The organism is Pontibacter flavimaris (assembly GCF_001907195.1).
In the GTDB taxonomy this organism is placed as follows: domain Bacteria; phylum Bacteroidota; class Bacteroidia; order Cytophagales; family Hymenobacteraceae; genus Pontibacter; species Pontibacter flavimaris.
On record NZ_LVWA01000005.1, the window covers coordinates 172,398 to 230,068 of the forward strand.

The 57,671-nt window shown below is 53.9% G+C and carries 42 protein-coding genes and 1 tRNA gene (2 of these 43 cut by a window edge); 16 read left to right on the top strand and 27 right to left on the bottom strand.

Annotated elements, in window-relative coordinates; genetic code table 11:
- A protein-coding gene (locus A3841_RS09235) for a PAS domain S-box protein (RefSeq protein WP_073852629.1) crosses the window boundary here: on the bottom strand, positions 1 to 4,396 show its 5' portion. 842 nt of this gene lie to the left of the window's left edge; the window shows 4,396 of its 5,238 coding nt (coding positions 1–4,396); its start codon is at positions 4,394 to 4,396; the stop codon falls past the left edge of the window.
- 240 nt (positions 4,397 to 4,636) lie between these two features.
- Between A3841_RS09235 and miaA the strand changes: the two genes are divergently transcribed.
- Positions 4,637 to 5,554 (top strand): tRNA (adenosine(37)-N6)-dimethylallyltransferase MiaA, encoded by a 918-nt coding sequence (gene miaA / locus A3841_RS09240; RefSeq protein WP_073852630.1) that lies wholly within the window; start codon positions 4,637 to 4,639, stop codon positions 5,552 to 5,554.
- Between the two features lie 153 nt (positions 5,555 to 5,707).
- Here the strand turns inward: miaA and tamL are convergent, their stop codons facing one another.
- From tamL to pfkA, 3 genes are all read right to left on the bottom strand, one after another.
- A complete protein-coding gene (gene tamL, locus A3841_RS09245) occupies positions 5,708 to 8,089 on the bottom strand; it encodes a translocation and assembly module lipoprotein TamL (RefSeq protein WP_235861341.1) in 2,382 nt (793 codons plus the stop codon).
- Positions 8,090 to 8,093: 4 nt separating this feature from the next.
- Positions 8,094 to 13,202, bottom strand: coding sequence for a translocation/assembly module TamB domain-containing protein (locus A3841_RS09250; protein ID WP_317042485.1), 5,109 nt, complete (start codon positions 13,200 to 13,202; stop codon positions 8,094 to 8,096).
- Positions 13,203 to 13,502: 300 nt separating this feature from the next.
- Entirely contained in the window at positions 13,503 to 14,474 is a 972-nt protein-coding gene (gene pfkA, locus A3841_RS09255) for a 6-phosphofructokinase (RefSeq protein ID WP_073852631.1), read from the bottom strand.
- A 302-nt stretch (positions 14,475 to 14,776) separates the two neighbouring features.
- Here pfkA and A3841_RS09260 point away from each other — a divergent pair, with 302 nt between their 5' ends.
- Together A3841_RS09260 and A3841_RS09265 are read left to right on the top strand one after the other, a co-directional pair.
- Positions 14,777 to 15,205, top strand: a complete 429-nt coding sequence (locus A3841_RS09260; protein ID WP_073852046.1) for a tellurite resistance TerB family protein — start codon at positions 14,777 to 14,779, stop codon at positions 15,203 to 15,205.
- A gap of 95 nt (positions 15,206 to 15,300) precedes the next feature.
- Positions 15,301 to 15,615: a hypothetical protein gene (locus tag A3841_RS09265; protein ID WP_073852047.1), complete on the top strand. Its 315-nt coding sequence runs from the start codon at positions 15,301 to 15,303 to the stop codon at positions 15,613 to 15,615.
- Positions 15,616 to 15,754: 139 nt separating this feature from the next.
- Here A3841_RS09265 and A3841_RS09270 read toward each other — a convergent pair whose 3' ends face one another.
- The 4 genes from A3841_RS09270 to A3841_RS09280 form a co-directional block, all read right to left on the bottom strand.
- Complete coding sequence (locus tag A3841_RS09270; RefSeq protein ID WP_073852048.1) at positions 15,755 to 16,381, bottom strand: hypothetical protein; 627 nt, start codon at positions 16,379 to 16,381, stop codon at positions 15,755 to 15,757.
- A 47-nt stretch (positions 16,382 to 16,428) separates the two neighbouring features.
- Positions 16,429 to 18,186 carry an SLC13 family permease gene (locus tag A3841_RS09275; RefSeq protein WP_073852049.1) on the bottom strand — a complete coding sequence of 586 codons (1,758 nt, stop codon included), beginning with the start codon at positions 18,184 to 18,186 and terminating at the stop codon, positions 16,429 to 16,431.
- An 18-nt stretch (positions 18,187 to 18,204) separates the two neighbouring features.
- A complete protein-coding gene (locus A3841_RS20005; RefSeq protein WP_139307927.1) occupies positions 18,205 to 18,522 on the bottom strand; it encodes a hypothetical protein in 318 nt (105 codons plus the stop codon).
- A 504-nt stretch (positions 18,523 to 19,026) separates the two neighbouring features.
- Positions 19,027 to 20,217, bottom strand: coding sequence for an aspartate aminotransferase family protein (locus tag A3841_RS09280; RefSeq protein WP_073852632.1), 1,191 nt, complete (start codon positions 20,215 to 20,217; stop codon positions 19,027 to 19,029).
- A 265-nt stretch (positions 20,218 to 20,482) separates the two neighbouring features.
- Here A3841_RS09280 and A3841_RS09285 point away from each other — a divergent pair, with 265 nt between their 5' ends.
- Positions 20,483 to 22,021 carry a sensor histidine kinase gene (locus tag A3841_RS09285; protein ID WP_073852050.1) on the top strand — a complete coding sequence of 513 codons (1,539 nt, stop codon included), beginning with the start codon at positions 20,483 to 20,485 and terminating at the stop codon, positions 22,019 to 22,021.
- A 124-nt stretch (positions 22,022 to 22,145) separates the two neighbouring features.
- Positions 22,146 to 22,334, top strand: coding sequence for a type II toxin-antitoxin system RelE/ParE family toxin (locus A3841_RS09290; RefSeq protein ID WP_073852051.1), 189 nt, complete (start codon positions 22,146 to 22,148; stop codon positions 22,332 to 22,334).
- Between the two features lie 54 nt (positions 22,335 to 22,388).
- Here the strand turns inward: A3841_RS09290 and A3841_RS09295 are convergent, their stop codons facing one another.
- A complete protein-coding gene (locus A3841_RS09295; protein WP_073852052.1) occupies positions 22,389 to 23,474 on the bottom strand; it encodes an MBL fold metallo-hydrolase in 1,086 nt (361 codons plus the stop codon).
- A gap of 261 nt (positions 23,475 to 23,735) precedes the next feature.
- Between A3841_RS09295 and A3841_RS09300 the strand changes: the two genes are divergently transcribed.
- The 3 genes from A3841_RS09300 to pepE all read left to right on the top strand — a co-directional run bounded on the left by A3841_RS09300 (position 23,736) and on the right by pepE (position 25,301).
- Positions 23,736 to 23,966, top strand: a complete 231-nt coding sequence (locus tag A3841_RS09300; protein WP_235861342.1) for a hypothetical protein — start codon at positions 23,736 to 23,738, stop codon at positions 23,964 to 23,966.
- Between the two features lie 94 nt (positions 23,967 to 24,060).
- Positions 24,061 to 24,321 carry a hypothetical protein gene (locus A3841_RS09305; protein ID WP_073852054.1) on the top strand — a complete coding sequence of 87 codons (261 nt, stop codon included), beginning with the start codon at positions 24,061 to 24,063 and terminating at the stop codon, positions 24,319 to 24,321.
- A 260-nt stretch (positions 24,322 to 24,581) separates the two neighbouring features.
- Positions 24,582 to 25,301: a dipeptidase PepE gene (pepE, locus tag A3841_RS09310; RefSeq protein WP_073852055.1), complete on the top strand. Its 720-nt coding sequence runs from the start codon at positions 24,582 to 24,584 to the stop codon at positions 25,299 to 25,301.
- Positions 25,302 to 25,723: 422 nt separating this feature from the next.
- On the opposite strand, the gene A3841_RS09315 is transcribed toward pepE, so the two are convergent.
- From A3841_RS09315 to A3841_RS09355, 9 genes are all read right to left on the bottom strand, one after another.
- Positions 25,724 to 26,176: a hypothetical protein gene (locus A3841_RS09315; RefSeq protein ID WP_235861343.1), complete on the bottom strand. Its 453-nt coding sequence runs from the start codon at positions 26,174 to 26,176 to the stop codon at positions 25,724 to 25,726.
- Positions 26,177 to 26,183: 7 nt separating this feature from the next.
- A complete protein-coding gene (locus A3841_RS09320; RefSeq protein ID WP_073852056.1) occupies positions 26,184 to 26,621 on the bottom strand; it encodes a hypothetical protein in 438 nt (145 codons plus the stop codon).
- A 43-nt stretch (positions 26,622 to 26,664) separates the two neighbouring features.
- Entirely contained in the window at positions 26,665 to 27,204 is a 540-nt protein-coding gene (locus A3841_RS09325) for an RNA polymerase sigma factor (protein ID WP_073852057.1), read from the bottom strand.
- A gap of 128 nt (positions 27,205 to 27,332) precedes the next feature.
- Positions 27,333 to 28,286 (bottom strand): transketolase family protein, encoded by a 954-nt coding sequence (locus A3841_RS09330; protein ID WP_073852058.1) that lies wholly within the window; start codon positions 28,284 to 28,286, stop codon positions 27,333 to 27,335.
- Between the two features lie 67 nt (positions 28,287 to 28,353).
- On the bottom strand, positions 28,354 to 29,745 hold the full coding sequence (locus A3841_RS09335) for a vWA domain-containing protein (RefSeq protein ID WP_073852059.1): 1,392 nt from the start codon (positions 29,743 to 29,745) through the stop codon (positions 28,354 to 28,356).
- Positions 29,746 to 29,789: 44 nt separating this feature from the next.
- On the bottom strand, positions 29,790 to 30,647 hold the full coding sequence (locus A3841_RS09340; RefSeq protein ID WP_073852060.1) for a transketolase: 858 nt from the start codon (positions 30,645 to 30,647) through the stop codon (positions 29,790 to 29,792).
- Between the two features lie 165 nt (positions 30,648 to 30,812).
- A complete protein-coding gene (bcp, locus tag A3841_RS09345; RefSeq protein WP_073852061.1) occupies positions 30,813 to 31,262 on the bottom strand; it encodes a thioredoxin-dependent thiol peroxidase in 450 nt (149 codons plus the stop codon).
- A gap of 97 nt (positions 31,263 to 31,359) precedes the next feature.
- Entirely contained in the window at positions 31,360 to 33,273 is a 1,914-nt protein-coding gene (locus A3841_RS09350; RefSeq protein ID WP_073852062.1) for a M23 family metallopeptidase, read from the bottom strand.
- Positions 33,260 to 33,871 carry a fumarylacetoacetate hydrolase family protein gene (locus tag A3841_RS09355; protein WP_073852063.1) on the bottom strand — a complete coding sequence of 204 codons (612 nt, stop codon included), beginning with the start codon at positions 33,869 to 33,871 and terminating at the stop codon, positions 33,260 to 33,262. Before A3841_RS09355 ends, A3841_RS09350 begins: the two co-directional genes overlap by 14 nt.
- A 354-nt stretch (positions 33,872 to 34,225) precedes the next feature.
- Between A3841_RS09355 and A3841_RS09360 the strand changes: the two genes are divergently transcribed.
- Together A3841_RS09360 and A3841_RS09365 are read left to right on the top strand one after the other, a co-directional pair.
- Positions 34,226 to 35,020 (top strand): M48 family metallopeptidase, encoded by a 795-nt coding sequence (locus A3841_RS09360; RefSeq protein WP_073852064.1) that lies wholly within the window; start codon positions 34,226 to 34,228, stop codon positions 35,018 to 35,020.
- A gap of 12 nt (positions 35,021 to 35,032) precedes the next feature.
- A complete protein-coding gene (locus A3841_RS09365; RefSeq protein ID WP_073852065.1) occupies positions 35,033 to 35,668 on the top strand; it encodes a hypothetical protein in 636 nt (211 codons plus the stop codon).
- Positions 35,669 to 35,778: 110 nt separating this feature from the next.
- Here the strand turns inward: A3841_RS09365 and A3841_RS09370 are convergent, their stop codons facing one another.
- Both A3841_RS09370 and A3841_RS09375 read right to left on the bottom strand, forming a co-directional pair.
- Entirely contained in the window at positions 35,779 to 36,585 is an 807-nt protein-coding gene (locus tag A3841_RS09370) for a 3'-5' exonuclease (protein ID WP_073852066.1), read from the bottom strand.
- Between the two features lie 5 nt (positions 36,586 to 36,590).
- Complete coding sequence (locus tag A3841_RS09375; protein WP_073852067.1) at positions 36,591 to 37,976, bottom strand: UDP-N-acetylmuramate--L-alanine ligase; 1,386 nt, start codon at positions 37,974 to 37,976, stop codon at positions 36,591 to 36,593.
- A 210-nt stretch (positions 37,977 to 38,186) separates the two neighbouring features.
- Here A3841_RS09375 and dnaB point away from each other — a divergent pair, with 210 nt between their 5' ends.
- The 5 genes from dnaB (at position 38,187) to A3841_RS09405 (ending at position 47,025) form a co-directional block, all read left to right on the top strand.
- A complete protein-coding gene (gene dnaB / locus A3841_RS09380) occupies positions 38,187 to 39,764 on the top strand; it encodes a replicative DNA helicase (RefSeq protein ID WP_073852068.1) in 1,578 nt (525 codons plus the stop codon).
- A gap of 1,291 nt (positions 39,765 to 41,055) precedes the next feature.
- Positions 41,056 to 43,758 carry a D-alanine--D-alanine ligase family protein gene (locus tag A3841_RS09390; RefSeq protein ID WP_083610284.1) on the top strand — a complete coding sequence of 901 codons (2,703 nt, stop codon included), beginning with the start codon at positions 41,056 to 41,058 and terminating at the stop codon, positions 43,756 to 43,758.
- Between the two features lie 112 nt (positions 43,759 to 43,870).
- On the top strand, positions 43,871 to 44,647 hold the full coding sequence (locus A3841_RS09395) for a PASTA domain-containing protein (RefSeq protein WP_073852071.1): 777 nt from the start codon (positions 43,871 to 43,873) through the stop codon (positions 44,645 to 44,647).
- Positions 44,648 to 44,895: 248 nt separating this feature from the next.
- Positions 44,896 to 46,716: a T9SS type A sorting domain-containing protein gene (locus tag A3841_RS09400; RefSeq protein WP_073852072.1), complete on the top strand. Its 1,821-nt coding sequence runs from the start codon at positions 44,896 to 44,898 to the stop codon at positions 46,714 to 46,716.
- A 3-nt stretch (positions 46,717 to 46,719) separates the two neighbouring features.
- On the top strand, positions 46,720 to 47,025 hold the full coding sequence (locus A3841_RS09405) for a rhodanese-like domain-containing protein (RefSeq protein WP_073852073.1): 306 nt from the start codon (positions 46,720 to 46,722) through the stop codon (positions 47,023 to 47,025).
- A 225-nt stretch (positions 47,026 to 47,250) separates the two neighbouring features.
- On the opposite strand, the gene A3841_RS09410 is transcribed toward A3841_RS09405, so the two are convergent.
- Positions 47,251 to 48,537, bottom strand: a complete 1,287-nt coding sequence (locus A3841_RS09410; protein WP_083610285.1) for a site-2 protease family protein — start codon at positions 48,535 to 48,537, stop codon at positions 47,251 to 47,253.
- Entirely contained in the window at positions 48,524 to 49,156 is a 633-nt protein-coding gene (locus tag A3841_RS09415) for an HAD family hydrolase (RefSeq protein ID WP_073852634.1), read from the bottom strand. Before A3841_RS09415 ends, A3841_RS09410 begins: the two co-directional genes overlap by 14 nt.
- Positions 49,157 to 49,248: 92 nt before the next feature.
- On the opposite strand from A3841_RS09415, the gene A3841_RS09420 reads away from it, so the two are divergent.
- A tRNA-Ile gene (locus A3841_RS09420) sits at positions 49,249 to 49,322 on the top strand.
- 995 nt (positions 49,323 to 50,317) lie between these two features.
- On the opposite strand, the gene A3841_RS09430 is transcribed toward A3841_RS09420, so the two are convergent.
- The 5 genes from A3841_RS09430 to A3841_RS09450 form a co-directional block, all read right to left on the bottom strand.
- Complete coding sequence (locus tag A3841_RS09430; protein WP_073852075.1) at positions 50,318 to 51,502, bottom strand: hypothetical protein; 1,185 nt, start codon at positions 51,500 to 51,502, stop codon at positions 50,318 to 50,320.
- A 3-nt stretch (positions 51,503 to 51,505) separates the two neighbouring features.
- A complete protein-coding gene (locus A3841_RS09435; RefSeq protein WP_073852076.1) occupies positions 51,506 to 53,971 on the bottom strand; it encodes an N-6 DNA methylase in 2,466 nt (821 codons plus the stop codon).
- Between the two features lie 182 nt (positions 53,972 to 54,153).
- Complete coding sequence (locus tag A3841_RS09440; RefSeq protein WP_073852077.1) at positions 54,154 to 54,453, bottom strand: hypothetical protein; 300 nt, start codon at positions 54,451 to 54,453, stop codon at positions 54,154 to 54,156.
- Between the two features lie 40 nt (positions 54,454 to 54,493).
- Entirely contained in the window at positions 54,494 to 55,996 is a 1,503-nt protein-coding gene (locus A3841_RS09445) for a tetratricopeptide repeat protein (RefSeq protein ID WP_073852078.1), read from the bottom strand.
- Positions 55,986 to 57,671, bottom strand: partial view of an ATP-dependent DNA helicase gene (locus A3841_RS09450; protein ID WP_073852079.1) — the 3' portion only. Its footprint extends 438 nt past the window's final position; 1,686 of the gene's 2,124 nt are visible here — the last part of the coding sequence; its start codon lies off the right edge, out of view; the stop codon is at positions 55,986 to 55,988. Before A3841_RS09450 ends, A3841_RS09445 begins: the two co-directional genes overlap by 11 nt.

Consider the following 57,671-nt stretch of genomic DNA (forward strand, 5'->3'; position numbering starts at 1 on the left):
GCACCTTAATGTTGAACCAGAACACGCTGCCATCCCCCGGTGTAGACTCCACGCCAATGTCGCCGCCCAGCAGGTGGGTTAGCTGCTTGGAGATGGCCAGCCCCAGGCCGGTGCCCCCGAAGGTTTTGGTGGAGGAGTTGTCGAGTTGGGTAAAGTCGGTGAACAGCAGCTGCTGGTCTTCCGGCGATATGCCGATGCCGGAGTCCTTCACCCGCACGTTCAGCCTGTAATAGTCGCGGTGCAGCTTATCGGCGCCCACGGTTATACTTACATCGCCGGCATTGGTAAACTTAATGGCGTTGGAGGTGAGGTTCGAGAGCACCTGCAGCAGCCTTGTCTCGTCTGTTACAACATGACGTGGCACCTCAGGCTTTATGGTATAGGTAAAATGGAGGTCTTTTTGCTGCGCCCGGTTCACGAACAGCGAGTGTATCTTGCCCAGCGTTTCGTGCAGGTCCACGCCGCTCTCGTGCAGCACCAGCTTGCCGGCCTGTATCTTGCTCAGGTCCAGGATGTCGTTGAGGATGGCCAGCAGGGCGTCCGAAGACTTGCGCAGCGTGTCGATGTACTCGCGCTGCTCCGGGTCGGTGTTTATCTGGCTCATCAGATCGATCATGCCGATAATGCCGTTCATGGGCGTGCGCAACTCATGGCTCATGTTGGCCAGGAACTGTGTCTTCACCTTCAGCAGGTTCTCGGCTTCCTCCTTGGCGCGCAGTAAGGCTACCTGCGTGCGCTTCAGCTCAGACACGTCGCGTACAACCCCTTCCAGCCCGATCGGCTCCCCTTGCTCGTTAAAAGTTAGCCTGGCATCCAGCACAACGGTTTTATGGGTTCCGTCCTTGCACATCATGTCCACCTCAATATCGCGCACGGTTTGCTGCTCCAGCACCATGTCACGGATCCTTCTCTGGTCCTCCGGGTTGGCATAGAACCGTTCTGATGGCTGGTTGAGCACCTCTTCCTCCTCAAAGCCAAGCAGCTGGGTAATGGATGGGCTGATAAGTTCCAGCTTGCCATCCAGGTCGGCGCGGTAGTACACATCCTGGAACGACTCAAAGATGTTCCGGAACTTCTCCTCGCTTTGCGCCAGCGCCAGCTCCGATCTCTTCTTGCCTGTAATATCCAGAGCGATGCCGGAGATCTCCTCAAACGATCCGTCCTCCATGTAAATGGGGTGCAGGTATACCTCGCGCCAGCTTTTTCCGTGCCCCAGTTCTATCTCAAAGTGCTGTGGATGGCCTGCAAACACCTGTTTATACTTATCCTCCCAGTAGGCATAGGAGTTCTCATGCACCATTGAGGCATCGTCGATACGGATAAACGGACTCAACTCATGGCCGCTGCGCTCTGAGAAGGCCTGGGCAAAGTTGCGGTTAAAGGAGGTAAGCTCGTAGTTACGGTTGATGGACCACATGTGGTGCGTTCCGGACTCGAAAATAGCGTTAAGCCTGGCGTTCTGCGTGTTTATCTGCTCCTCGTTGCGCTTGCGCTCAATGGCCAGCGCCACCTGGTTCGATATAAAGTGCAGGATCTCGATATCGGTGCTGACATAGGCCTCCGGGTTCTGGTAGTCCTGCAGCGTAATCACGCCGATGATGCGGTCGCCGATGGCCAGGGGGGAGCAAAGTATCACCTCGGGCACCGCCCCGAAAAGCGTGAGCGTTTCGCGGTCCGCCAGTTCCATCAGCTCTTGTTTCTGCATGTACAGTGGCTTACCGGTGGCAATGATGTACTCCGACAGCCCTTTCGAGAACGGCCGCCGCATCTGCGACTTGGAGGCCTTGTCCACAAACTGATCAACCAGGTACACAAAGCTGAGGTCCTTGTGCTCGTTGTCGCAGAGGGCAATGTAGATGTTGCGCGTCTCGATGATCTTACTCAGCTCACGATGGATAGCCGAGTAGAGCGAGTTCAGGTCCTTGCTGCTGATGGCCAGGTTGGCGATGCTGTAGTATACTTTCTGCAGCCGCTCGGCCTTAATACGGTCTGTGATGTCGTGCAGGATGGCGCGTGTAGCCACAGGGCGGCCGTCCTGCCAGCTGCAGGTTATACTTCCGATCAGGTGCACCGGCTTGCCGGCTTTTGTTAAAAACACCGTCTCGATCTTGTTCACGTTCTCGCCCTTGTACAGGTTGCGCAGCTGGTAGATCAGCTTGGCCTTGTAGTAAGGGTGCACAATATCGTTGAGCGTGAGCGACTCTATATCGTGGTCGGTGTAGCCGAGGCGGTCTTTCCAGGCCTTATTTACAAAGATGAACTTGTTGTCGACCGAAATATTCTGGATAAGGTCGTGGGCATTGTCGAAGAGGTCCTGCAGGCGGATCTTGTTGTCCTTGAGGGCCTCCATGGCAATGCGCTTGTCGGTCATGTCCTTGCCCACACTGGTGAGGCCGGTAATCTTGCCCTCAGGGCTATACTCGAACATGCTGTTCCAGCGGATGGTCTTCAGCTGCCCCGACTTTGTGAGCACGTCGCGCTCGTAGTAGGAGCTAAGCTGCTTTATCTCCAGCGCCTTCTGGTAGTCCTGGAAACGCTGCACGCGCTCCAGCGGTGGTACCAGCAGCTCGTAGAAGCTCTTCCCGATCAGCTCTTCCTCGGTATACTCCACATACTTCATGAAGTAGTCGTTGGCAAAGGCGATGTTCCCCTCCGTGTCGAGGCTGTAGTAGATAAGATTCACTTTATCCAGGAAAGTGCGGAACTGGTTCATCGACTCGTGCAGCACCTCCTCCTGGCGCTTTGTCTGCTGCGCCAGCTTGCGCTGGGTAATGTCGCGCTTGAACACCTGGATGTAGGCCTGCCCGTCCAGCAGGAGGCGGTTAACGGTGAGTTCGGCATCGAAGAGGGTGCCATCCTTACGGCGGTTTTTCCACTCGGTGGTAATGGAGTGGCCTGTCGCCAGCACTTCCCGCATAATGCGCGCCGTCTTATCCGATGACCGCTCCCCGTCGGGCTGGAACTCCGGCGAGAAGTCCATAGGGGTCTTGCTCATCAGGTCCTCGCGGGTGCAGCGGAAAAACTCCAGGGCTTTGTCGTTGCACTCAATCACAGCCCCGTCCTTAAAAAGAAGTATGGCGTCGTAGGAGGACTCAAACAGCAGTTTATACTTGTCCTCGGTGTTGATGAGCTGTTGCTGCAGCCGGTGCCGTTCGATGTAGTTGCCAATGGAGCTGCCGATGAAGTCCAGCAGCGAGACGAACGACTGCGTCATGCGGGGCTCGCTGTTCGGCCATATCAGGACCAGAGCCAGCACTTTCGTTTCTGAGTAGATGGGCACGATGGTAATCCTGCGGTGGAGCTTCTTTTGCAGATGCTCCTGCAGGCTGACTACGGCGGATCGTTTACTTTCAGAGCCTAACTGCTCCAGCTGCTCCGGCGCAAGGTGCAACTCTTCGGGCAGCGCCGGCTCGCCCACCTCTCCGGCCGAGTAAGAAAGCCGGGCCACGTTTTTCTCGTGGGAGTCAAGTGCATACACACAGCCGCCCTTCACATCGCTTTTCTCCAGCAGCCCATCCAGCGTATTGTGCAGGATGTCGTGCTGGCTGTCTGAGGAGGACAGGTTGGTGATGAGCTGGTTTACGAATTCCAGTTGGTGGTTCCGGAAGCGCACGTCCTGCTCCGTCTCTATCACCTCGTTCAGGTTCTTTACCGAGCCGTAGAGGATATCCTGCGTCTTAAACTTACCCCGCTGCAGCGTAATCTCGATGGGCAGCAGGTTGTGGTCGTCCTCGTGCAGCCACCACTCAAACTTTTGCCTGCCCTCATCCAGCGCCTGCTTCAGCTGTCCCCGCAGGGCCACCCGCTCAAACAAATTCAATTTAAATGCCCTGAAAAGAGATTTCCCCGTCAGTTGCTCCTTGGTCTGCCCCACCAGTTGCAGGGCTGCCTGGTTGATGTCTATGAGATGCCCGTCGCAGTCGAGGAGGAACATGGGTTCCGAGTTTTCCTCAAACACATCATGGTAGCTGTCGCCATCGTAGGGGAGCAAGGCCGTGGCCTGGCCCACGTTGGCCAGCTCCACGCACACAAACGCCTCGTTCTGGAAGTGCACCATGCGGCAGCTATAGGTATAGGAACTGCAATGCCTGTCAGCCTCGTCTTGCTCCTCCTCCACAAACCCGGTAAGCTTCCGCTGCTGCTGCAACTCCTCCTGCAACCTGCTAAACTGCTCCTGCGACATGCCAAACAGGCTGCGCAGGCTGCGGGTCGTGCTGAAGTCCGAATCGCCGGACCCGTAGTTGCTGGTTTGCGCGTTGGCGGCCAGCACCTGGCCGTTCGGCTGGGCCACCACCACGCCATGCGATGGCTTGGCAAGCTGCACCAGCACCTGCAGCAGGTTAGAGGCCGCTAGTACTGTTTTCTCGTCAGGTTGCCGGTTTAAAGTATGGGGCATGTTTTGTTTCAAGTAAGTATGACAGCAGGCGAACGACTCCGGGCCAAACGCGGAGGCCATGCTGATTTTATAAATAAAGCGATAATTTAGCGAAAAATTGCATTGGTGGCCACCGCTCTTCCGAAGTATAACAAAACGCTGCTACAGTTTGTGCATTTTGCAGACAGGGTGGGCGGGAGTTTTACAGGTAGGAAGAATTGAGCAAGAATGGCCGGCAGCTTTACGGAACGCATGAAAAGTATGAACAAGCAGCAGAAGCACCTGGTGGTGGTGGTGGGGCCGACGGCGGTGGGTAAAACAGACCTGTGCGTGCGGCTGGCAAGACACTTCAATACAGAGATTATCTCAGCCGACTCCCGCCAGTTTTACAGGGAAATGAGCATCGGCACGGCCAAGCCAACGCCTGCGGAACAGCAGGGGGTAAAGCACCATTTCGTGGACTCCCATAGTATAACCGGGGAGTACAGCGCCGGAGCCTTTGAGCAGGAGGTGCTGGCGCTGCTGGAGCGGCTGTTTGTGGAGCACGACGTGGTGATCCTGACAGGCGGATCGGGGCTGTATGTGCGGGCAGTGCTAGAGGGGATGGACGAGATGCCGGAAACGGACCCTGCGGTGCGGGAGCAGCTAACGAAGCTGTATGAGCAGGAGGGGCTGCAGCCGTTGCTGGACAAGCTGCAGCAGCTGGACCCTTTATACTTTGCGCAGGTGGATAAGGCCAACCCGCAGCGGGTGGTGCGGGCGCTGGAAGTATGCCTGAGCAGTGGTCATCCTTACTCTTCCTTCCGCAGAAGCGTGCCGCAGGAGCGGCCCTTCAACACCATCAAAATAGCCCTGAACCGTGAACGCGCCGAGCTTTACAGCCGCATTGACCAGCGCATGGATCTCATGCTGGCGCAGGGGCTGGCTGAGGAGGCCAGGCAACTGTACCCATACCGCCAGCACAACGCCCTGCAAACCGTGGGTTACAAGGAGATTTTCGATTACCTGGAGGGCAAGTATGACTGGGAGGAAGCCGTGCGCCTGCTAAAGCGCAACAGCCGCCGCTACGCCAAACGCCAGCTCACATGGTTCAACAAAAATCCGCAAGAGTATGCCTGGTTCCACCCGGAGCAGTGGCAGGAGATAGTGGCCTTTATCAATGAGAGAATGAGTGATTGAGTGGATGAGAGAATGGATAAAAATTTCCGTATCAACTTGAAAGGATCTTGTTGGGAAGGTTCAACGGCCTTTGCATGCCACCAGAACCATGGCAAGATGACAAAGCAGGGAGTAAAGAAGCATGCACTCATTCACTCAGTCACTCATTCAAAATTAAAAAGGATAGCCGATGGCGATGTTGAGCACCATGCCGTAGTCGCCGCCGAAGCTGCCGTTGAACTTGTCCAGCACCAGGCGCTCGCCTTTAGGCAGGAAAGGTACCTGTACCGGTATCCCCAGGTCCAGGCGGATCACGAAGAACTCCACATCAATGCGCAGGCCCACGCCGGTGCCCACCGCCAGCTCGCTCAGAAAGTCCTTGGCCTCGAACTTGGCACCGGGCTTTAGCGGCTCCCCTTTCTCATCCAGGACTTCGCGCACGTTCCAGATGTTGCCGGCATCGGCAAAAACAGCACCCTTAAAGAAGCCTGCAATCGGGAAGCGGTACTCCAGGTTGGTCTCCAGGCGTATGTCGCCCACCTGATCAAAATAAGAGAAGAGCTGGTCGTCTGGAATGTTGTAGGTGCCGGGACCTATACTTCGTGCCCGGAATGCCCGCACGCTGTTAGGCCCGCCGATGGAGAACTGCTTTACATAAGGCATAGTCCTGGAGTTGCCATAGGAGTAACCCACACCCGTTGCCAGGCGCCACACCAGCTGGCTCTCCGTGCCCAGGTTCAGGTAGTGGCGGAAGTCGTTATCCAGCATCACATACTGTGCGTAGCGGTCCTTGTACAGCACGCGCGGCTCCTGTTGGGTAGGCTTGGGCTTGCCCGTTGCCGACTGAAAGCCACTCACCACGTTGCCCGACATGTCCAGCGTGATCCTGTCGAAGACGTTGCTGCTGCGGTCCTTATACATCTGGGTGGTGTAGGTCATCTGGTAAATGCCGCCCACGATAAACTGGTTCTCAAAGCTGCTCCGCAGGTAGGGGTTTCTGGCCAGCAGTGTGTCGAAAGCCAAAGTTGTGTTGGCCAGGCGCACGTACTGCAGGTTAATGGGGGTGGCATCGAAGGTCAGCGTTTCCTTTGGCCGCCAGGTGTAGCCGTAGGTGGCGTTGTAGGAGTTGAGCTGGTAAAAGTCTGACCGGCTCAGGAAGTTAAAACCAAGGCCGATGCGGGTTTGGGGCACAAACTCGGTGCGGAGGTTGCGCAGGTTAAAGGGCGACACGATCCGGGGGATGGCCAGGGTGGTTTGCACGCCCAGCTCGTAGGAAGGGATGCCGCTTTTTTTGGGCGGTTCCACGCCCTCCGGCACCTCTCCCGTGCCACGGCCGCCCACCTGCGACTCGAAGCTGCCGGTAAACTCCACGTTTAATACCTCTGATCCCCGGAAGGTATTCCGGTTCCGGAAGGACACCTTTAGTCCCGGCCCGGCAAAGTTGTTCGACTTGGTGACCATCTGCGCCTCCGCCCGCAGCGACTTTTTAAGAGCGGGGGTGAGGAATACAAAGGCATCCAACTTGCCGCTGTTTGCCGTGTCCGGTTGGTAGTCGATATTCACGAATTTGTAGGCTGCCAGGCCCGAGAGACGTTTAATGGTCAGCAGGTGATTCTCGCGGGTGTACAAACTATCCTGCTCCAGGAAAACGCCGTCCAGCAGGTGGCGCGCCTTCAGGTACTCCTCGTTCGGGATGTAATGGTAACCCTGGAAGTCGATGGTGTCGCGCACGGCCAGGCTGTCGCCGAGTGAGTAGTTGGCGAAGATGAAGATATCGTCCAGGGCGAAAGGCTGCAGCGCCTGCGACGAGGCGATGTTCTTTATGCGCATCAGCACATCCACCTGCCTGTCGCCCACCGTGGTGTCTGCACTGAATATCAGCAGGTCCGGGCTGAAGTAATAGTAGCCCTCGTTCTTGAGCACGCCGTCGATCCGGAGGCGCTCATCGGTCATCACACTCAGGTCATAGGGCTCCCCCGACTTCAGCAACGATGTTTCCTGCGTCTGCTTGATCGCCTTGTGCACCTGCAGCGAGTCTTCTAAAGTATACTTGATGTTGCGCAGGCGGTAAGGCTCCCCCACACGGGCAGTCCAGTTGATGGTAGCTTTCTTCTTGGTCGTATCAACTTCCGTGGTGCTGCCGACGGTATTGTTAAAATAGCCCCGGTTGTGCAACCGGTTGCTCATGACCTGGCTCACGCTGCCGGTATCAACCTGCGAAATAAGCACCGGCGGCTCCCCCAGCTTAGTCATGATCCAATGCTTCAGGCCCTTTTCCTTCTCAGTATAAAAGGCGTTGTAAATGGCCAGTTTAGGGCGCAGGCCAAGTATGGAGGTGTTGGGCTCGGGGCGCACGGTGGCGCTTAGCTCCGTTTCAAGTTCGGCACTGCGCTTGCTGCTGTCGTTCTTCCCCTCCACCTTCACACTATACCCGATGAACAAGGCATCGTCCGCGGGCACAGTCTTGGTAACGCTGCAGCCGGTCAGCAGCCAAAACAGCAGCAGGGGCAACGTGCAGGCGTGTTTCATCCTGATCCGGGGGTAAGTCTTTCGCATAGTTTTATTTTGTACCTTCTTCTTTAAGTTCTGCCTCTACCTCTCTTTCCTCCTCCCGTAGTTTCTGTGCCGCCTCCAGCCTGCGTTCCGCGTCTCTTTTGCGCCGGCTCTCCAGGTCACGGAAAAGGTCGGAGAAGTTGTTGTACTCGCGCACGAAGATCAGCGCCAGGCCCGTGGCCCGTACGTCGCCGCCCTCGATTATGCCCTCGTACTGGTTGCGCTGGAAACCCCGCACCCGCAGCCTGCCATCCTCGGTCAAAGAATACTCCACCGAAATATCGCCACCAAAGCCGCTCATGGTCTGGTTCGTCTGGCTGCCGCCCTCCAGGCCGATGTCGGTGCCCACCCGCACGGTAAGCCTGTCGTTGAGGAACTGCTGGCGCATGGCCACGTTCAGGTCGGTGCGGCCCTCTGCCGAGCCGGAGGAGTAATCCTGGTAAGAATCCACGCCCAGTTCCAGACCCAGGCCGCCGGCGTAGCGGTTGGTAAGCTGGTTGAGCTGATCCGTCATCACCTGGCCTAGGCTGTTGCGGGCCGTGGACTCAAAGCCGCCCCCGCCGGAGCTGGTGAGCGGGTCCGGGGCCATAAAGCGGTTGAGCACCAGCAGCGAGAACACCTGCTTGTTCATCTCCGACTCATCCTGGCGGAGGTTGCCCAGGCTGGTCTGCACAATCGCGGGCACGCTGCCACGCTCTTCCTCCGGTAGCTGTATATCAAAAGTGATTTCCGGCGTCAGCAGCTCGCCCCGTACAAATACCTGCACCTCGAAAGGCACCTGGTTTCTAAGAGCTGCGTCCTCGTATTCGCCGAGCTGTGTTGATACGAGTTCCTGTGGCGCGGCCTCCACGTTATAGATAGCGGTAATGTCCATGGTGGCCAGCAACGGGTCGCCGGTCCAGTTGATGTAGCTGCCTTCGGCGATGTCCAGCTCACGGGAGGCCAGGTCGTAGAAGTCCATGCTATACTTGCCCTCCGTTACCGTAAAGCGCCCCGACATGTTGATCTCGCCGCTTGGCCTCATCCCGATGAACAATGGGTCGGCGGAGCCCCGTACTGTCAGGTTGTCACCTGTGGTGGGGTCTATGATGATCGTAATCGCGGTGGCATCGGTCACAGTTATCTCCGCTTCCACATCAGCGCCCACAAAACCGGTTACCTCCGTGGTATCGCCCTGCTGCTCCCGGATGATGCGCGTCATCTCCGGGTTCAGGTTCACGAATTCCACGATGCCCTCCCGCTCGGCGGCGCCCACCTCATCGGCAGGTATTACGGTGGTAAAGTCAGAGCCTTCCAGCACGCGCGCCTTTACCTTTACCACCGGCTGCATCATGTTCCCGGTTATGGTGGCATCGGCCCCCACATACACGGTGCCGTAGAAAAGGCTATTGTCCTGGGCGGTGGAGTTCAGAGCCAGGAAGCGCTCTGTGTCCACATCCAGGGCAAACTCATAATCGGTGTAGGTTTGGGTAAGGATGTTCCCGTTAACAACCATGTCGTTGCCCAGGGAGTCGGTGATGGTGAAGTCGGCAAAGCGGATGCCCTGCTCGCTGAACTCCAGCTGCTCGTTCTCCAGCGTGAACAGCGATCCCAGCATCGTGATGTTGAACTGCGCCTGGTTAAAGTTCAGCTGCCCAAGTATGTCTGGTTGCGCCAGGGTGCCGGTAATGCGCAGGTCGCCGGTGGCGCTGCCATCCAGTTGGTCCACCATGCCTGCCATAAAGCCCTCCAGCGAGGCCATGTTGAGCTGGTCTATACGTGCGGTCAGGTTCAGGAGGGTGGCCTCCGTTTGTGGCTCCATGTAGCCGTCTACCGTTACCCGGTTGTCGTTGCCGGTAAGACTGGCGTTAAGGTCGTAGCGGCCGCCACTGCCGCTGCTGGCGCTCAGGGCCAGGTTGCCCACCGGCACGCCCTCATAGGCAAACTCCGTGATGGTCAGGTCGGAGATGAAAGCCAGGTTACCCGCCATAATGTTGCTAACGGTGGCCGTGCCGTTAATCGTGCCTGCGATCAGGCTATCTTCAGGCGCCTGGAAGGTGCGCATAATATAAGCGATGTCCACATTATCGAAGCCTGCTTCCAGGGGAGCGTTGGGCGCCACCGGGCCAGTGCTGTTTAAGAGGATGCCCTGGTTGCCGTGCTGCAGCCGGATGTTGTTGGCGTAAAGCAGGTCCGTATCGAACTGCAGGAAGTTATCCTGAGACACGGACCACTTATCACCGTTTATCACCAGCTGGTCGGGATTAAAGATGAAGCGGTAGCCGCGGCCAAGGCTATTGACTACGCCCCCCACCACAAAGCGCTCTCCCGGCTGCAGGGTGTCGCCGGCAATGGCCAGGCGCACGGCCAGTTCGTTATCGCGGGCAGCGCCGTCCAGTGAGATGTTATCCATGTTCAGGGAAGGGGAGAGCAGCCGCTGCAGGTTCAGTTCATAGGCCAGTTGGTTTCTGTCACCGTTCACCGCCAGGTCCAGGTTCTGTAAAGTATAATCGGTGTACACGATCCGGCTGATGCGGCCATCCAGCTCCAGCTGCTGGTTGTCGCCGTCGTAGCTGGCCGTGATGGGCGTGGCCGGTTGCAAAACTTCCAGGCCAGGCACAAAAGCGGTGATGAGGTCGGTTTGCTTCAGGTTGATGGTAGCGGTGAAGTCGCCCAGGTTCAGGTTGGCAGGGTAGGGCGGGTCGGGTTGCAGGTCCAGGTAATTGGAAAAGTGCTTCTGCAGGGCCGTTGGCAGCGTAGCCAGCGTGTTCTGGAACTTCATGTCCGCATCCACCACATCAGACTGTACCACCACCTCGGCTGACTCCCCGGTCTGCAGCAGCGTCATCAGCAGGGTGTCGATCGGGAAGGTCTCGCCATTGTGGTCTATCCGCAGCTCCCGGGCCTGCAGACGGCCGCTCAGGGTGCTTGCATCGGCGCCCGTAAAATCCCCCTGCAGCTCTCCCTGCACCGCCAGGGGCTCCGGGTACAGGTTTAACGTATGGAGGTTGGCCCGCTCCAGATCAAGATCGAACGTATAAGCTGGCTTCTCCGCGTCGCGCAGGTTAAACTTGCCATCCAGGTCGAAGGCCAGGTTGTCGTCGTTGGCAGTGGCCTGCACGGTGTAGAGGTTACGGTCTATGTTGGCGGTCAGGTCGATGTCCTTGTAACTATAGTTGCCATAGTCGAAGAGCTTCACGTTGGCCTTCACGTCGGCGCGCATGGTTTCGGGTGTGAGGCCGGTGCCACGGGCCTGCGCCTCCAGGGCTACCTTGCCAAGCCCCAGGCTATCCACCAGCAGCTGGTTCAAATCGAAGCCGCCGCTGCGCACGGTGGCCGTGAAGCGCTCGTTGGCGCCCATATCCACCTTGGCCACCACGTTGCCGAAGGAGGTACGGAGGTCGGCGTTGGCGTCGAAGTTGGTGAGGGAGCCTTTGTAGTTGCCCGTCATGCTCATTTGAGGCGGCAGCCTGAAATCGGGCGGAATGGTGCCGGCCGGCACCAGCGCCTGCACGTCGGTGCGGGTGGTGGCGAAGCGGTCTATGCCCAGGTCCAGGTATAAATTGTCAGGATCCATGGCGTTGCGCACCGTTCCGCTCACATCCACACGGGTATTGCTTAGGCCTGCCAGCTGCAGCGTCTGCACGCGCAGGTTCTCCATTTGGCCCTCGGCTTTGGCCGTAATCCTGATGTTGGAGTTGGCTATACTTCTGAACGACGGGTTCTCGGCCATGTCGGGCATAAAGTATAGCACATCCTGCATCCCCACGTAACTGTTGTTGATGTCGATGTCCAGCCCTAGCTGCTCGGGGTTCTCGGCCAGGGCCTCCAGCGAGGGATAAGTCATGGCCATTTTGTTCTGCAAGTGGCTGTGGCCGGTCTTCAGGTCGAGGCCGGTGAGGCTGGCGTGGGTGGAGTCGAAAACGATAGCCGCCTCGAAGTTCTCCAGTGCAAAGCCGCTCTGCTCCCGCAGCGTCAGCTGGTTCAGGCTTGCCTCGGTGCGGTTCAGGCTGTAGCTGATGTCCTGGGCGTCCAGCAGCACGTCGGTGAACCTCAGGTGGTCGTAATCCATGCCGCGGGGCTGCTTGGGTGTGTTAAAGTTATCGAACTTCACGTCCAGGCCCGACACATCCAGGTCGCCGAGCGTGACCAGCCAGTTCACAGGCTGCCCCTGTGCCTGCTCCACCGACTTGTCCAGTTCCTTCACGGTGCGCTCCGGGTTCACGGCCAGCGAGTCGGAGGGTTTATACTTTTCCTGCACGTAGGTGAGGGCGGTGTTGTGCAAAGCGAAGCTTTCCAGGTCCACGCGGGCATTTTTCAGATCAATCTTATCCGATACCAGCTCCGATTCCCCCAGCTTCAGCTCAATGCGCTGGTTAGCCGGGCGGCTCAGAAAGCTCAGGCGTATGTTTTCCAGCGCTACGCGGTTCAGGCCGAAATCCACCTCCAGCGGCTCGTAGGCAGTGGTGTCGGGAGGCGGGAGCTTGGTTTGCTCGTAGGCTATCCAGGTATCGGCCAGGCGCACCTCATCCACCAGGTAGCGCTGTTCCTCCAGGTCCAGCTCGTCCATGGTGGTGGTCAGCTCGCCCACGCGGGTTTTTATGTAGTTGCCACCGGCATCATCCCGAAACACGACGTACACATTATCCAGGTTGATGGTGCCCAGGGTTATCTGCAGGGCGGAGGCGGAGGTATCGGCGGGCTGTGCAGCAGTGGTGTCGGTGGCGAAGGCCTCTAGGATGAAGTCGAAGTTGGTGGAGCTGTCCTCGCGGATGTGCAGCTTCAGGGTGGCGTTGTCAAGGTCTACTTTGCTGATGTTCACCTGCCCCTTTAGAAGCGAAAGTATGGCCATGTCCACGCCGAGGCGCCCGGAGTGCCAGAGCGTGTCCTGCTGCTGGTCCTCCACATACACATCCTTTAGCACCAGTGCGTTGCGCCAATCCGTAGTGAAGCCGCCAATCTGCACCTCTGTGCCCAGGGTGTTCTGCAGGTAGTTCTCGCCCTGCCTTGCCAGGAAGTTCTGCACCCCCTGAAACTGAAGGGCGATAATGATGAGGATGAGCAGGCCTACGATGATGGCCAGCGGCCATAGGATGACCTTTAAAGCTATTTTAGCTATATGTTTGGCGGAAGCGATAGTTTCACAGTTTTAGTTCGTGTATGCTTTTACGGAAAAGTATGCGCAGGGATAGAATTTTGGAATGACTGTCCGATTTTTTCACCAGCCTGCCAGCGAATCGAAGGCGCCCCCTGCTGCTGTACGGGAGAACGGCAATAGTGATAACCAAAGAAATCAGGTTGGGGAGCGGCACCCGGCAGGCCGCCGGATAGACAAAAAAAACACCCCGGCCCAAGTACAAGCGACTTAGGCCGGGGTGTTGTGAAGGTATACTTGCAGCGGGGCCGTCACGGACGGGTGCTGTCAGCAGTTTTATACTTATACTGATAGGATGTTCACCATCTTCAGGTAGTTCGGGTTAATGAGCTTGTCCTTTGTGATGGTGTCGATAAACGGTGTGTAGACCAGCTCGCCGTTGATGATGCCGGCCATCTCGCACTTGCGGCCCTCCAGCAGGCCCTCCACGCAGGCAATGCCCAGCTGGCTGGCCAGCATGCGGTCGGCGGCGGTGGGGGCGCCCCCGCGCTGCACGTGGCCAAGTATGGTTACGCGGGCATCCATGTGCGGCAACTCCTCCTGCACTTTGCGGGCCACCTCGTTGGCGTTTCCGGCCTCATCGCCCTCGGCAATGATAACGATAAAGGATGTTTTGGAGCGGTTCCAGCCGGTGCGCAGCGTATCCACCACGTGCTCTATACTTGTATCGGCCTCCGGGATCATCACGATCTCAGCGCCGCCGCCAATGGCGCAGGGCATGGCAATATAGCCGGAGTCGCGGCCCATCACCTCAATGAAGAACACGCGGTCGTGGCTGTCCGCCGTATCGCGGATCTTGTCGATCGCGTCGAGGGCGGTGTTCACGGCCGTGTCGTAGCCGATGGTGTAGTCTGTTCCGTACAGGTCGTTGTCGATCGTACCGGGGGCACCCACCGTCGGGATGCCGAACTCCTCGAAGAAAATATTGGCGCCGGTAAAGGTGCCGTCTCCGCCGATACACACCAGTCCCTCAATGCCAAACTTCACCAGTTGCTCGTATGCCTGCTTGCGGCCCTCCGGCGTTCCAAAGTCCTTGCTGCGCGCCGAGCGGAGTATGGTGCCGCCTTTCTGTATGATGTTGCTTACCGAGTGGGAGTCCATTTTGTAGATCTCGCCCTTGATCATGCCCTTGTATCCCCGATGGATACCATATATTTCTACCCCATGATACACGGCCGCCCTTACAATTGCTCTGATACATGCGTTCATGCCTGGCGCGTCGCCGCCCGAAGTAAATACTCCAATCCTCTTCATGGTGTTAGTGTCTCTGTTAGTTGTGGTAATGTTACTCAAAAGTAGAAAATTGAATTTTATCTAAAGGTTAATTTATGCGAGACGCCCGCGCTGGTCGTTATACTTAAGAGGCAGGGATAAAAACTGCCGCTGTAACGCGACTTAAAATAGCGAAAACCGTATGTTATACCGACAGACTTCACGCTTGCCAGGCGGTGAGGTTCGCTGGCTTAGGTGGCAACGATGCCCCCTAAGTTTCGGTGCAGGCCGTGTCAGCACAAATTGGAGTCCAAGTAAAGTAATTTAACCTACAGAGGCAACGTATGTTCGGTTTTTTTGAGAGCGAAGAGACAAAAAGATTAAAAAGCCATATCGCCAACCTTGGGGCATTGGCTAAAGTTGATGGCCATTTGGATCCTTCCGAGATGAAGTTCATTGTTGCCATCGGGGCAAAGCATGGCCTCAAGGCGGATGAGGTGCGCGGTCTGCTGTCGGATGTTAAGCTCAAGGCGCCGCAACTGCCCACCAACGACGCCGAGCGCTTCGACCAGATCTACGACCTGGTGGAGATGATGCTGGCCGACGGCATCGTGGACGAGAGCGAGATGGATTTCTGCATTAACATGGCCGCCCGGCTCGGCTTCAAGAAGACGGTTGTGGGGGTGCTGGTGCGAAAGATAACAATGGGTGTAAAGGATGGCCTGTCGCGCGACAACATCAGGCAGGAGGCGCAGGCTCTGCTCAATTACTGATAATAGTCCTATTTATACTTTATACTTTAGGCGGTAGCAGGCAGCTTCCGGCACGTATACACTAGAAGTATAAACCCAAACTTCTCTTAAGCCGGATGAGGCAAAGCCGCTATTCGTTTCTATTTCTTGTATTATCGCTCTACGGCAGCCTGCTGATGGCCGCGGCTGCCTTTTACCTGCCCGGCAATTACCATCCGATGGTGTTTCTGCTGCGGTTCGGCACGTTCTGGTTTTGTAGCTTTTTGCTCGCGATGCTGGTGTTCCTATACTATACCCGGCGTCAGATTTATACGTTATCCAAAGTAGACAGGGCCAGGGTGATGCGGCTGAGTACCTACGCCGTGAGCGCGGGCCTGGTGCTGGCGCTGGCCGTGGCCTCTACGCTGTTTGTGTTGCGGGAGGCGTGGTAGTTTTATACTTTCGCCCTGATTTACTTTGTTTCCTGCTTATACTTACCAGCTACATCTTGGGGTTTTATACTTGCCTTCTACCGCTGCTGTGCAGTTTTCCGTGTGTACAGCATGATCTCAGACCTTACAGCCCGGCTCTTCACTCTTCATTTTCCAGTGAGAAAAGTTCGAAGGCGCCGTTCCTGTAAATATAAGCATTCACCTCCTGGCCCACACCCACGGCGATGGCATCGTGCGGCAGCTCTACCTCATTCATGCTATGCAACTCCTGCACCTGCTCGCCCTGAGGCAGGCGGTAAAGGTAATAGAGGCTCCTGAGGGTGCCGCGCTCGTTAAACAGAATGTCCCGCTTCAGCTCCTCCAACGTATACCTGCCATCCTGCGGCTGCAGCGCTGCCACGATCACCACCTCTTTGCCCTGCTGCAGCTGCAGCGCCACGTCCTGTCGGCCGTCGCCATCAAAATCGCCGCGGGCAAAGGCTGCGCCGCTGGCGAATTCGGTTGCCTGCTGCTGCGCACCCGCCGCTATTTCCGGTACCTTCCACCCGGGATACCTTGTTTCCAGCAGTTGCATGACCGGCTGCGGCAGCGGCAGCGTTGGATCGGTTACCGTCTCGTCGGTTCTTACGGCGTCCTTCTCCGTGTCGGCAATAGAGTCGAGCGCTTTGGCGGGAGGGGCTACCTGCACGTGCTCGTCCTGCACCTGCTCGTTCTCCGGAGAACAGGCCAGCAGGCAGAGGGGCAGGAGGTAAAGTATACTTTTCATAGGCGTTCAGATTTTGCTTTTATTGTACTCCCTTTCCTTACAGCCTGTTACAGGGGCCAGATGAGCGGTGTCAGCACCAGGATGACCAGGATAAGCAGCAGCGTGAGCGGCGTGCCCACCTTGATAAAATCCCAGAAGCGGTACTTGCCCGGGCTATACACCAGGATACAGGCCGGCTCAAAGGGCGTTACCAGCGACACCGATGCCGCCAGCATGATGGCAATGGCAAAAGCCCGGGGGTCGGAGTCCAGCGTTACGGCTGTGCTGAGCGCCACTGGCACGATCACCAGCGCCGCCGCCGCGTTCGACATGGGCTGGGTAAGTATAACCGTGAGCACCACAAAGCCCGCCAGCACCGCCAGCTTGCCCATGGGCCCGAGCAAATCCACAATGCCCTCAGCCAGGAAGTCGGCCGCGCCGGAGTTCTCCATGGCCGTGCCAAACGCGGTCATGCCGCCAATAAGTATGAGCAGCTTAAAGTCGATGGCGGCATAAGCCTTCTCGGAGCTGATGCACCTGAACAGGATGGTGGCAAGGGCAGCCAGCAGAAAGGAGATGGAAAGCGGGAGCACCTGGAGCGTGCCCAACAGTATGGCCACAAGGAAGCAGGAGATGGCGATGATGCCCTTGCGCTTCTTAAAGAGCACTGGCTCAAACTCGCCGATAAGGGCCAGGTTATTGGAGTTGCGCAACTGCGCCAGCCGCTCAGGCGAGCCCTGCACCAGCAGCAGGTCGCCGAGCTGTAGCTTTATACTTCCTATCTTGCTGCGTAGCGTTTCGCCGTGGCGCGAGATGGCCAGCACCACCAGCCCGTAGCGCTGCAGGAAGTTTATCTCCTTTATCGTGCGGCCGATCAGCACCGACTGCCGCACCACCAGCAGCTCCGCCAGGCGGATGTTGTCCGTTACCAGGTCCTTCTCCAGGATAACGTCGGCCATGATATCGATGCCCTTGGTTTCCTTCACCTTTATCAGGTTGTCCAGGTCGCCCTCCACCAGCAGCACATCGCCCTCGCGTATGCGCGTGCGGAAGTCGGGCAGGAAGTTGTCTTCCCCCCGGATGATGTTGAGGATGCGGAAGTTAAGCGAGGTAAGGTCGGAGGCGAACACCAGCTGCCCCACCAGCGGCGACTCCGGCTGCACCACAATCTCGGTCAGGTACTTCTGCAGTTTATACTCTTCGGTCAGCTCCTGGTCATCGTGGTCGGGCAACAGGCGCTGCCCGACCGTCATCATATACACCACCCCGACCAGGAAAATCACGAACCCTATCCCTGAAATCTCGAAAAGGCCGATGGGAGCCAGGCCTGTCTTGGCGATATAACCGCTCACGGCCACGTTGGTGGAGGTGCCGATGAGCGTGCAGGTGCCGCCAAGTATGGCCGCGAAGGCCAGCGGCATCAGCAGCTTGGAGGCGTTGGTGTTGATGCGTTTGGAAAGACCTACCAGAGGCGTGACGAACATGGCCGTCACGGTGGTGTTGTTCATGAACGCCGAGACAAAGCCCGTCACGATCATGATGATGAGCAGCATCAGGCTGGAGCTGTGCTCGGCCAGCCGTGCCAGCCGCACAACGGCGAAATCTAGTATGCCCGTTTCCTGCAGGGCGGCGCTAAGTATAAAAATGGAGGCGATAATGATGATGAAGTCGCTGCTGAAGCCGGCGAAGGCCTCCTCGGGTGAGATAATGCGCGCGCTTGCCAGGAGGATAAGCATCAGCAGGGTCACGATCTCGATTGAGAGCTTCTCCGTGGCAAACAGCACGATAGCAATCGCCAGCAGTGTCAGCACAAGGGCTATTTCCATAAGGTTGCGTTGAGTGGCCTATACCCTTGGAGAAAGTATAGCCCCGGTTTTTACGTGCAATCGGTGCTGCGGTTGCTGGCGGGGGTGTTGGTTGGTTAGTAGTTGTTCGTGATTTGTCGTTAGGGATGAGTTGAAGGGAAGCATACTTTCCCGCCGCGCGCTTTCAGCTCGTGGCTTTGCATAGGACCAGCTTTCAGCTGGTATAAGTATAAGTATAAGTATAAGTATAAGTATAAGTATAAGTATAAGTATAAGTATAAGTATGGCGCTTACAGGCTGAAAGCCACCTTCTGCTCTGGCGCAAGCGTCCGCTTGTGCCTTTCGTACTCCGGCCATACTTTCATAGCCGCTGCTTCCTTCCACTTGATACAAGCTATACTTTCTAGCTACCACTGACCCTCTAGTTCCCACAAGCCTACAGTTTCATTTCTGGCTTTGGTGCTCTCAAGCCCGAGAGGGCTCGTCCTTAGGCATCGCGCTGTGTTCCCTCCTGCGCCAGGGCGCTGCCCTTCGGGCACCGGATCTCACAAGGCGCTCAACCCAAGGACTGGGATCAGTTCGACAGCCACGGCCTTTGCAATACAACAAGTATAAATTGTCCCCTTGAGGGACTATAGGGCTGTTCATACTTCAGCAATGAAACTTATACTTCCGCATCAGTAATAACAGGTTCCCCTCCTTGGACAAGGAGGGGTAGGGGTGGTTGGATTCGATACTACAAAACTCCCTCCCCTGTTTTTAGGGGAGGGCTGGGGTGGGGTAATACAGGTTGGATCCGGTATCCACAGAAAGAGACGCAACACCTTGCGTCTCTTCAAGTATAGGTTCCTCAATTCATTCTTAACTGCCCACTGCCTCCTCGATGGAGCGAAGTATAACGGCGCAGGCCTCGCGAATTTCGGCTTCGGTGATGACCAGGGGTGGGGCGATGCGCATGGAGTTGTCGCAGAACAGGAACCAGTCGGTGAGCACGCCGTTGAGGATGGCGCGGTCGATCACGGCCTTCAGCACCTCGAAGCTCTCAAACTCGGCGGCCATCATCAGACCACAGTTGCGAATTTCTTTGATGCGCGGGTGCACCAGCAGTTCCTTAAACAACGCTGCTTTCTCGGCCACGCCTTCCAGTAGCTTTTCCTCCAGTATCGTCTGCAGGGTAGCCAGCGAGGCGGCGCAGCTTACCGGATGCCCGCCGAAGGTGGTGCAGTGGCCAAGTATAGGGTCGGTTTTAAAGGCGGCCATGATCTCCTGCGGCGCGATAAAGGCCCCGATCGGCATGCCGCCGCCCATGCCTTTGGCGCAAAGCAGAATGTCGGGCTCGATGCCGAACTGCTCAAAGGCCCAGAACGTGCCGGTGCGGCCAAAGCCACACTGGATCTCGTCGAGGATCAGCAGGGCGCCCACCTCGGTGCAGCGCTTGCGCAGGTGCTGCAGGTAATCATTCTCGGACACGCGCACCCCCGCCTCGCCCTGTACCGTCTCGATGATAACAGCGGCCGTGCGGGTGGTTATACTTTGCAGGTCGGGGAGGTGGTTGTAGCGGATGTGGCGCACATCGGGCAGCAGCGGCCGGAACGCATTCTTAAAGCCCTCGCTGCCGTTCACTGACAGGGCCCCCTGGGTGGAGCCGTGGTAGGCGTTGCGGCAGGACACCAGCTCGGTGCGGCCGGTATGGCGTTTGGCAAGTTTCAGGGCACCCTCCACCGCCTCTGTGCCGGAGTTCAGGAAGTATACGTTGTTGAGGCGCGCCGGCAGGGTGGCTGTAATCGCCTGCGCCAGCTGCGCCTGCGGGGCCTGCACAAACTCGCCGTACACCATCAGGTGCAGGTACTTATCCAGCTGCTCGTGTATGGCCTTTAGCACGCGCGGGTGCCGGTGCCCCACGTTGCTCACGCCTATGCCCGAGATCAGGTCGAGGTAGCGCTCACCCTGTGTGCCATGCATGTATATCCCCTCTGCCTTCTCCACCTCAATCATCAGCGGAAAGTCTGATGTCTGCGCCACATGCTGCAGAAACAATTGCCTCATCGAAATCATGGTGCAAAGATACGCAAATAAGTGCAGAAGAAGGCGGGCGGGCCTGGCGGCGGGTACGGTTTATATAGCACAAAGGCTATATACAAGTTTAATTATTTTATGCCAATACGGCGCGTTAATTGTACTATATAAAGTAATTGTCTAATTAAACGTGCTATACTTTTTTCGTTAGAACATTCATGCCTAGTTTTAGTACTATCACTATTTAATACGTGTGTTTCTTTTGTGTAAACAGCCAGTCTGAAACTGGCCAACTATTTAGATGAGCGAGGAAAACTACACTTTACGGGACTCCTCCGAGCTACTGTCGGATAACCAGGATCTGTACAGGCTGCTCGTGCAGGGGGTGCATGATTATGCCATCTTTCTCCTGAGCCCCTCCGGTTTTATCCAGACCTGGAACGCCGGCGCCGAAAAAATCAAAGGCTATAAGGCAGCGGAAATTATAGGCCAGCACTTCTCCATATTCTACCCCGAGGCAGCTATCCGCATACAGCACCCCGAACTGGAGCTGAAGTATGCCCGGGAGCATGGCCGCTTCGAGGAGGAAGGCTGGCGCCTGAAGAAAGACGGCTCCCCATTCTGGGCCAACGTCATCATCACAGCTATTCGCAGCCAGGATAGCGACAGGCTTATCGGCTTCTCCAAGATCACCCGCGACCTTACCGACCGGAAGCTCCTGGAAGATAAACTTTCCAGGACCATGGCTGAGCTCCGGGACAGCGAAGAGCGGGCAAGGCTGCTAACAGAGAGTGTGCGGGATTACGCCATCTTTATGCTTACCCCCGATGGCATTGTAGCCTCCTGGAACCGGGGGGCCGAGAAGATCAAGGGCTACAAGGCGGAGGAAATCATAGGCAAGCACTTCTCCACGTTCTATACCCAGGAGGCCAGGGATAAAAAGTTTACGGAGTACGAGCTAAGCAAGGCCCTGCAGGACGGGCGCTTCGAGGATGAGGGCTGGCGTGTACGCAAAGACGGCAGTACGTTCTGGGCCAACGTCATCATCACGCCTGTTTACAACGCAGAGCGAAAGCTCCTTGGCTTCTCCAAGATCACCCGCGACAACTCGGAGAAGAGGAAGAACGAGGAGCTGATGCGCAAGAACAAGGAACTGCACAAGATCAACACCGACCTGGACAACTTCGTGTACACCGCCTCCCACGACCTGAAGGCGCCCATCTCTAACTTGGAGGGCTTGGTCTCTTTACTAAAGATGGACCTGGGCCCGGACCTGGAGAAGCATCAGGAGGTGGTTACCCGCATCGATAGATCCATCCACCGCCTCAACAGCATTATATTTGACCTGACCGATATCTCCAGGGTGCAGCACGAGGTGCACCAGGTGGAGAAGGTGGAGCTGGCAGAGCTGATGGCGGATGTGGAGGACAGCCTGGAGAACCTTATCTTCTCCTGCAACGCAATTATAGAGAAAGACTTCTCGGCTTTCAGCCACTTAAGCTATTCCCGCAAGAACCTGCGGAGCATCCTCTTCAACCTTGTTTCCAACGCCATAAAGTACGCTTCGCCTGAGCGCCGCCCGCTTATCAGGATCAAAACCGAGGAGCAGGAAGGGCAGTACGTGCTGTCGGTATCTGACAACGGTCTGGGCATAGACGAGAAGCACCAGCAGAAAATATTCTCGATGTTCAGGCGCCTGCACACGCACGTGGAGGGCACGGGCCTGGGGCTATACCTGGTGAAGCGTATCCTGGAGAACTCCGAGGACAGGATAGAGGTGGAGAGTGAGGAGGGGAAAGGGTCGACCTTCAGGCTATACTTTCATCAGCGCCCGGTATAGTTTATACTTCTTCTGCAGCGCTACAACAACGTATAAATCTGATCTCTTTAAGCGGCATGCTCGTACAAACAGGTGAGCCGGAGGATACGGAACAGATGTATCACTTAACCGAAAGGAGAGAAAAATGCCAAGAGGAGATAAATCAGCCTATACCGATAAGCAGAAACGCAAAGCCGAGCACATTGAGGAGGGGTACGAAAAGCGTGGCGTGAGCCCTGAGGAGGCCGAGAAGCGTGCATGGGCGACCGTGAACAAACAGGATGGCGGCGGAAACAAGAGCGGCTCGGGCCGGAAGAACCACCCGGAGAGTTAGCAGGCAAGTATAAACAGCAAGGGCCAGGAAGCATTTTCCTGGCCCTTTTGCTTTTTACGGATAATTGTTCGTCAGCTCCGTCGGGTTTTCTAAGTCATGATCGGGGGCGTCGTGCAGGGCGCGGTTATGGGAGTAGGGCCGCTGCGCCGCGCTGTGCCGCGACTTCCTGTTGTCATCATCCTTATTTTGGTTACCCCGTTTGCTAAAGGCCACCCAGGCGGCGCCGGCCAGCGCCACGGCGCCCGCCACCGCCAGCACCGTTGGCACCGGGTTGCTGACCGGCGGTGGCACTGACACCACGCCATACTCATCCACTACGGCAGGCTCATGCACGTAGCGCCCGTGCCTGGGCACGGCCACCAGCCAGAAATCCTGCACCAGGCGCTCAAGTTGGCGCCGCAGCTCCTCGCCCTGCATGGGCATGCCGTGTCCCGAGGCGGCTATTTCCAGTTTCAGGTGACTGAGTGTTTCCACGGAATGGTGGGCAGAGCCCCAATCGGGTGTAAAGTAGGCAGGCGGCCCGTGCACCTCGCGCTTCTGTGTGATCAGTGCGATGGCCGATTCGCCATGGCGCGTTACAAAGGCATCGCCCACAATTAGCGTGCGGTCTTCTTCGCGGAACAATGAAACATGCCCTGCCGTGTGGCCCGGCGTGTGTATCCAGCGCCAACCCTCCAGGCCTGGCACACTGCCGTCCGGGGGGAGCAGCTCCACGCGGTTCCTGATGTTGATCGGTTTCTTAGGATAAGTGAACGAGAGGTAGGCCACCGCGCCGCCGCCTACGCTTGGGTCTGGTGGCGGGTAGCTGCTCTGGCCCGTGAGGTAGGGAAGCTCCATCGGGTGGGCATAAACAGGCACATCCCACAACTCTGCCAGCTCCTTTACGGCCCCCACATGGTCGAAGTGGCCATGGGTGAGCACAATAGCCTTTGGCCTGCTGTCGGGGCCGAAGATCTCTGCGGCGGCCTCTCTTATCTTGCCGGCCGAGCCGGGTATGCCGGCATCTACCAGTACCCACGAGCCATCGGGGTTGGCTGCAAAGTATAGGTTTACGATGACGGTTTTTAAGCCGAATACACGCGGGGCAGCGGTAAACGTGTGTCGTTTACCGGTTTTGTTTCGTGCTGCTGTTGCCTCCATAAGCTTGTCTGTTTTAGTATGTTGAAACCTGAACTTAGTCTTACGGAACATCTGCCAGATAAGCTGCCAAATCCTGCGCAGGCACCTCTTTTAACATAATTTATGGAGCTGTTGTGGCTTACTGCCTGGGAGGCACGCTTTTTGTGCTCCATTTCCTGCCTGCCGATAAAATCGAGAGCATAGTTTCCTGGTTTGCAGGAATTATTTATATTAGAGCAAAGTTTACTTAACATGGTTAATTTATTCATACCCCCAAGCTATATGGCTGTCTATGCAAAGTGCGTGGATGCGACCATGCCCGCCTTCGAACCGGAAGAGTGGATTGAGGAAGGGAAGGTGTACCCGGTAAAGCATTTCACGGAGCCCCTGAACCAGGGCGAAGGGTTTGCTGTAACGATTATGGACGAGGATGGGGTAGAGATTCACCCGTCGGCCTCGCACTGGAGCTTTGCTTCCACACGCTTTGAGCTCTACACGCTTCACCTGAACTAGACCAAAATCAGGAAATTTACGTTAAACTATAAAGGCTGCCCCGTGCAGCCTTTTTTATAACTAAATTGTTGGACAGTGTAGCAGAAATTTACCCATGAGTGCCGAAGAATTCAATGAGTTGCCGCCGCACCTGCAGGCAACGCTGGCCTTAGACCAGGGCCATTACCTGCACCACCGCATCAAGGGCTGGTGCAAAATCGACCTCTACTGGCTCCACGACTTCTATGTGGAGCTCTGGTTCCTGTATGATTTGAAAAGCATCGGCCTCGTGCGCGCGCTCACCAGCAACCGCCAGTTGGAGCCCTACCTCGAGACCATCAGGCTAAAACTGAAGACTCAGAAGAAGGACAGGTAGTTCTGAAAATACAGACGCGGAAAGTATAGCAGAACCATAAATCTCATACTTTCTTTGCCTCATTTGTCCCTGCAAGTATAAAATTTACATTGCATCCTTTTAGATTCTAGCTTTACGCGATAACGCTGGGCTACAGTCCGTGCCCTTTCATGGCTGGGCAAGTATGAGTTAATCTAAAGAAAGGGTATCCCTACCACTCCCCTCATTCTAAATTTCATCTTTCTCCCGTCGGCTCAGCCTCAAATTCCCTATCTTTGGGTATGAGCAGAAACCTACTTTTGATAAGCACCTCTACCACGCACGGCACCGGCTACCTGGAGCATGCGGAGCAGGAGATAAGGGCCCTGCTGGAGGGGAAAAAGAGCGTCTTGTTTATACCTTACGCCCGTCCGGGAGGCATATCACATAAAGATTATACTTCTAAGGCGCGCGAGGCCTTTGAGAAATGGGGCATAAGTGTGAGCGGGTTGCATGAGTACGATGATGCGCCAAAAGCAGTGAAAGAGGCGGAGGCGGTGTTTATAGGGGGCGGAAACACCTTCGTGCTGCTGCGCCAGCTCTACCAGAACAAGGTGGTGGAGCCGCTGCGGGAGCGTGTGCGGCAGGGCATGCCTTACATGGGCACCAGCGCGGGCACCAACGTGGCGGGCAAAACCATCGGCACCACCAATGACATGCCGATCGTGCATGTAAAAACCTTTGATGCGCTGCAATTGGTGCCGTTCAACATCAACCCGCATTTCCAGGACCCTGACCCGGGCTCCACGCACATGGGCGAGACGCGCGATACCCGCATTGCCGAATTCCACCACCACAATCAACAACCGGTCATCGGCCTGCGCGAGGGCAGCATGCTGCGCGTGCAAGGCGACAAGATGAAGCTGCTGGGGCCACACACGGCGCGGGTTTTCCTGCAAACTGACAAGCCCATGGAGTTCAAGCCATCCGATGATCTCAACTTCCTGCTGGATGTATACTAAGTAGGTCAGATATGAATCTCTTACTGCAGTGAAAGTGTGATTCTGTATGGAGTGGGGCGTGCGCTCTAAAAAACAATAACCCAGCCTTATTCCTCCAGGGAGGCAGGGCTGTTACGTTTTCGTTTTTGTCATCCTGAAAGGATCTTGGTTGCCAGTAGCAACGGCTTAACCTACCTGCTACCAAGATTCTTAACAGAATGACAGATGTTTTTAATAGCGGGGTAGTAAGAAGTTAACAGCCCGACATTTAGGGAGGGGAATTGGCTATCCTGACTAGCTCTGATGCGACGAATAAATCCATATTAGTATAAAGTATAAACCTAAGTTCCCCAGAAGATTTATACTTTATACTTCGCTGAAACTGAAAAGGCGCCCCGTTACGGTAGCGCCCTTTCCACTCTCAACTTTAGCCAATTTTAACCTTAATTGTTCGCTCTTTTGTCGTCCAGGCGCTTCAGGAGCATTTTCGTGAATTCCCGCTCTCCGCGGTAAAGCTTTATGAGTTGCTTGTAGGAGATGACCTTCAGGTACCTGCCGGCGTAGTCCTTCTCCAGTTCAAGCTCTTTGTCCTTCGTTATAAACATGTGGTCGATGCGCGACTTTGCTTCCTGGTCGCTGAGCGCGTCCACATCCTGGCGGTAGCCGCTGCGGTAGCCTCTTATCAGGGTGCGGCGTTTGGCCTCGTACTCGTTGTAAAGGGGCCAGAACTTCTGCGACTGCTCGGAGCTGAGTCCCATCTTGTCGGTCAGGAAGGCTGTTTTGGCGGCCTCCACACTCTCCTGGCGCTCCTGCGTGCGGCTATCCTGGGCCATGGCTGCAGTGCCGCCAAACAAGAGGGCACAGCTAAAAAGTAATAGGAATGTGAAAAGCTTCATGGGTGAATTAGTAGTCAATGTTATTCAGGTTGTAGTACTCCAGCTCCTCTTCGGCAGCCGTGGCACTTACGTTTAAGACGTCGGCCGGCAGTTCCTGCTCGCGCAGGGTGTTCAGCTCGGCAAAGTCTGTTGTCTCAATGGTCGTATAGGCACTCAGGTAATCCACGATCTCGGTATCCGACACCCTGGCCAGGTTCATAAGCTGCTTCTCCTGCCCGGCCGTCATACTATAGTAGAAGACGCCCACGAAAACCAGCAGCAGTAACAATAGCGGGGCCATAGCCAGCCGCAGCGGGCGCCACAGGTTCGGCAGCCAGGCCACCTGTTCCTGCTCCCTGGCGGCGGTTCGCTCCATCACGCGCATCGGCAGCCGGTCGAAGTAGCCTTCCGGTACCTGGTAAGGGTTGCGCCTGGGTATGTCGCTGAGTTTAACTTCTTTCTTCATGCTTTTGAACTCTTCCTGTTAGATGGGGCCTGCCCCCTATAGTTTAATCCCGCTTTATAAATTCTTCTATTTTTTTTACCGCGATGTGGTAAGATGCCTTCAAAGCCCCTACGGAAGTGCCCAGTATCTCGGACATCTCCTCATACTTCATCTCGTCGAAGTACTTCATGTTAAATACCAGGCGTTGCTTTTCGGGCAGGCGCAGGATGGCTTTCTGCAGCTTCATCTGCACCTCATCGCCAGCCAGTTCGGGGCTAGCCTCCACCTTTTCCATCAGCTCGGCGGTCACATCGTTCAGGGGCAGGAAAAATTTCCTTTTTTTACTGGAAAGGAAGGAAAGGCACTCGTTGGTGGCGATGCGGTAGATCCAGGTATAGAGCTGGGCGTCCTGGCGGAAGTTGTCGAGGTTCTTCCATACTTTCAGAAACACGTCCTGCGTCAGGTCGTCGGCGTCGTCATGGTCGATTACCATCTTGCGGATGTGCCAGTAGATCTTCTCCTGGTACTTGCGCACAAGTTGGTTAAAAGCCATGTTGCGGCTCTCGGGCTGGGCAAATTTCTCAAGTAGCTCTTTGTCTTCCAACGGGTGGTATCGGTAAACAGGATCGGCAGGCTCAGAAGTATACTTCCTCCTGAGGAAACAGCAAGTATACAAAAAAGAGAGGGAGATACCGCTGTACCTCCCTCTAATTATACGGTGTGAATACCTGATTACTTTCTGCTGATGGCGCGCTCTGCGGCGGCCACAATGTCATTCTCCGTCAGGCCATACTTCTCCATCAGCTCGTCCGGGGTGGCCGACTCGCCAAAGGTGTCGTTTACGGCCACGTACTCCTGTGGGGCGGGTTTAGAGGTGGCCAGCGCCTGTGCAATGCTGTCGCCCAGGCCGCCGATGCGGTTGTGCTCCTCTGCCGATACCACGCAGCCCGTCTTGGCCACAGACTTCAGCACCGCCTCGGTATCCAGCGGCTTAATGGTGTGGATGTTGATGATCTCGGCAGAGATGCCTTTATCAGCCAGGATCTTTCCGGCAAGTATGGCCTTCCAAACCAGGTGGCCGGTGGCGAAGATGCTTACGTCTGTTCCCTCGTTCAGCATCACGGCCTTGCCGATCTCGAACTTCTGGTCGGCAGGGGTGAAGATAGGCACCACCGGGCGGCCGAAGCGCAGGTAAACCGGGCCCTCGTAGTCGGCAATGGCGATGGTGGCGGCCTTGGTCTGGTTGTAGTCGCAAGGGTTGATCACGGTCATGCCGGGCAGCATCTTCATCATGCCGATGTCTTCCAGGATCTGGTGCGTGGCGCCGTCCTCGCCCAGGGTAAGGCCCGCGTGCGAGGCGCAGATCTTCACGTTCTTACCCGAGTAGGCCACCGATTGGCGGATCTGGTCGTACACGCGGCCGGTGGAGAAGTTGGCAAAGGTGCCCGTGAACGGAATTTTACCGCCGATGGTCATCCCTGCGGCCAGGCCGATCATGTTGGCTTCGGCAATGCCCACCTGGAAGAAACGCTCCGGAAACTCCTTCTGGAAAGCACCCATTTTCAGGGAGCCGATCAGGTCGGCGCACAGGCCCACCACGTTGGGGTTCCGGCGACCCAGCTCTAACAAACCGTCACCGAAGCCGGAACGCGTGTCTTTTTTCTCTGTATAAGTATACTCTTTCATCTCTCTGTTTTTTTCTGTAGCTTATAGAGGGCGCCTGCCTGGTTACTTTATACGTTGGCTGGCCTCCTTATCTGTTAAAAATCCTTACGGTTGTAGTCGCGCCCGATCGTATGGTGAAGTCCTGCACAAAGGTGAACTTGCTCGACTTGGCGGATTTCATCCGGTACACTAATTTATAGTTTCCAGGCTGTAGGGCCATGGTTATTTTGCTGTTGTCCTCGGGCAGGTTGCAAAGCCAGCGCTGGGCGCCGCTCTCGTGCAACTCGTACACGCTGCCGTAGCCCTGTACCTGCGAGGGGATGGCCAACTGGCCGGGCGGCGGAATCGTGATCGTGTTCGTTTCGCCGGATTTCAGCTCCACGTTGCGCATGATGATGCGCGGCATGGTAAGGATCTCCAGATCATACTTGCCGGCCAGGTACTTGTGGCGGTTGCCGAAGGTTTGCACGTTCAGCGTTCTCTCCGTTCCGGCCTGCCGCACGATGGTGTTCAGCAGCCTGTAAGGCGATGGGCCGTCCTGGCGCAGGTACAACTCGCCTTGCGGTGCCTTCACCTTGATCACGTTGTTTCGGCCCGGCTTGATGCTCAGGCTGCGCTCCAGCACCGGCGGCGTGGTATTCACCAGCAGGTGGTAGGGCAGGAGGGCATCCACATCCAGCACGTCGGTTTTGCCGTTGGCGTCCAGGTAATGCACGTAATCATACTCTGCCTCGCCGCTCAGGGCATTCACAAAGGTCAGGTTCACGCCGGTTTCGCTGGGGCGGTTCTCCTCGTCGAGCAGCTCCACGCTCACGGTGGTCTTGCTCAGGGTTTGCGTCACGATCTCGGTCAGCACCCGCTCAAAGGTCTTGATGTCGGCGGCATTGAAGTATTGGCCAATGCAGTCCAGTTGCTTCTCATGCTCCGGCTCTATGCCGATGCCGATCACGAAGGGGCGCAGGAAAATGCGTTTCCGCTGCAGCGCCTCAGAAGTGGCGCAAGGGTCGCCGCCACAAGACTCCAGCCCATCGGTAATAAGAATCACCACGTTGCGGGAACGGTCCTCCGGAAAATCGCCGGCGGCCTGCTGCAGCGAGTACGTGATGGGCGTGTTGCCCCGCGGCACAATGGCCTCCAGCTTTTTCTTGATCGCCTCCGAGTTGTCTTCGCCAAAGGGCACCTCCAGTTTGGTATCCTTGCAGTCGTTGCGCTCGCGGCCAAACTGGTGGCCATAAGCCCGCAGCGCCACCTCCACGTTGTCATACTGGTCGAGCGAGTCCACCAGGTGGCTGAGCAGGTTCTTGGCCACGGCCATGCGGTCGCTGTTCTCCCACTTGGCCATCATACTTCCCGAGGCATCCAGCAGAAAGAGGATGCGCGTTTTAGGCTGCGGTTTTTTATCCTGGGCAAAAGCGCCCCCCGTTGCCGAGATCATCAGCAATAAAAGAAGGGCGGCTATACTTTTGCTCCAGCTTACCATGCGCTAAAACCAGAAAGGTATGGGCTCAGGTCCGAACGTATGACTTAGTAATCGGATGCTTGCTCTACGGCCAGCTGCTGCAGGGCTTTCTCCAGCTGCTCATCATTTGGCGCCACGCCATGCCACTTGTGCGAGCCCATCATGTAATCCACGCCGAAGCCCATTTCCGTGTCCATCAGGATTATGACCGGCTTGCCCTTGCCTGTGGCGGCCCTGGCGTCGTCCAGGGCAGGTAGCAGCAGCTCAAAGTTGTTGCCGTCGGCCTCCAGCACATGCCAGCCGAAGGCTTCGAACTTGGCGCGCAGGTCGCCCAGGCCCGCCACCTCTGCGGTAGAACCGTCTATCTGCTGCCCGTTTCTGTCTACGGTGGCGATGATATTATCTACTTTGTGGTGCGGGGCATACATGGCGGCCTCCCAGATCTGGCCTTCCTCCAGCTCGCCGTCTCCCATCAGCACATACACCAGGTTGTTATCCTTGTTCAACTTCTTGGCCTGTGCCGCGCCGATGGCAACCGAAAGCCCTTGGCCCAGCGAGCCCGAGGCGATGCGGATGCCCGGCAGCCCCTCGTGCGTGGTCGGGTGGCCCTGCAGCCTGGAGTCCAGCTTGCGGAACGTGGCCAGCTCTTTTACCTCGAAGAAACCGGCGCGGGCCAGCGTGGAGTACCATACCGGCGAGATGTGGCCGTTGGAGAGGAAGAACAGGTCCTCGCCCTCGCCGTCCATCGTAAAATCGGTGCTGTAGTTCATCACCCTGAAGTACAGCGACACAAAGTAATCGGTGCAGCCAAGCGAGCCGCCCGGGTGGCCGGAATTTACGGCGTGCACCATGCGCACAATATCGCGGCGCACCTGCGCAGCGGTTTGCTTCAGCTCTTCAATGCTAAGGTTATGTGGGTTCACGTTAGTCTAATTGTTGGTTGTTGAATGGTTTAATTGTTAGCCGGCCGGATTTATACTTTAATACTATAAAGTACAGGCAGCCAACTTCGCATCAAGTATACTTCTACTGATGTCCAAATATAACAAAAAAACGCAGCTGCCGAAGGGGGCAGCTGCGTTAATGTTTTATTTCAGTATCTGGGCGGCGTGTTCCTTGGTCTTTACCTTCGTGATGATGTCCTGAATGATGCCCTCCTCATCAATGACGAAAGTATAGCGCATGGTGCCCATGTACTTGCGGCCATACATTGATTTCTCCTGCCACACCCCGTACTGCTCCACAATCTGCTTATCGGTGTCGGCAATGAGGGTGAAGGGCAGTTCATACTTACTGATGAAATTCTGGTGCGATTTCTCGCTGTCTATACTTACGCCGATCACTTCGTAGCCTTCTTTTTTGAGGTCGCTGTAGTTGTCGCGCAGGTTGCAGCTCTGGGCGGTGCAGCCGGGCGTGTTGTCCTTGGGGTAGAAGTATAAAATCACCTTTTTGCCGCGGTAATCGCTCAGCTTTACGGTATTGCCGTTCTGGTCCTTGCCCTCAAAATCAGGCGCTTTGTCTCCGATGTTCAGTGTCATAGTTGTTTACGTATCATGTAGCACGACACACGTAGCACGACTTGGGAATAGTCGCATGTCGTGCTACGTGATACGTGTGTCGTACTACGGTATCAAATTAAATTCTGGTAGTATACACCGCCTCGTTGCCGGTGTTATCCTTCACCTTTAGTATAAACTCGCCCGACAGAGGGATGTTTTTATCCAGCTTCTCAGACCAGATGGTGGCTTGCTTGTGCTCATACTTCATCAGGATCCACTTGCCGTCTATCCAGGCGTTATAGGAGTTCAGGCCCGAGAGGTCGTCCGAAATCCTGAAACTGATGCCGTTGCGGCTCTTGCTGATCAGCCGGATGGAGGGAGCCTTGGTGTCTTCCATCACCTTGAATTTACCCATGTTCTTAGTGTAGAAGGTGATGGTGTTGCCCTCCCACTTACCGCCCGTGAAGCCACGGCCCCGGCCGGTGCCCAGGAAGTATACCGCCGCCTTGCTTTTGTCTATGCCGGTGGTGTCGGTCCTGAGCGTCACCTTCATGGCCTTGTGCAGCGGCGTGAAATAATCTCCGATCGTGAACACGCCGTTCTCCAGGCTGGTCTGCAAGTATAAAGTGTCGTACAAACTCTGCTCGTCGAAGCTCAGCTTCAGGTAATTGTTACGGAACTGAAACGCCTGTGCCGGCGGCACCAGCTGCTCCAGGCCAAAGCTTGTGCTCAGCCCGCAGAAGCGCATCGAGTCGGGCAGGCCGGCGCGCAGGTCGTACAGGCCCACGGCAACGGAGTTGTGCACGTAGCTCGGCACCAGCATCAGCTCCTCGCCGCCCACGAACAGCTCGATGTTCTTGGGTGTGGCGCTGGTATCGGCGGCGTTTATCCGCAGCACATTGCCCAGTATCTCGTAGTTTATACTTGGCTTCTTCACGGCGGCAGACCTGGTTTGGGTAAAGGCCGGTTTCTGCCCCTTCACCGTAAAACTCAGCGAGGAGGTGTTGTTATAGGAATCACGGGCCAGCAGCTTTACCTGGTAAACCGAATCCGGCTGCACCTTCAGGCGGCCGTCGCTGCCGTTGGCCTTGTAGAGCGGCAGGTCGTTGCCGTGGTCCACAAATGCTTTCTGGAACGTACTGCCGCGGCGCCTGTACTGGCCGTAGTTGATGTGCTGCGACACCTGCCGCGACAGCTCAAACGGCACCCGGTCGATGTAGTGGTTGTAGAGCTGCTCGCCGTTCACAAACAGCGTTACCTCCTGCGTGCCGTTCTTGTTGGCGGCTCCGTCCAGCCTATCAATAGTTTGAAGTTCCAGACCCAGCAGGCCGTGTGCGAAAACCGTGTCGGTCAGGGTATAGTTATTGCCAACTTTTTTGGTGCGCAGCTCGGCCCGTTCAAACGCATTGTTTACCCGGGAGTGGATGTTCAGCGGCGCGATACCGATGCTATAGATATCCGGCGGCGTGGTGTCGATCACCTCCTTAAAAGTATAGCGCAGCGGGTTGTAGAGGCGGTCGTCCTTGTCGCGGATCTCGAAGTGCAGGTGCGGGCCACCCGAGCCGCCCGTGTTGCCCGACAGGCCGATCACGTCGCCGCGTTTCACAGGGAACTGCCCCGGCTCCGGGAAAAGCTCCAGCTCAAAGGTCTGCTTCTCGTACTGCTGCTGCAGCATGTGGTCGGCCAGCGGCTTGTAAAACTCCAGCAGGTGCGCGTAGGTGGTCACCAGCCCGTTGGGGTGCGTTACGTAGATGATGTTGCCGTAGCCGTAGGTCGACTGCTTCACCCGCGAGATGTAGCCGTCGGCGGCGGCGTGCACGTTCAGGCCCACTCGCTGGTCAGTCTTAATGTCCAGCCCGCCATGAAAGTGGTTCGAGCGGATCTCGCCCATCGTGCCCGAGAGGTAGTTGCGCTCGCCCGGCTTAATCGGGAAGAGGAAGTAATCTGCCGGGGCAGGCATGGGCGCCTCGGCCGGCATCTGGGCCATGGCGCCGAAGCCGGTGAAAAATGTAAGTATGGCTGTGGCGAGCCGCTTCTTATTTAACTTCAAAATCAAGGAGTTTCTTGTCTTCAACATATCCTTCCAGCCTGTCTCCAATTTTTACGGGGCCTACGCCCTGTGGTGTTCCTGTATAAATGATATCTCCCTTTTTCAGGGTAATGAACTTCGAAATGTAAGCGATGATCTCGTCAAAGGGGTGCAGCATCAGCTTCGAGTTGCCCTGCTGCCTGGTCTCGCCGTTCACGTCCAGCCTGAAATTGATGTTGTGCAGGTCCGGGAAATCCGACAGCGGCAGAAACTCGGAGACAGGGGCAGAGCCGTTAAAGCCCTTGGCCAGCGTCCAGGGAAGGCCTTTGGCTTTGGCTTTGGCCTGCAGGTCGCGGGCGGTAAAGTCTATGCCCAGGCCAATGGCGTCGTAGTACTTGTGGGCGAACTTCTGCTCGATGTTCTTGCCCTCGCGGCTGACGCGCAGGAGCAGCTCCACCTCGTGGTGAACATCGTTGCTGTACTCGGGGTAGTAAAAAGGCTCGTTGTTCCGAAGTATGGCTGTGTCAGGCTTAAAGAAGATCACAGGCTCGTCGGGCACTTCGTTCTGGAGCTCGGCAATATGATCGGCATAGTTCCTGCCGATGGCTACTATCTTCATGTAAAGGGATTTTTCGGTTCTATTCTCAAAAATAGGACTTCTTACGGAGAGCCCTAGCAAAATCCGTAAAAAAATATAGGATTTGCAGCGTGTTACGCCCCTGCGTTTATACTTGTTCCAGCCTCCGGCAGTGCAATTGGCAGCAGCGCCTGGTCCGGCAACTCTAATAAGCGGAGGTGTCGTATACTGGTGCAGGAACCATACTTTTTAGCGGCTGCAGATCACTGGATCAACGTAAAAACGGGCTTTCAAGTATAGGTTTATGCTAATTTGTTCATATAATTGCGACCGGTTTTCAGAAATTTGGTTCAAAATTTGAATTGGGTTTCAGGAGCCATTAAATCATATAAGACGATGTATAAGAAAATTATTGCCTTTTCAGTAGCTGTGGTCATGCTTGTGGCCTGTACGACGGTGCCGATTACGGGCCGCCGTCAGCTTAACCTGGTGTCTGACGCGCAGATGCAATCGCTGAGCTACGATGCCTACAACCAATTCCTGAAAGAGAACAAGCTCTCGCGCGATGCCCAGGCCACGGCCATGGTGAAGCGCGCCGGCCAGCGCATTCAGCGGGCGGTGGAGCAGTACATGGCCGCCAACGGCCTGTCGCAGGAGCTGCAGGGCTTTGAGTGGGAGTTTAACCTGATCGAGGATGACCAGGTGAACGCCTGGGCCATGGCCGGCGGTAAAACTGTGGTGTACACCGGCATACTTCCGGTTGCCCAGAACGAGACGGGGCTTGCCGTGATCATGGGTCACGAGATTGCCCACGCCATTGCCAAGCACGGCAACGAGCGCATGAGCCAGCAGCTGGCGCAGCAGTTCGGTGGCCAGACGCTGTCGGCACTGGCTGGTGCACAGCCAGGTACGGCGCAAAACCTGGTGATGGCGGTGTATGGCGCCGGCTCCCAGCTGGGCCTGCTCAAGTATGGCCGCACGCAGGAATCGGAGGCCGACAGACTGGGTCTGATTTTTATGGCGATGGCTGGATATAATCCAGAAGAAGCTGTATCTTTCTGGAAGCGTATGGAAGCCAAAGGCGGCGGACAGGCCCCGCCGGAGTTCCTTTCCACGCACCCTAGCGCCGGAACCAGACAGGCAGACCTGCAGAAGCACATGCCTGAGGCGCTGAAATACTACAAGCGCTAAACACCTAACTGCATGACCACAGACAGAAGAAGCCGTACCCTCGGCGCCACCCTGAACAGAAGCGGGTTGCTGTACCTGCTGTTTTTCCTGCTGCTGGCCTCTTCGGCCTGCTCCACCCGCGAATTTATACAGGAGGAGAATGCTGAGAACCCAGAAGGCGGCGAGGTGGAGGCGGAGGTGCCCTATGATGGCGTGCTTCTGGCGCAGGTCGTGTTTGATACGGTAGACCACATCGTGCCGACAGAGCAGCTGATGCAGCCTTTTATCAAGGAGTTTGGCGATGGAACGGTGGTGGACAGGGTGATGATCCGGAAAGTGCAGGAAACGAAGGAGGATGAGCCGGCCTACTACTTGGTAGGCCTGGGCATGCAGAACGGCGCTTACAGAAGTATGGCGTTGGAACTGGACCTGGCTGCTGACAACAGTTTATACCTGAGCAGCAAGGGCTCCCGGCATATCTGCAAATCTTCTGCCGGGTGTGGCTTCTGCTACTTCACCTTCTCAGGTAACCGCATCACCGGCTGCCAGTGCTCCTCGCGGGCACCCGGCAACAATTGTGAGCATCGCTACTCTGAAGGCAACACCCTGCTGAAGGAAAACCCAAGGCTCCGCCCGGACCGGGAGCGCGATAGCAGGAAAAGTAACTAAGAAGTATAACTAAGCAGTATAAAACAGAAGCGGCCGCTAAAGTATAGCGGCCGCTTCTGTTTTATACTGCTGTAGGGGTGTAATTAATTCCAGTTGCTACAAGCTTTATGCTAAGATACCTGCATGCCGCGCAGCCTGATGCGGGTCAGGATCTTTTTGGTATAGAGCGGGAACTCGCTTTTCATCATCCAGTCGTAGTAGCTGGGCTCCTTCTGCAGCACTTCCTCCACGGGCACATTCTTATACTTGCCGAAGTTGAAGACCTCCTGCCCGGCATTGTTGTACACGATGCGGCCCGACAGGTCGGCGGTTTTCTGGAACGTGAACTTGTGCAGGGCTGCCATGTCGTTCTGCACCGGGTATTCCGTTACGCCTTCTGAGGTCTCATAGGGCGTTTCCTGGTAGCGCTCCAACTGGGCCTTCAGTATCTCGTAGGTAGCCACGGTGTCGGCCTCGGCGCTGTGGGCATTGTCCAGTGTTTTGTCGCAATAGAACCTATAGGCGGCCGACAGCGTGCGCTGCTCCATCTGGTGGAAAATGCGGCAGGCGTCCACAATGCTGCGGTTCTCAATATCAAAGTCGATGTCGCAGCGCAGGAACTCCTCGGCCAGCAGCGGAATATCGAAGCGCAGGATGTTATAGCCGCCCAAATCACAGCCTTCCAGGAACTTGCTCAGGTCGTGGGCCACTTGCTTAAACGTGGGGCAGTCGGCCACATCCTCGTCGTAGATCTTGTGGATCAGGCTCGACTCCAGCGGAATGGGAACAGTGGGATTGATGCGACGCGTTTTCAGGATCTCCTCGCCGCTGGGCATCACTTTCAGGGCGCTCAGTTCCACAATGCGGTCTTTGCCGATGTCTGTGCCGGTGGTTTCCAGGTCGAAGAATACGATGGGGCGCTTGAGGTGTAATTTCATACTTTCTAGGATTTCAGAACCGCCTGCGTTAGCGCCTCCAGATTAATGTTATTGTAAGTGCCCGAGCTCATCAGCAGCAAGTTGGCGTTCTGCCAGTTGCGCTCCAGCAGGTGCTGCTCAAGTGCGGCTGAGTCGGTAAATACATTCAGGTTTTGGTTTTTGAAGGCGTCATTCAGTTCCTGCTCCGTCAGCGGCTCCATGCGCTTGTGCTCCAGGGTTTTCGGGCTGAAGAACACGATGGGAGCATCGGCCAGGTCCAGCGTTCCGGCGTACTGCGGTATAAATTTCTTATTCAGGCTGCTGAAGGTATGGAGCTCCAGTACTGCCACCAGCTCGCGCTGCGGGAACTGCTTTTTCACGGCCTCTGTGCTGGCCTTCACCTTGGAGGGGGCATGGGCAAAATCGCGGTAAATATTGGCCGTAGCCGACTCGCCCAGCTTCTGCAGGCGCTTGGCCGCGCCCTTAAAGGTTCTCATGGCGGCATAGAAGTCCTGCGCCTTCACGCCGATCTTCTTGCACACCTCCTTGGCCGCGTTCAAGTTGCGCAGGTTGTGCTCCCCGAATAGCTGCACCTCCACATCGCCTTCCTTCTTGGTGTGCAGGATGGTTTTGCCGTTTCGGATGCTATGCTCGTGCACGCCGTAGCCAATGTAGGAGATGTCGGCCGGGTTGCGCGGCACGCTCACCAGCTGCACCTGCTCATCATCCTGGTTGTAGATCAGCGTGCCGGCCTTCGGTGTCATCTCGGCAAAAATGCGGAACTGGTCGCGGTACAGGTCCGGGTCCGGGAACACGTTGATATGGTCCCAGCTGATGCCGCTGATCACGGCGATGTGGTGGTGGTAGAGGTGGAACTTGGGCACCCGCTTCACAGGGTCCGACAGGTACTCATCGCCCTCAATGATGATCACGGGCGCATCGTCTGAGAGCTTCACCATGCGGTCGAAGCCCTCCAGTTGCGCGCCCACCGCATAATCGAACTTGCGGTCGATGTACCGGAGCACGTGCATGATCATGCTGGTGATAGTGGTTTTGCCGTGGCTGCCGCCTATCACCACGCGCTGCTTGTCGCGGCTCTGCTCGTAAATAAACTCCGGGAAGGAGTAGATCGGGATGTTCAGTTCCTGCGCACGCTTCAGCTCCGGGTTATCGGCGCGGGCGTGCATGCCCAGTATAACTGCGTCGGGGCGGGCGTCCAGTTTCTCCGGGAACCAGCCTTCCTGCGCCGGCAGAATGCCCGCGGCGGCTAGTCGGCTCTTGGCCGGTTCGTAAATTTCATCATCCGAACCCGTCACTTTCAGGCCCTTGTCGTGCAGGGCCAGCGCCAGGTTGTGCATGATGCTACCGCCCACGGCGATGAGGTGTATGTACTGAAAATCCTTCTTCTCCATAATGCAACAAATATGTACTAATCAGGCAAAGTTATAAGTACTTGGCTAATTTAAAATAGCTATACGTTAATATGTGGATACATTGTGGATATGTGTATATTGGTGTGGATATCCTGTGTAAAGGCTCCTGTGTGGTTGTTGATAGCCGGGTGGGCAATTATTACGAACATTTTTCGGGCGCAGGTTATATAAGGATATATCTTTGTGCTTATGGAGGAGATGAAAATGAATGTGCGGCCTGCGGGCAACCGCAACGGATGGCAGAAAAAAGCCCCCGTAGTTTCGGAGTTGGGCAAGAAGCCACCGCAGGCACTTGATCTGGAGGAGGCCGTGCTAGGCGCTCTGATGCTGGAGAAGGATGCCCTGACCAACGTGATCGATATTCTGCGCCCGCAGAGTTTCTACAAAGAGTCGCACCAGCGCATTTTCAAAGCCATACTTTCCCTCTTCGATAAATCGGAACCAATTGATATTCTGACGGTAACGCAGGAGCTGCGCGAGCACGGGGAACTGGAGCTGGCCGGCGGCGCCTACTACGTCACGCAGCTGACGACCCGCGTTAACTCGGCAGCCAACATTGAGTACCACGCCCGTATCATCACGGAGAACTCCATCAAACGCGATCTGATCTCCATTTCCTCGGAGGTGCTTTCCAGCGCTTTTGAGGACACCACCGACGTATTCGAACTGCTCGACAGGACGGAAGCCAAGCTTTACGAAGTGTCGGAGTCCAACATCCGCAAGAACTTCGACGACATGCGCTCGCTCATGCACATGGCCATCAAGGAACTGGAGGAAAAGCGCAAGCAGTCCGATGGCTTAACGGGCGTGCCGACCGGCCTGACGGCGCTGGACCGCGTAACCTCCGGCTGGCAGAAATCTGACCTGGTTATACTTGCCGCCCGTCCGGCGATGGGTAAGACGGCCTTCGTGCTTTCGGTGATGCGCAACGCCGCCGTGGACTTTGGCAAAGGGGTAGCCATCTTCTCCCTGGAGATGTCCTCGCTGCAGCTGGTGAATCGTCTCATTTCATCGGAGGCGGAGCTGGAGTCGGAGAAGATCAAGAAAGGAAGTTTGGAAGAGTATGAGTGGGCTCAGCTCAACCATAAGATCGCGAAACTAACCGAGGCACCGATTTACATCGACGATACGCCGGGCCTTTCGATCCGGGAGCTGCGCACCAAGTGCCGCCGCCTGAAGGCGCAGTACGACATCCAGATGATCATTATTGACTACCTGCAGCTGATGAGCGGCAACGCTGATGGCAAGAGCAACGGTAACCGCGAGCAGGAGATCGCCTCTATTTCGCGAGCGCTCAAGATGCTGGCCAAGGAACTGAACGTGCCGGTGATCGCGCTCTCGCAGCTGAGCCGCGCCGTGGAGACCCGCGGCGGCGACAAGCGCCCGCAGCTTTCTGACCTTCGTGAATCCGGTTCGATAGAGCAGGACGCCGACATGGTATGCTTCCTGTATCGCCCGGAATATTATGGTATTACCGAGGATGAGATGGGCAATCCGACAGCCGGCGTGGGCGAGGTGATCATCGCCAAGCACCGAAACGGCTCGCTGGAGAACGTGCAGTTGAAGTTTATCGGAAAGTATACGAAGTTCACGAACCTCGACAGCGATTTCGGGGGAGATGGCATGGGCGGTTTTAACGCGCTGCCAAACAGTACTTTTGATACCGAGACCCCGGGAGCCATTCGTTTGGGCAGCCGCATGAACGACGGTGGCAGCGGTGGAGGAGGTTTCCCGACCTCAAATTTTGACGAGGAGCCGCCATTTTAATCAGACAAAGTATAAAAAGGAGTAAGGCAATTTACTTGCGTGGAATTCGTTTTCGAGTTACACGTTTGCAAGTATAAACGAATAGCCAAAGGAGGATTAGCCGCTGCGCCACAAGCCAGTGGCTTTTCTGTTTTTATAGATCTTGCATTGTCCGAAGGTCCTGGGAGCGTCTTATACTTGTGCCTTAGTTAGCTTTCTGCCCTCAGTTATGGCGCAAGTCTTTAGACTTGTGTCCTAACATGGCGTCGAGTCTGTGCCTCGACTAGCTTGAAAAGCCATACCTATACTTTAGTCATACTTTCATACTTGAGCAAGCCATACTTTATACTTGCTACTATACTTTATACTTTAGCTATACTTCCCTTGCCGCTGCTTCCTGCTTTTTGACACAAGCTATACTTGCTAGCAACGTTCATCCTCCAGACTTACAAGCCTACAGTTTCATTTCCTGCTTTGGTGCTCTCAAGCCCGAGAGGGCTCGCCTTCGGGCATCGCGCTGGGAGCTTTTCCTTTGCTCCTGCGTCGCAATACCTCACTCCGTTCGGCACCGGAAAAACTCGCATAGGCGCTCAACCCAAAGGCTGGGATCAGTTCGATAGCTATGGCTGAGGGAGCTTGAACCAAGTATAAGTCCCCCTTTGAAGGGGACAGGGGGATGATAATCATCTTCTGAACAAAGGCTATAATTAGATTCGATAGCCGCTGCCTTGCTGTCATCTCGAATGAAATGAGAGATATCTTTAGAATTCTGTTTAGGTCTTTCGCCCTGCTAGAGATCACAAGGAAAGCAGCAAGTATAATTCCCCTCCTCGGAGGACTGCAGGGGTGTTTATACTTGTAGGGACAGGTCGCGACCTGTCCGCGCGAGAACAGCAGCAATAAAACTTATACTTTGGTATGAATAACAGCAGAATTCCCCGCCTTAGACTACCGAGAACGCGAGTTCGAAGGTAGCGAGCGTAGCTCTGAGGGGATAAAGGGGTGGTTGGACCAAGTTAACTATGAAACATGTACTTCCCAGTAGCCTCAGCTTCACCTTCTCTTCCCACAAGATCCTTTCAGGATGACAGAAAAAGGAGCAAGCATACTCCCCGTCTCGGGAGAGGGACAGGGTTGGTTGGACTAGGCACAGCAGAAATCACCAGAGGCCTGTTTAGAAGTATAAATCCATCGAATTTATACTACGCTTTGAAATTTACAATTGTCTTGCAACGGAAAGTATAACGAGGCCGCGTTTTTAAGCTCCTAAATTCTACTTAACTTAAGCCCCTCATTTATTACCTTTGCGATAATGAAAGTAGGAATCATCTTTGGTGGCCCGTCGCGTGAGCGTGAAATCTCGTTTGCAGGTGGCCGTACAGTATACGATAACCTGGACAAGTCTCTTTTCGAGGCCGTTCCGGTGTTTGTGGACAGCCTGGGCAATTTCATTCTGCTCGACTGGCAGTACATCTACAAAGGCACCATCCGCGATTTTTACCCGCCGGTGGAGGCGCTGCCGGAGAGCGAGCACGGGCTGCAGATTTACCTCGAGTCGCTGGGCGAGCTGAGCATAGCTGAGCAGGACAAGATCATCGCCAAAGCGGGCAAGCGTCTGCAGCCGAATGAGTTCAAGAACCACTTCGATTTTGCGTTTCTGGCACTGCACGGCCCTTACGGCGAGGATGGCAGCATTCAGGGCTTGCTGGAGTGGTACCACATTCCTTACTCGGGATCCGGTATACTTCCCTCAGCCATTGGCATTGACAAGGCGGCGCAGAAGGAGATGCTCAAGCAGCACGGTTTCCCGACACCGGATTACAGAACCATACAATACAATGATTGGAGCAATAAGGAGAACCGCCGCCAGGTATTTGAGCAGCTGAAAGCGGCTCTGAACCTGCCGCTGGTGCTCAAAGCGCCGCACCAGGGTTCGTCTATCGGCGTTTCCATTATCAAAGAAGATGATTTTGCTGCCTTTGAGGCCGGCATGGAGCGCAGCTTCTTCACCAAAACTATTTACAAGAGCCAGTGGCTGGCGATGGGCGAGGAGAAGCAGCTGGTAAGTATGAAACAGCTCGTGGATATCCGCGAGGGCATCGGCATGCCGGTGGTGCTGGAGGATGGCCAGATCATCTATCATCCCGAGGAGCTTTTCAACCACATCAACCATACGTTCAACACCACGGCCACCGACAGCATTACGCTCACCAACGTGGAGCACGAGCAGCAGGTGCTGGTAGAGGCCTTTATCCAGGGCCGGGAGTTCTCGTGCATTGTGGTGCAGGATGAGCAGGGCCAGCCGATCGCGCTGCCGCCAACCGAGATCGTGAAAGGCAGCGAAGTGTTCGACTATCGCTCCAAATACCTACCGGGTCTGAGCCGCAAAATCACGCCGATCAACCTGCCAACAGAGCAGATCCAAAGTATAAGACAAGCTACCAGCAGACTCTTCAGGGCCTTTGGGTTTAACGTGTATGCTCGCTTGGATGGCTTTATCACCGAAGCAGGCGATATTTTCCTCAACGACCCGAACACGACCTCGGGCATGCTACCCTCGTCGTTCTTCTTCCACCAGGCCGCTGAGATCGGGCTGAACCCCTCGCAGTTCCTGACCTACATTATCCGCACCTCGGTATCCGAGCGCCTGAAGACCGGCAAGGACACCGTGAAGCTGTCGCGCTTGTTGCAGCAGCTGGACAAAAGTATAAAAGACGAGCAGGTGCACCGCCAGGAGAAGATTCGCGTGGGTGTGATCATGGGCGGCTATTCCTCCGAGCGCCATATTTCGGTGGAGAGCGGACGCAATATTTATGAGAAGCTGTCGTCTTCTGTAAAGTATGAGCCGCTGCCCATCTTCCTGACGGGGAGCAATGAGTCGCACCGCCTGTACGCCATTCCGATCAACATCATGCTCAAGGATAACGCCGACGACATCAAGGAGAAGGTGCTATACTTTGAGCAAGGCGGAAAGCCGCATCCGGTGCTGGCCCAGATCATCGAGGAGGCATCAAGTATAACGAAGAAATACACCGGCCGCAGCCTGCAGGAGCCGCAGCGAATCACCTATGATCAGCTGAAAAACCTGGTGGACGTGGTGTTTATTGCCCTGCATGGTCGTCCGGGAGAGGATGGGGCGCTGCAGCAGGAGCTGGAGAAGCTGCACATTCCGTACAACGGTTCCGGTATTCGCTCGTCTCAGATCACCATCAACAAGTATGAAACCAACGAGATCCTGGCCAGGCACGGCGTGTCGGTGGCGCACCACAAAATGGCTATGAAGGAAGATTGGCTGCAGGATAAGGAGACTTTTTACCAGAGCCTGGAAGCTGAGTTTAAGTATCCGTTCATTGCCAAGCCAGCCGATGATGGTTGTAGCTCCGCGGTGAAAAAGATCAAGAACCGCCAGGAGCTGGATGCCTTTTCTACATTAATTTTCCGGGAGATGGAGGAGCTGGATACGGAATGTGCCCGCACCCTGTCGCTGGGCTTTAAGGAGGAGTTTCCGAACAAGGCCGGCTTCCTGGTAGAGACGCTCATCAGCAGAAACGGCGCGAAGCACTTCCTGGAGATCACGGGTGGTTTGCTGACCAAGTATAACCCGGACGGCACGGTAAACTACGAAGTCTTTGAGGCCTCGGAAGCGCTGGCCGAGGGTGAGGTGCTGAGCCTGGAGGAGAAGTTTTTGGCCGGGGAGGGACAGAACATCACGCCTGCCCGCTACGCTGCCGATCCGGAGCGCCGCCAGAAAATATCGGACCAGGTGAAGGAAGACCTGCGGCGTGTGGCCCAGATTCTGAACATAGAAGGCTATGCCCGTATCGATGCCTTTGTGCGCGTGCTGGAGAATAACGAGGTGGAGACCATCATCATCGAGGTGAACTCGCTGCCAGGCATGACGCCTGCCACCTGCATCTTCCACCAGACCGCCATCAACGGCTACAAGCCATACGACTTCATCGACCGCATTCTGAGCTACGGCATAGAGCGCACCCGCATGAAGGCGAATATCTAGAAGTTAAGGAGTTAGAAAGTTAAAAAGTTAGAAAGTTGGGGAGTAATCAAAGGGTTGGAAGATCCTTTACCAAGCCAACAATTTAACAATCAACCATCAGCAATTTAATTGCATGTTTAAATCGAATTCATTTTTAGGTGTGATAGGGCACCTGCTGATTATGGGCATTGTTGTGGCGGCCCTGATCCTGGGCTTCTTTTACTATTACCTGCCCTCCACCACCAACCATGGCGAGAGCATCTCGGTGCCTAAGATAACTGGCATGCAGCTGCAGGACGCTGAAATGCTGCTGGAGGAGCAAAACCTGCGCTATTTCATCAACGACTCTACCTACAAGGCAGATCAGAAGCCGTTCCAGATCCTGACGCAGGACCCGGCGCCGGGCTCCAAAGTAAAGGAGAACCGCAAGATCTACGTCTCGGTGAACATGAAGAACCCGCCGATGATCAAGATGCCCAAGCTGATAGATGGATCGGTGAAGAATGCAGAGCTTATCCTGAAAAGCTACGACCTGCGCAAAGGCAAGATCACGTACGTGCCGGACCTGCAGCAAAACGCTGTGCTGAAGCAGTTTGTGGATGGCAAGGAAGTTAAGCCGGGCGATATGATTCCAAAAGGCTCTTTAGTGGACCTGCACGTGGGTGACGGCCTGGGCGAAACGGAGTTTGAGATGCCGAAGGTAGTAGGCATGCCGGTGGATGAAGCCTCGGTGCTGCTGGTTGGGCAGGGGCTGCAGATCGGCAACGTTTTCTACGTACAGGGCAGCGAGGAGCCCGATGGCACGGTGGTAAGGCAGCGCCCTTACGCCGAGGTAGGCGCCAAAATCCGCGTAGGCGAGATGGTGGACCTTTGGGTGGCCGGTCCGGAGCCGGTGCAGGGCATAGAGTAAGCATCTACAAAGTATAAAAGTATAACAGGAGCGCCTGCCGGCAACGGCAGGCGTTTCTGTTTCCGCGAGAGATTGTGTTCTCCTTAACGCCGACTGCAGACAGAAGTATAGCTTTCCATAAGTCTCCCGGTGCGGGGGCGGGGAATTACCTTCTGCATGATATTAGGCAGGTTGCAGCGGCGCGGAAACCTTAAGGTTTGCATCAGAGTAGCGGAAATGCTACCTTTTGCCTTATATTTATACCTGGGATGAAAAAACAGCTGGCGCTCATACTTCTTATACTTGGCGGTGCTGCCTCGGGGGCCGCTGCACAGGCTGTGCTGCAGCCGCTCCAGCAGGAGGTGCGCCAGCCGCAAAAGTATAAACCAGCGGCAAAGCAGCTGCGGCTGGCGGCAGAGCAGAGCCTGCCTTTCTTCGATGACTTTGCCCAGGCCGATACGCTGAAGACTTCGCGCTGGAGCAGCGGGGGCGTGTTCGTCAACAACCGCTATGCGCTGCGGCCCATCACCAAAAACGTAGCTACTTTCGACGGGTTAGATGCCAACGGGCAGGCCTATGCCACCAACTCCCTGGCCGCCGGGCCTTCTGACACCTTAACTTCTGCGCCTATACTTCTGGGCGACCTCACGCCCGCCGACTCGGTATACCTGAGCTTATACTGGCAGTCGGGTGGTTTGGGCGATGTGCCGGACCAGACGGAGAGCGACCTGCGCTACCTGGCATTGGAGTTCCTGGACAATACCGGTGCCTGGCAGGAAGTATGGCGGCAGGCGGCAGTAGGCGAGGTAACAGACTTTGCGCAGGTGTTTGTGGGGCTTCGGGAGGCGAGGTACTTCCACAGCGATTTTAGGTTCAGATTCAGGAATGTAGGCTTGCGCAACGGCATGGCCGATGTCTGGAACCTGGATTACGTGGAGCTGGATAAAAACCGCCGCAAAGGGCAGAGCACCACCCGCGACATTGCTATCAGCCAAAGTATAAGCAGACTGCTGAAAAACTACACCGCCATGCCCGCCCGCCAGTTCCGAGCGAACCCTGAGGCGGAGCTGGCCGATACGGTGCAGGCCACCCTCAATAACCTGGGCGATTTTCCGGGGGCCATCAGCTGGAGAGGCTTTATCCGTAACGAGGGAGCTTCGGTGGCTGATACTTTTCTGCGCGAGCAGGCGCTGATTCCGGGCCTGGCGCGGCAGTACGAGATCATTGGTGTGCCTTCGCTGGGGAACAACACCCTGCCAGCCACCGACAGCTTTACGCTGGTGCACGGCATCAGGCTCGACACAAAGGAGCAAAACGCGCAGCTACGCGCCAACGACATCACCGAACGCAGCACAGTGTTTTCCGATTTCTATGCCCTGGACGATGGCACAGCCGAGGCCGGCTTCAGCTTTCTGGGCACCGGTAACACGCAGGTGGCCCAGCGCTTCGACCTGCACCTGGTAGACCAGGTAAGAGCCTTCCGGGTATACTTCCCGAGGGTGGGACCGGATATTTCGGGCACCTCCATCACTTTCAGGATTTGGAGCGATGCGGATGGGTTGCCGGGCGAGTCGCTGCACCAGCAGAGCTTCCGGATACAGTACTCCGACTCGCTGAACGGCTTTTACGAGGTGGAGTTGACGCAGCCGGTGCGGGTGCAGGGCAGCTTTTACATCGGCTGGACGCAGCCGGGGAGCCGGTACGTCAACATCGGTTTTGATAAGAATGAGGATGCGACCGGCCGCCGGTTCACCTACACCGCCTCGGGCGGCTGGACTCCGGAAAACACGCTGGAAGGTGCCATTATGATGCGACCGGTAATGACAGGGCAGGAGCCGCTTGGGGTGGAGGAGGATCGCTACGAGGCGGCCATGCGCGTGTTTCCGAACCCGAGCCGCGGCCTGGTATACCTGAGCGAGCCCTACGAGCAGGTGCAGGTATACGATATGCTGGGCCGGCAGGTGCATCATCAAACATATAAAAGCAGCCGGGAGGCCCTGCAGATGGGGCATTTGTCGCCTGGAGTTTATACTTTGCGTATTCAGAATAGAAAAGCCGTTATCACGAAGAAAATTATCCTAACAAACTAAACTATGATCGCATCAGCAGACATTACCGCAGAAGAACTGAAGGAGCGCCTGAGCAAGGGAGAGACCCCTGTCATAATAGACGTGCGCGAAGACTGGGAGCACCAGGAGGCTAACATACCCGGGGCCAAAAACATACCGCTAGGCACCCTGCCGCAGTGCCTCGACGAACTGGAGGACCTGAAGGATGCGGAAGTGATCGTGCAGTGCCGCTCCGGTGCCCGCTCCGCCTCAGCCAGGGCATTCCTGATGCAGCAGGGCTTTTCCAACGTTCGCAACCTGGTAGGCGGCTTCATGGCGTACCAGGGCTAAGTATAAGTATAAGTATAAGTATAAGTTGCGATTAACCTGCTCCTCCCAAGAGAGGAAAATTGCAAAAGAGTAGGTGATTCCCCTCCTCGGAGGGGTTAGGGGTGGGTTAACACCTGCACTGCATTAGTAAATCGCAACTTGGGTTTAAAGTATAAAGCAAAGTAAAAAGGGAGCGGCCATACCAGCCGCTCCCTTTCTTTTTAACTAAGTTTTAGGATAGCTGGCCTACTCAATGATAAACGGTGTGGGCGTGAAACAGAGCAGGAAGATGATAAAGGCAAGTATACCCAGCGCCTTGCGCAGCGGCGTGAGCGGGCGCTCGTCGGGGCAGGAGGGGTGGAAAATGCCCATCACGCGGGAGAGCAGCAAACCGAATACCAGCCAGCCACTGTACCCATCCGACTCTGGAAATACCAGTGAGATAAGCACCTGCGCCGCCAGCACCACTCCGGCTAAGTATAGGCTATACTTCAGCTTTGGCGTGGCAGGCTGCAGCACAAACACCAGGTACAGCACGTAGTAAGGCCACAGCCAGAAGTAGGCCTCCAGCTCCGGGAAAAAGCCCGACAGCCCGTACTGCAGCAGCATCATGGCCAGGGTGGCGCCCAGGGCGTGGTTGCGATTGCCCAGCAGCTTGGCGTAGGCCCAGTAGGCAAAGGGCGCAAACAGCACCAGCAGTTCCTCCGACCACATGGGCTCCGTGTAGGGCGATATCACCCCCAGCCCGGCATAAAGTATAAACAGTGCGAAAAAGATTGGGGAGAGCTGGTTAAAGCGGCGGTACCCGATAAGTCCATAGAGCACATGGCCGCCGTCCAGCTGCCCGATGGGGAGCAGGTTAAGCGCCGTGAAGAACAAGGCCAGGAAGCCCGCAAACACGAACGGATAGTGGATGACCTCGTACTGGTTCGGCACCAGCGCCGGGTCAGCCACATAGGTCTCGAAAAGTATAAACAGCAGGTTCTTGCCCAGCGAAAAATTGCCAAAGCCCTGCTGGTACACGTGCTGCGCGTAATCCAGCCCGTAGCGCTCATACTCGGGATGTATACTGAAGATGTACTCCGGGGCAGGCAGGTGGGTAAACCCATAGAACAGCAGCGGAAGCGCCACCACAAAACCAGCCAGCGGGCCGGCAATACCAATGTCGAAGAACTGCTTCCGCGAGAAAATGCGCTCCTTTATCCGTATAAAAGCCCCCATGGTGCCCAGGGAGGAAGTGATGCCGAACCACAGCGGAATATAGTAGGGCAGCGTAACGGCGGTGCGGTAGTAGCGGGCCGTAAAGTAATGCCCGAACTCATGCACCGTGAGCACCCCCAGGAAAGGCAGCGAAAAGTATAAACCGCCCAAAAACTCGGCCCAGGAAAGCGTGCCCGTCCAGCTGAAGCCCTCGGGACCAAGGAAAAACAGCTTGCCGTACCGCCACTCTGCCCCGGCAATGGTCGTGGTGACCAGCGTGAGGCAGAACAGCAGCAGGTGTAGCCCGTATTGCTGCCGGTTAGCGGGCAACATCCGCAAAGAACTTATTGATGGTAAGCGGCGGCTGCAGGTGCAAGGTATGGAGGCCCAGGCTATTGGCGCTGTGGATGTGCTGAATGCTGTCGTCTATAAACAGCGTCGCTGACTTTTGCAGGTTATTCTCGGCCAGTATCTGCTCAAAAATGGCGGCATCGGGCTTGCGCTTGCCCACCAGGTGCGAGTAATAGGTTTTCTCGAACAGCGAGTCGAGGCTCGGGATGGTGAAGCTGTGTGCTACGATCTGGTTAAAGCGCTGCAGGTGAATGTCGTTGGTGTTGCTTAGCAGGAAGATGCGGTGTCGTTTGCCCAGTTCCAGCAGCAGGTCGATGCGCTCCTGCGGAATGTCGAGCAGCATGGCATTCCAGGCCTCGTCAATCTCCTCGTCAGTGGCCTCCAGTTGGTACGCCTCGCGCAGACCGTTGCGGAACTCCTCGTTCGAGCAGGCGCCGGTCTCCAGCAAATCGAACAGGTGCGATTGCTCTTTCTGGCTATAGGCAATGTTGCAGTTGCCCTTGCACAGTTTCTGCAGCTCCCGTATACTTTTGTCGTAATCCAGGTTGATGATGACGCCACCGAGGTCGAAAATGATATTGTTGATTTGTGTCAGGTCCACGAAAAAATAATCCGTTAGTATTTGAAATATTGAATGCAAATATGTAAAATTGCACTCCCATTTCAAAGGAAGCACTTCTTAAGAAGGGGAACGGGCCTATAGCTCATTCGGTTAGAGCAACTGACTCATAATCAGTAGGTGGCTGGTTCGATTCCAGCTGGGCCCACGTTGATAATCAAGCACTTGCCTCGTTTATTCGAAGTAAGTGCTTTTTTATTTGCATACAATTTGCATACAAATTGCTTTAGGTGAGTATGCCGTTGTTTAATACAGTTTACCCACTCAGGAATAGTAAATGAAACAGTTCTACTGTTAAGTGATCAAAAACTCGGCAAAGTTATTTGGTTCTATTCAGTCAATATATAGCCGGATTCTGATCCATTTAGAAATTATGAAGACCAAGAAGATGCATCATATGTTTCTGAGAAAAGAAATTCTTATGTAATGTTAATGATAGATGATGTATGTGATATAATGGCTATCACTTTTCATACTGCTCGCACACCTTTGCCTCGACTAATAAATTTTGTATTCATGGGTAGCATGAAACTTCTAAGCAGTAGGTCTTTGGTTCGAATCCAAACGGGAACACCTGAAAACAAGCACTTATAAAGTAAATTCAAGTCATTTCTAGCTCAAAATAGGTATACACAGCATACTTACCGGTGGCCGTGTGCCAAAACGTGTGCATTGACTGGTGCAGACCAGACGCCAAGATCAGCATCATCTCCTACGGCAGGAAAGTTAGAACTACCAGGGATAATCTGTTGCCAATTTACCTACGCGTCACAATACGGACAGGTGGGTGGAGTTGAGCCCCTCCGCTATGTATCGCCCGCCATGTGGTCAATAGGGGCAGGCAAAGTAGAGGGCAATTCGGCGTAGGTCAGGAGCGTGAGCACATACCAAGACAACTTCAGGGCCAAGTCTATACCCTCCAACGGGAGCGACTGCAGGAAGGTACGTTCGTCACCATGGAGACATTTAAGGAGAAGTGAATGGAAAGAAAGGATAAGCCGTTGCTGCTGTTGAAGGTATTCAGCATGCAAAATGATCAAATGGGCAAACTGGTGGGAAGGCCAACGCCCTGGGAACTATAGTGCGCTACAGCACCTGCCTACAGCTCGGTATTGCTTTAATGGGTTATTGGCTAAAGCAATCTTAGTTCAATATTGTTATTGTTTCAACTTGTAAACCTTTTTCAGCAACTCTGGTTATCGCCAATACTCTTGTGCCTTCAGCCAATGAAAATTTATTTACAAGCGCTGGAGGAACAAATGCATTACCACTATTGTCATTGGGGCTGAAAAAAGCGAAACCTTTAATATTTTTATTAATAATCACACCCTCAGATCCAGTATTCTCATTCATTGTGACCTCCTCTGGTATTGCAGATACCCACAAGGCTTTATTTGTTTCATAGTCATTGTTCTGATCTACATAGTACTTGAACCAAATAAGTATATCCAGCAGCTTGAACGCTAAGCTATAGAGCAGGTAAGGAGTGTTGACCGTATTCCTGTATTCAGAAAGATTTGTCTTACTGCTATCCGCCTCTTGTGTTTCACTGTGTGAGGCCGCATTAGTAATCTCTAGTATAATTCTTACATGAGAGGCGATTAACTTTGGGAAGTGTGGTCGGGCAGCTTTTATCCCTAAGTACTTAACCTCTAGCCCCGACATAAACAGACTTGAAGCTGCTAAGATTACCTGTCCATGTTCATCAATGCACTTTGCATGACTAAGTCCGAAGCGGTGAGCACACCTGAACATCTTCTCAAGGATAATGCGGAGTTGATTGAAGTACAGTTCATCATCGATCTCGGCTTCTGGATTAGAAAAGCTTCTTAGTATTGCTAGCAGTGGTTCTAGTGCGCTTTGACCAATATAGGCTTCCGTACAGACGTCAAAAGCTGATTGATAACGATGCTTTATTTGTGTGTCTTCGAGCTTGTCTGCGGCTGCCTTGATATCTGTAAAAAGTTTCTCGTTATCCCTTGCTTTTACATAGTACTTCCCAAAGCCATCTTCAAACACACTACTCTCCATGTAATCAGCCTGGCCAGTGAATATGAAGTAAGGGATTCTCTTCTTAGTAGATAACTGCTCAAGACGAAGAATGGAGGCTCTCAGCCCGCCTAGCCCAGGAACATCATCACCTACATTTTTTAAAACTTTTGCATCCAAAATTACTCCATCATACTTAGCGAGGTTTCTTTCAAGTTCATGCATGCCCTCCTCGTGAGTTGTGAAAGGGACTAGCCTTATGTCGCTGAATTCAGCATCTGAGATAACATCATCTTGCTTTTGATACTCATCGTCAATCCACAGTACAGTATACTTCATAGATTATTGCTTAAAAAGTGGGAAAGAAATTTTAACTGAGACAGGGAAGTCGCTGTCTTCATCACTTATTAAATCAAACTTGCCATTGTAGTCTCTCACAATTTGGGCTACATCAGCGCCTCCAATACCATTTTGTGCTGTATTGCCAGCCTTTTCACCTCTAATAGAATACAGGTTCTTGTTGAATCCCTTTGGAAGTGGACAGCCGTTATTGGCAATCACTAAGATCAAAGATTCTGTGCCGGCATCATAACTAATATCAGTTTTGATAATATTTCCTTTTCGGGATCCGAAGCCATGGACTTTGGCGTTCTCCACAATATTAGAAAACAGTTTAAAGAAGTCATCCTTGTTAATAATAACAAAAGGTTGAATGACACTCCTGTTGCCATTCTTGAGTGACTCTTTGTCTATTTCAAGCCGAAATGAAAATAGCTCGGGATCTGCAAATAGGTGCTGGGCCTCTTTAACCAAATTAAATAAATCCAGCTGCTCAACAGGCTTTTTCGCCAGCTTTACCTCAAGAGAAGCTAAAAGCTCTGACATGAGCTTTACTTTGCCTTTAAGTGAGTTAAGGTGTTCTTCGACCGTTGTGCCAAGAGTTTCAGAGAATTTATCCGTTAAGCTTATAGCCTTGCCGTTATTCTTTAGGAGGAATTTATGGGTAGCGGCAACACCAGAGCTAATACCATTGAGGTACTGATTAAGAGAATGTCTAGCAGATGCAAATTCCCTGAACATCTCTAATCTCATCTGTGTAAGATCAGAGATGTGCTTCGCCTGTTCAGATGATTGCTTCGTTAATAGAGCCTGAATAAGCCTCTCTTTCTGTACCTCCAAGGGAGGAAGCTTAACTTTAACCTGAAAGAGATCTTTTTTAGAGATGTACGGTATTACTGCACCAGTACGATACTTGGCAATCTGCTCAAGAACATAATCAGCCGAAAGCTCTTTTATCAAGTAACCTACATCAACACGCTGCTCGTCAATCTCACAGGCTAAGATGTCCTTAGTGGCGTAGATAATATCCCCCTTAAACTTAAAGTAAGTTGGTTTAAGGGTATTCCAGCGCACAGTTAGTAAAAGAGCAGACCTATCAAGGATATGAGCCTGTGGAGGTATCTCTGAAATCTCAACCTGCCTTGTGTCAAGGTAGAAGTTACCTGACTCTGCTTTCAGGTCTCGGAGAAGAATGAGCCTGCCTTTTGTTGCTGACTGTGGTTTTTTTCCTCGGACTTCTTTTAGCAGCTTACCAAGCTCTACAAGCGGTTCATCTGGCTTAACAGGTTCTATCTCTTCAATAAAATAGCGGCCTGGGTGTAGGTTGTAATTATGTGTGGCTATTTCAGCATTACTGACCCTGCGCAAAAAGCCGTTAGACTCTTCTGCATTAGTGATTGCTGCATGTAGAGGGGCGTATTGGATGCGGCGCTCCTTGTTGGATACCCTTTCCACAAAATCATCAGCATTTATCAGTAGGACTTCACCTTTGTCAGCTTTTGCCTTATTGATTACCAAAAGAGCAAAGGGAATAGCTGTGTTTGACAGTATGCCACCTGGAAAAGAAATAACCATTTCCAACAGATCCTGTTCTATCAAGAGTTGCCTTATTTTTAACTCTACACCGCCTCTAAAGAGAAAGCCTTGTGGCAATACAGCAATAATCTTCCCTTCTTCCTTGAGGTCCTTTAAAGCTCTACTAATGAAGAAAGATTCGACTGTTTTGAAACGGCCAAATTCATTCTCATAACACGGAGCTAGTCTCATACCCATTGGAGGGTTTGCAACAATTAGATCATACTTAAGAGAGGCGGGATTCCAATCATCAACTGAGTTGCCCAACTGATACTGATTTTCTGTGGCCTTACCATGAGCCAATAGCCGCAGTTGACCTAATGCCCAAGTTCTAGGGTCAATTTCCTGACCATAATAGGCGACATCTCTTTCCATAAGCACACCAAGAGAAGCCGGCCCAGCAAAAGGGTTATAAACCTTACCGCCAGCAGGAGTATTCGCTAGTGAAGAAACAAGCCTACTTAGTTCCAAAGGTTGAAGGTGCTGGCCACCAGCGCGTCCCTCAATCTTTGAAGCCCTATACAGTGAGCTCTCAAACAGCTCTTCAAAATGTTGCTGAAAAGACACCTCATCAAATGATGCCAGAAATCGGACTAGGTCTAGTAGGGTCGTATTAGAAAGCCTATCTATAACTGGAGAGAGGGTCTCAAATACTAAGTCTAACTTTCCCTCAGTTGAAGCCACTCGGACATAGTCGAAAACGAGGTCCTTCAGTTGTGCCTTAACATCTGAAGGATTTCCTTCTAATATTCTGTCCAGTACTCCTGCTTTTCTTAAGAAGAAAAAGAATGGTACCAAGGAATAATCACTTGGAGATAATTCGTTTCTAAAAATATCGAAGGCTTGAAAAGCTTTTTTCTCAAATACTGGATAGGGCTCAACTTGAGATTGCATAAGCAAAGAAAGAAAAGGGTTAGTGTTAGTCTTGATGTTACAAAGATGTGGGCAATGTGTGCAGCAGAAATGCACAGTAGTTGGGGAAAGAGTTGGCAAAATCTTAGCAAGAGTTAGCACTCCGAGATAGATAAGCTCTCTTGCACGTGCACATTAAAAGTATTTACTGCATAGCAGCACGCTTAACTAAACAATTGCTTTTTTAGTATGTCTCTGCGGAAGACAGGAGAAACAATAATAATCTCTGCAGGTATATTCTCCAAGTCGTAATTTTTGCCTTCTACTCCTTTGAAATCGATAAGGCCTTTGCGATAAAGCCGGTTCCAGTCCTCTTTACTGTACCATGGGTCCACAGAGTGGTCAATATACATTCTCAGATTATCTAAATCTTCTTTTACAAGGCAGTACAGTAAAAAGAAGTCCCTTATGGTAATTTTATGCTTAATACAGAGTTTTGTAATATTGTTAGTGTCAAGTTCCATAGGTAGTAGGTTCAAGTAAGACTGCTAAATGTAAGTTATATTAATCTATACTTATTAACTTCCAGCCCCACTGTCCCTTCTTAGGATCGAAGGATTTCATTGCTTGTCCTTTGATGGTCATGCCAGCAGCCAGCTTATTCTTACTCACGACCGTAGGGTGGAGGAATACATCGCCTACGAAGCCAAACTCCTTGCCTTCTGCAATTCTTACTTCACCCTCCACCTCCTTAAAGAACTGCTGCTTTAGTCTTTCATCGGTGCCCTTTGAGGCTGTGAATACTTTGTGCAGCCCGTCTTTGCTTCCACTCTGGAAACGTACATTTAGGGTGTCTCCAACGCGTACCTTGTCAATGAGTCGGTCATACTTAAAGAAGCCCTGCTTGTCCTCAGAAGCTGTGAAATTCAGCATCTTCTTATCTGAGTTGACAAAGGTTACAAGCACACTCTCTTCCTCAACATCGCTGTACAGGAGGTTATCTGCCACATGAGTGTATCTCTTGTAGAAGTCATGGTTAGATTTTTTTGCAATAGCTCGCTTATACCATTCGGTCTTCTGCCAGCCTGTGAGAGTGTTGGATATAGACCAGCCCTTAGCAGTCCTGGCAGCCACTATCTTCTCTATTTCAGTTCTGGCCTCGTTGTAAAGCTCCTTAGCAATAAAGATGGTGGCCATTTTCTGACGAAGACTCACAAGCATTTCTTCGGGGCTATTGCATGTCAAAGCGCGACAGTAGCATGCTAAGATTTTCTCCTCATCGCCCTTGAAGGCTTCGCTTAATACATCCCACACCCAAAAGTCATTCCTTTTCTTTTTAGCAAAGGGAAGAATAGCAGAGAGCAGGTTTTCTTCATCTCCTAAGGCTAACAATAACTTAGCCTTGTAATAAGCTGGGTACACATAGTTTGGATAGCTCTCCACTATCTGATCCAGCTTGGGCATGAACGCCTCTACCTTCTCTTTGTTGAAGATTTCCTCTCCAAACATAGTATGCTTAGGCAAGAGTTGTTTGGAATAGGCAATATAGGCCTGCTCAGCAATTGCCATCATCTCTTTGCCATCAGGCATCTTGTCCTTCTGGTAATCCTCTTCTCTGAAGTTTTCCAGTCCCCACCAGTCAGCAAAAGCAATGTATTTATCTGTGTCCCTGTAGCCCTTATGGAATGCTTGAAATAGAGAGGTATACCACTTGGAGGGCTTTACCAGTGGAAGGGTACTTACTTTTGAAAATAGCGTATCCAGGCTACTCAAGTTTATGTTTTGGTGCCCGGTAATATGGCGGACAGCCTTAGCAATTACAATAGAGAGATTGTCATAAAGCATTTCCTCGCTTTCAGGCAGCTCGAGTGTTTCCAGTTCCTCCAGTTTTGCCAGAAACAGATTGAGGTTGCTTGCGGCCTTATCCAATTGGCTGTACAGTACCCAACTCAAGTTGCGTTTTGCCCACAGATTATTAGGCTCAGCTTCTAACTCAGCTTTAGCCATGGCATAGGCTTCTTCTAATCTTCCGGATTGGCGTAACTCTTTTATTTCTTTAGCAGGCATGCTGTGAGATTGTAGTTATTAATTGCTTTAGCTTTTCATCTTGCTCTCCCATAACAGACTTAGGGATAGCTCTTGTTAGCTGTGTCTTCCCATTGAAGTAGAATTGGATGTAAGAACTAACTGCAGAAGTTCTAAAGTAATAGGTAACATAATAATTCGCGCGAGATTCTATGATATTCGTTATAAACACTCCCGCTGTATTACAGCTTTCCTGTACAATGGAAAACAACTTCTCCAGGTTCGGGTGTGATGGGGTATAATCAACCCTGAACTGCCTTTCATAAGGTTGATTAATGATAGATAAAAGACTTTTTGCTTCTTCTGTTTCTGTTCCAAACAGAACGAAATCACTGAAAATGCCTGCCCCATCATGTGTTGCCTGGGCACGCAGTTCCTTGCCATCTACTCTGAAAAAATAAATCTCCATGTATGGTTTAGAATCAACCATATCAAGGGAAAAATGAGTGTCGGCGATTTTTTCAACTATCTCATGATACTTTAAACTCTTACAAGCATGAGAGTTTGCAGGATGGAAAGGAGAAGAAGGTATATTGTTAAACTGGATCGCCTCACTCGGCACTTTCCCAATTGGGCCAATAGGGGAAAAGGCAAGTTTGCTGAACGCCGTAAAATAAGGTGGATTAATATTGTAGCACTTGTCCTTTGCCCTGGTAATAGCTGTATAAGACCAGCGGAGTTGAGCATCCTTCAGCCCCGTGCGACCATAGTAGTCCACAAATACTGTGTCCCATTCACCGCCTTGAGACTTATGACATGTGATGGCATAGCCGTACTTGATACGCAGGGCATTGAAGTAAGGATCAGCCTTTAGCTGGTTCCGAAACTCCTCCGATCCTTCTCTACATGTAGCCAATCCCTGATCTTTTCTTCGTCTTTGTTCATCATTGAATCTAATAACAAAGTTGATGTACAGCGCCTTGAGTTCTGTTATTGTCAGGTCCGCCGCAGTGTTGTTCAAAAGGCTGTCAAAGACTTTGCACTTGATGTCTTCCGAGTGATTAGGAAGCTTGATAACGATGTCACGAAAAGTTAAGGTAACGGTTTTTTTTACCTTTTCGCGACCTTCCGTTACATAAACTGGAGCTGATTGTGTATCGAGCCTCTCAGATACTGCTATAACTTGAGCCATATCTCCGTTATAGAGTTCTGTACCGTAGGTATGGTAGTTATTGTTATTGATCAGTATAACATCACCAGCAACAATGTCCCGACAGGACGGGAATATCTTTTCACGGATAGCTCTGTTGTATGAAAGACATTGGGCATTACTAAAAGAGATTATCACCCCGTTACCTACTTCAGGAAGCGGGAAGTGATTAGTGTATCTTTCCGCTATCTCCTCAGCACTAGCTTTAACAAAATGCTTGTTATCGAAATCTAATTCTAGCTCAGTCCTGTCAGGGATTGCCATCAGATCTCTGAATTTCGCGGCATTGCGAAGGATAGGGTTCTCGGCTGCCTGGCGCATCACGGTCTTCATCTCAGCCTCGACCACCGTAATCTGGCGCTCTTCAAAAAAGCTCTTCTCGAATGCTAAGGATGTAGGATCAGTTACTGGTGGTAGCTGTGCCGGATCACCAACGAAAATTATTTTGTTCTTGGTGGTCTTGATCTTTGAATAGGTGAGCAGGTCTGACAGCAAATGTCCTGTGCC

Coding starts and splice junctions, on each gene's coding strand:
- A3841_RS09330 (WP_073852058.1), bottom strand. CDS start 28,286: ATGAAAGAGTATACTTATACAGAGAAAAAAGACACGCGTTCCGGCTTC.
- A3841_RS09405 (WP_073852073.1), top strand. CDS start 46,720: ATGATCGCATCAGCAGACATTACCGCAGAAGAACTGAAGGAGCGCCTG.
- A3841_RS09315 (WP_235861343.1), bottom strand. CDS start 26,176: ATGAAGCTTTTCACATTCCTATTACTTTTTAGCTGTGCCCTCTTGTTT.
- A3841_RS09390 (WP_083610284.1), top strand. CDS start 41,056: ATGAAAGTAGGAATCATCTTTGGTGGCCCGTCGCGTGAGCGTGAAATC.
- A3841_RS09445 (WP_073852078.1), bottom strand. CDS start 55,996: ATGCCTGCTAAAGAAATAAAAGAGTTACGCCAATCCGGAAGATTAGAA.
- A3841_RS09370 (WP_073852066.1), bottom strand. CDS start 36,585: ATGAAATTACACCTCAAGCGCCCCATCGTATTCTTCGACCTGGAAACC.
- dnaB (WP_073852068.1), top strand. CDS start 38,187: ATGGAGGAGATGAAAATGAATGTGCGGCCTGCGGGCAACCGCAACGGA.
- bcp (WP_073852061.1), bottom strand. CDS start 31,262: ATGACACTGAACATCGGAGACAAAGCGCCTGATTTTGAGGGCAAGGAC.
- A3841_RS09410 (WP_083610285.1), bottom strand. CDS start 48,537: ATGTTGCCCGCTAACCGGCAGCAATACGGGCTACACCTGCTGCTGTTC.
- A3841_RS09440 (WP_073852077.1), bottom strand. CDS start 54,453: ATGGAACTTGACACTAACAATATTACAAAACTCTGTATTAAGCATAAA.
- A3841_RS09285 (WP_073852050.1), top strand. CDS start 20,483: ATGAGCGAGGAAAACTACACTTTACGGGACTCCTCCGAGCTACTGTCG.
- tamL (WP_235861341.1), bottom strand. CDS start 8,089: ATGCGAAAGACTTACCCCCGGATCAGGATGAAACACGCCTGCACGTTG.
- A3841_RS09365 (WP_073852065.1), top strand. CDS start 35,033: ATGACCACAGACAGAAGAAGCCGTACCCTCGGCGCCACCCTGAACAGA.
- A3841_RS09300 (WP_235861342.1), top strand. CDS start 23,736: ATGGCTGTCTATGCAAAGTGCGTGGATGCGACCATGCCCGCCTTCGAA.
- A3841_RS09395 (WP_073852071.1), top strand. CDS start 43,871: ATGTTTAAATCGAATTCATTTTTAGGTGTGATAGGGCACCTGCTGATT.
- A3841_RS09360 (WP_073852064.1), top strand. CDS start 34,226: ATGTATAAGAAAATTATTGCCTTTTCAGTAGCTGTGGTCATGCTTGTG.
- A3841_RS09290 (WP_073852051.1), top strand. CDS start 22,146: ATGCCAAGAGGAGATAAATCAGCCTATACCGATAAGCAGAAACGCAAA.
- A3841_RS09435 (WP_073852076.1), bottom strand. CDS start 53,971: ATGCAATCTCAAGTTGAGCCCTATCCAGTATTTGAGAAAAAAGCTTTT.
- A3841_RS09270 (WP_073852048.1), bottom strand. CDS start 16,381: ATGAAAAGTATACTTTACCTCCTGCCCCTCTGCCTGCTGGCCTGTTCT.
- miaA (WP_073852630.1), top strand. CDS start 4,637: ATGAACAAGCAGCAGAAGCACCTGGTGGTGGTGGTGGGGCCGACGGCG.
- A3841_RS09375 (WP_073852067.1), bottom strand. CDS start 37,976: ATGGAGAAGAAGGATTTTCAGTACATACACCTCATCGCCGTGGGCGGT.
- A3841_RS09400 (WP_073852072.1), top strand. CDS start 44,896: ATGAAAAAACAGCTGGCGCTCATACTTCTTATACTTGGCGGTGCTGCC.
- A3841_RS09355 (WP_073852063.1), bottom strand. CDS start 33,871: ATGAAGATAGTAGCCATCGGCAGGAACTATGCCGATCATATTGCCGAG.
- pfkA (WP_073852631.1), bottom strand. CDS start 14,474: ATGAAGAGGATTGGAGTATTTACTTCGGGCGGCGACGCGCCAGGCATG.
- A3841_RS09275 (WP_073852049.1), bottom strand. CDS start 18,186: ATGGAAATAGCCCTTGTGCTGACACTGCTGGCGATTGCTATCGTGCTG.
- A3841_RS09305 (WP_073852054.1), top strand. CDS start 24,061: ATGAGTGCCGAAGAATTCAATGAGTTGCCGCCGCACCTGCAGGCAACG.
- A3841_RS09260 (WP_073852046.1), top strand. CDS start 14,777: ATGTTCGGTTTTTTTGAGAGCGAAGAGACAAAAAGATTAAAAAGCCAT.
- A3841_RS09265 (WP_073852047.1), top strand. CDS start 15,301: ATGAGGCAAAGCCGCTATTCGTTTCTATTTCTTGTATTATCGCTCTAC.
- A3841_RS09295 (WP_073852052.1), bottom strand. CDS start 23,474: ATGGAGGCAACAGCAGCACGAAACAAAACCGGTAAACGACACACGTTT.
- A3841_RS09430 (WP_073852075.1), bottom strand. CDS start 51,502: ATGAAGTATACTGTACTGTGGATTGACGATGAGTATCAAAAGCAAGAT.
- A3841_RS09335 (WP_073852059.1), bottom strand. CDS start 29,745: ATGGTAAGCTGGAGCAAAAGTATAGCCGCCCTTCTTTTATTGCTGATG.
- pepE (WP_073852055.1), top strand. CDS start 24,582: ATGAGCAGAAACCTACTTTTGATAAGCACCTCTACCACGCACGGCACC.
- A3841_RS20005 (WP_139307927.1), bottom strand. CDS start 18,522: ATGGCCGGAGTACGAAAGGCACAAGCGGACGCTTGCGCCAGAGCAGAA.
- A3841_RS09320 (WP_073852056.1), bottom strand. CDS start 26,621: ATGAAGAAAGAAGTTAAACTCAGCGACATACCCAGGCGCAACCCTTAC.